The organism is Veillonella absiana (genome assembly GCF_032970865.1).
GTDB classification, from domain to species: Bacteria; Bacillota; Negativicutes; order Veillonellales; family Veillonellaceae; genus Veillonella; species Veillonella absiana.
In genome coordinates, this window is the sequence record NZ_JAWJZB010000006.1 from 114,677 (window position 1) to 172,347 (window position 57,671).

General features: G+C 39.1%; 55 protein-coding genes, 1 pseudogene and 1 riboswitch (2 of these 57 running past the window's edge). Of the genes and pseudogenes, 53 read left to right on the plus strand and 3 right to left on the minus strand.

The window, feature by feature from the left end; genetic code table 11:
• The 7 genes from RVY80_RS06195 to RVY80_RS06225 form a co-directional block, all read left to right on the plus strand.
• Positions 1 to 1,011, plus strand: the 3' portion of a protein-coding gene (locus RVY80_RS06195) for a bifunctional 4-hydroxy-3-methylbut-2-enyl diphosphate reductase/30S ribosomal protein S1 (protein ID WP_295187974.1). 891 nt of this gene lie to the left of the window's left edge; only the last 1,011 of its 1,902 coding nucleotides appear in the window; the start codon falls outside the window, past its left edge; its stop codon occupies positions 1,009 to 1,011.
• A gap of 131 nt (positions 1,012 to 1,142) precedes the next feature.
• Positions 1,143 to 2,477, plus strand: coding sequence for a ribosome biogenesis GTPase Der (der, locus tag RVY80_RS06200; protein WP_295187976.1), 1,335 nt, complete (start codon positions 1,143 to 1,145; stop codon positions 2,475 to 2,477).
• A complete protein-coding gene (gene plsY, locus RVY80_RS06205; protein ID WP_295187978.1) occupies positions 2,477 to 3,076 on the plus strand; it encodes a glycerol-3-phosphate 1-O-acyltransferase PlsY in 600 nt (199 codons plus the stop codon). The genes der and plsY overlap by 1 nt, the downstream gene beginning before the upstream one ends.
• Position 3,077: 1 nt before the next feature.
• Entirely contained in the window at positions 3,078 to 4,076 is a 999-nt protein-coding gene (locus RVY80_RS06210) for an NAD(P)H-dependent glycerol-3-phosphate dehydrogenase (RefSeq protein WP_295187980.1), read from the plus strand.
• Positions 4,077 to 4,143: 67 nt separating this feature from the next.
• Positions 4,144 to 4,698, plus strand: coding sequence for a 16S rRNA (guanine(966)-N(2))-methyltransferase RsmD (gene rsmD / locus RVY80_RS06215; protein ID WP_317329966.1), 555 nt, complete (start codon positions 4,144 to 4,146; stop codon positions 4,696 to 4,698).
• A gap of 4 nt (positions 4,699 to 4,702) precedes the next feature.
• Complete coding sequence (gene coaD / locus RVY80_RS06220; protein ID WP_317329967.1) at positions 4,703 to 5,188, plus strand: pantetheine-phosphate adenylyltransferase; 486 nt, start codon at positions 4,703 to 4,705, stop codon at positions 5,186 to 5,188.
• Between the two features lie 24 nt (positions 5,189 to 5,212).
• Positions 5,213 to 5,668, plus strand: a complete 456-nt coding sequence (locus tag RVY80_RS06225; protein ID WP_295187986.1) for an ATPase — start codon at positions 5,213 to 5,215, stop codon at positions 5,666 to 5,668.
• Between the two features lie 204 nt (positions 5,669 to 5,872).
• On the opposite strand, the gene RVY80_RS06230 is transcribed toward RVY80_RS06225, so the two are convergent.
• Positions 5,873 to 7,594: an Rqc2 family fibronectin-binding protein gene (locus RVY80_RS06230; protein WP_295187988.1), complete on the minus strand. Its 1,722-nt coding sequence runs from the start codon at positions 7,592 to 7,594 to the stop codon at positions 5,873 to 5,875.
• Between the two features lie 136 nt (positions 7,595 to 7,730).
• Here RVY80_RS06230 and RVY80_RS06235 point away from each other — a divergent pair, with 136 nt between their 5' ends.
• From RVY80_RS06235 to RVY80_RS06400, 34 genes and pseudogenes are all read left to right on the plus strand, one after another.
• Positions 7,731 to 8,612 (plus strand): YicC/YloC family endoribonuclease, encoded by an 882-nt coding sequence (locus tag RVY80_RS06235; RefSeq protein ID WP_317329968.1) that lies wholly within the window; start codon positions 7,731 to 7,733, stop codon positions 8,610 to 8,612.
• 15 nt (positions 8,613 to 8,627) lie between these two features.
• Complete coding sequence (gene remA, locus RVY80_RS06240) at positions 8,628 to 8,894, plus strand: extracellular matrix/biofilm regulator RemA (RefSeq protein ID WP_295187992.1); 267 nt, start codon at positions 8,628 to 8,630, stop codon at positions 8,892 to 8,894.
• An 11-nt stretch (positions 8,895 to 8,905) separates the two neighbouring features.
• Complete coding sequence (gene gmk / locus RVY80_RS06245) at positions 8,906 to 9,532, plus strand: guanylate kinase (RefSeq protein WP_295187994.1); 627 nt, start codon at positions 8,906 to 8,908, stop codon at positions 9,530 to 9,532.
• A gap of 8 nt (positions 9,533 to 9,540) precedes the next feature.
• Complete coding sequence (rpoZ, locus tag RVY80_RS06250; protein ID WP_295187996.1) at positions 9,541 to 9,753, plus strand: DNA-directed RNA polymerase subunit omega; 213 nt, start codon at positions 9,541 to 9,543, stop codon at positions 9,751 to 9,753.
• A gap of 32 nt (positions 9,754 to 9,785) precedes the next feature.
• On the plus strand, positions 9,786 to 11,102 hold the full coding sequence (gene coaBC, locus RVY80_RS06255; RefSeq protein WP_317330003.1) for a bifunctional phosphopantothenoylcysteine decarboxylase/phosphopantothenate--cysteine ligase CoaBC: 1,317 nt from the start codon (positions 9,786 to 9,788) through the stop codon (positions 11,100 to 11,102).
• Between the two features lie 151 nt (positions 11,103 to 11,253).
• Positions 11,254 to 12,939 carry a SulP family inorganic anion transporter gene (locus RVY80_RS06260; protein ID WP_317329969.1) on the plus strand — a complete coding sequence of 562 codons (1,686 nt, stop codon included), beginning with the start codon at positions 11,254 to 11,256 and terminating at the stop codon, positions 12,937 to 12,939.
• 169 nt (positions 12,940 to 13,108) lie between these two features.
• Positions 13,109 to 13,208, plus strand: a riboswitch (SAM riboswitch).
• Positions 13,209 to 13,257: 49 nt separating this feature from the next.
• On the plus strand, positions 13,258 to 14,448 hold the full coding sequence (gene metK / locus RVY80_RS06265; RefSeq protein WP_317329970.1) for a methionine adenosyltransferase: 1,191 nt from the start codon (positions 13,258 to 13,260) through the stop codon (positions 14,446 to 14,448).
• Positions 14,449 to 14,670: 222 nt separating this feature from the next.
• A complete protein-coding gene (gene priA / locus RVY80_RS06270; protein WP_317329971.1) occupies positions 14,671 to 16,854 on the plus strand; it encodes a replication restart helicase PriA in 2,184 nt (727 codons plus the stop codon).
• A 17-nt stretch (positions 16,855 to 16,871) separates the two neighbouring features.
• Positions 16,872 to 17,348 (plus strand): peptide deformylase, encoded by a 477-nt coding sequence (gene def, locus RVY80_RS06275; protein ID WP_295188003.1) that lies wholly within the window; start codon positions 16,872 to 16,874, stop codon positions 17,346 to 17,348.
• Positions 17,348 to 18,289: a methionyl-tRNA formyltransferase gene (gene fmt, locus RVY80_RS06280; protein ID WP_317329972.1), complete on the plus strand. Its 942-nt coding sequence runs from the start codon at positions 17,348 to 17,350 to the stop codon at positions 18,287 to 18,289. Before def ends, fmt begins: the two co-directional genes overlap by 1 nt.
• Complete coding sequence (locus tag RVY80_RS06285; RefSeq protein ID WP_317329973.1) at positions 18,279 to 19,067, plus strand: DUF116 domain-containing protein; 789 nt, start codon at positions 18,279 to 18,281, stop codon at positions 19,065 to 19,067. Before fmt ends, RVY80_RS06285 begins: the two co-directional genes overlap by 11 nt.
• Positions 19,054 to 20,412 (plus strand): 16S rRNA (cytosine(967)-C(5))-methyltransferase RsmB, encoded by a 1,359-nt coding sequence (gene rsmB, locus RVY80_RS06290; protein ID WP_317329975.1) that lies wholly within the window; start codon positions 19,054 to 19,056, stop codon positions 20,410 to 20,412. The genes RVY80_RS06285 and rsmB overlap by 14 nt, the downstream gene beginning before the upstream one ends.
• 15 nt (positions 20,413 to 20,427) lie before the next feature.
• Positions 20,428 to 21,474, plus strand: a complete 1,047-nt coding sequence (gene rlmN, locus RVY80_RS06295; RefSeq protein ID WP_317329977.1) for a dual-specificity RNA methyltransferase RlmN — start codon at positions 20,428 to 20,430, stop codon at positions 21,472 to 21,474.
• Entirely contained in the window at positions 21,464 to 22,165 is a 702-nt protein-coding gene (locus RVY80_RS06300; RefSeq protein WP_310746014.1) for a Stp1/IreP family PP2C-type Ser/Thr phosphatase, read from the plus strand. Before rlmN ends, RVY80_RS06300 begins: the two co-directional genes overlap by 11 nt.
• Before the next feature lie 15 nt (positions 22,166 to 22,180).
• Entirely contained in the window at positions 22,181 to 24,115 is a 1,935-nt protein-coding gene (gene pknB / locus RVY80_RS06305; protein WP_317329978.1) for a Stk1 family PASTA domain-containing Ser/Thr kinase, read from the plus strand.
• Between the two features lie 7 nt (positions 24,116 to 24,122).
• On the plus strand, positions 24,123 to 24,989 hold the full coding sequence (rsgA, locus tag RVY80_RS06310; protein ID WP_295188017.1) for a ribosome small subunit-dependent GTPase A: 867 nt from the start codon (positions 24,123 to 24,125) through the stop codon (positions 24,987 to 24,989).
• Positions 24,989 to 25,651: a ribulose-phosphate 3-epimerase gene (rpe, locus tag RVY80_RS06315; protein WP_295188019.1), complete on the plus strand. Its 663-nt coding sequence runs from the start codon at positions 24,989 to 24,991 to the stop codon at positions 25,649 to 25,651. The genes rsgA and rpe overlap by 1 nt, the downstream gene beginning before the upstream one ends.
• A gap of 242 nt (positions 25,652 to 25,893) precedes the next feature.
• Positions 25,894 to 26,616, plus strand: a complete 723-nt coding sequence (rpsB, locus tag RVY80_RS06320; RefSeq protein WP_295188021.1) for a 30S ribosomal protein S2 — start codon at positions 25,894 to 25,896, stop codon at positions 26,614 to 26,616.
• A gap of 147 nt (positions 26,617 to 26,763) precedes the next feature.
• A complete protein-coding gene (tsf, locus tag RVY80_RS06325) occupies positions 26,764 to 27,444 on the plus strand; it encodes a translation elongation factor Ts (protein ID WP_295188023.1) in 681 nt (226 codons plus the stop codon).
• A 64-nt stretch (positions 27,445 to 27,508) separates the two neighbouring features.
• Positions 27,509 to 28,234, plus strand: a complete 726-nt coding sequence (pyrH, locus tag RVY80_RS06330) for a UMP kinase (protein WP_295193074.1) — start codon at positions 27,509 to 27,511, stop codon at positions 28,232 to 28,234.
• Positions 28,235 to 28,238: 4 nt separating this feature from the next.
• Positions 28,239 to 28,799, plus strand: a complete 561-nt coding sequence (gene frr, locus RVY80_RS06335; RefSeq protein ID WP_295188027.1) for a ribosome recycling factor — start codon at positions 28,239 to 28,241, stop codon at positions 28,797 to 28,799.
• Entirely contained in the window at positions 28,799 to 29,041 is a 243-nt protein-coding gene (locus tag RVY80_RS06340) for a hypothetical protein (protein WP_295188029.1), read from the plus strand. The genes frr and RVY80_RS06340 overlap by 1 nt, the downstream gene beginning before the upstream one ends.
• The gene (locus tag RVY80_RS06345) at positions 29,031 to 29,798 is read left to right on the plus strand and encodes an isoprenyl transferase (RefSeq protein WP_295193072.1); all 768 of its coding nucleotides are present in this window, start codon (positions 29,031 to 29,033) and stop codon (positions 29,796 to 29,798) included. Before RVY80_RS06340 ends, RVY80_RS06345 begins: the two co-directional genes overlap by 11 nt.
• A 3-nt stretch (positions 29,799 to 29,801) precedes the next feature.
• Positions 29,802 to 30,617 carry a phosphatidate cytidylyltransferase gene (locus RVY80_RS06350; RefSeq protein WP_295188033.1) on the plus strand — a complete coding sequence of 272 codons (816 nt, stop codon included), beginning with the start codon at positions 29,802 to 29,804 and terminating at the stop codon, positions 30,615 to 30,617.
• Between the two features lie 12 nt (positions 30,618 to 30,629).
• On the plus strand, positions 30,630 to 31,775 hold the full coding sequence (locus RVY80_RS06355; RefSeq protein ID WP_317329979.1) for a 1-deoxy-D-xylulose-5-phosphate reductoisomerase: 1,146 nt from the start codon (positions 30,630 to 30,632) through the stop codon (positions 31,773 to 31,775).
• Positions 31,776 to 31,783: 8 nt separating this feature from the next.
• Positions 31,784 to 32,800, plus strand: coding sequence for an RIP metalloprotease RseP (gene rseP, locus RVY80_RS06360; RefSeq protein WP_317329980.1), 1,017 nt, complete (start codon positions 31,784 to 31,786; stop codon positions 32,798 to 32,800).
• Between the two features lie 114 nt (positions 32,801 to 32,914).
• Positions 32,915 to 33,991, plus strand: coding sequence for a flavodoxin-dependent (E)-4-hydroxy-3-methylbut-2-enyl-diphosphate synthase (gene ispG / locus RVY80_RS06365; protein ID WP_317329981.1), 1,077 nt, complete (start codon positions 32,915 to 32,917; stop codon positions 33,989 to 33,991).
• 6 nt (positions 33,992 to 33,997) lie between these two features.
• Complete coding sequence (locus RVY80_RS06370; protein ID WP_295188040.1) at positions 33,998 to 35,716, plus strand: proline--tRNA ligase; 1,719 nt, start codon at positions 33,998 to 34,000, stop codon at positions 35,714 to 35,716.
• A 309-nt stretch (positions 35,717 to 36,025) separates the two neighbouring features.
• Entirely contained in the window at positions 36,026 to 36,853 is an 828-nt protein-coding gene (locus RVY80_RS06375; protein ID WP_317329982.1) for a PHP domain-containing protein, read from the plus strand.
• Positions 36,854 to 36,960: 107 nt separating this feature from the next.
• Positions 36,961 to 37,836, plus strand: a complete 876-nt coding sequence (locus tag RVY80_RS06380; protein WP_317329983.1) for an Asp23/Gls24 family envelope stress response protein — start codon at positions 36,961 to 36,963, stop codon at positions 37,834 to 37,836.
• An 88-nt stretch (positions 37,837 to 37,924) separates the two neighbouring features.
• Positions 37,925 to 39,238 (plus strand): tRNA (N6-isopentenyl adenosine(37)-C2)-methylthiotransferase MiaB, encoded by a 1,314-nt coding sequence (gene miaB / locus RVY80_RS06385; protein ID WP_295188044.1) that lies wholly within the window; start codon positions 37,925 to 37,927, stop codon positions 39,236 to 39,238.
• A gap of 12 nt (positions 39,239 to 39,250) precedes the next feature.
• The gene (locus RVY80_RS06390; RefSeq protein WP_317329984.1) at positions 39,251 to 39,703 is read left to right on the plus strand and encodes a hypothetical protein; all 453 of its coding nucleotides are present in this window, start codon (positions 39,251 to 39,253) and stop codon (positions 39,701 to 39,703) included.
• 103 nt (positions 39,704 to 39,806) lie between these two features.
• Positions 39,807 to 40,410: pseudogene (locus RVY80_RS06395) on the plus strand (transposase).
• Positions 40,411 to 40,506: 96 nt separating this feature from the next.
• The gene (locus RVY80_RS06400) at positions 40,507 to 40,686 is read left to right on the plus strand and encodes a type II toxin-antitoxin system RelB/DinJ family antitoxin (protein WP_317329986.1); all 180 of its coding nucleotides are present in this window, start codon (positions 40,507 to 40,509) and stop codon (positions 40,684 to 40,686) included.
• Between the two features lie 145 nt (positions 40,687 to 40,831).
• Here the strand turns inward: RVY80_RS06400 and putP are convergent, their stop codons facing one another.
• Positions 40,832 to 42,316: a sodium/proline symporter PutP gene (gene putP, locus RVY80_RS06405; protein WP_295190438.1), complete on the minus strand. Its 1,485-nt coding sequence runs from the start codon at positions 42,314 to 42,316 to the stop codon at positions 40,832 to 40,834.
• A 219-nt stretch (positions 42,317 to 42,535) separates the two neighbouring features.
• On the opposite strand from putP, the gene RVY80_RS06410 reads away from it, so the two are divergent.
• The 9 genes from RVY80_RS06410 (at position 42,536) to RVY80_RS06450 (ending at position 55,050) form a co-directional block, all read left to right on the plus strand.
• Complete coding sequence (locus RVY80_RS06410) at positions 42,536 to 43,093, plus strand: PhzF family phenazine biosynthesis protein (RefSeq protein WP_295193481.1); 558 nt, start codon at positions 42,536 to 42,538, stop codon at positions 43,091 to 43,093.
• Positions 43,094 to 43,557: 464 nt separating this feature from the next.
• The gene (gene recQ, locus RVY80_RS06415; protein WP_317329988.1) at positions 43,558 to 45,507 is read left to right on the plus strand and encodes a DNA helicase RecQ; all 1,950 of its coding nucleotides are present in this window, start codon (positions 43,558 to 43,560) and stop codon (positions 45,505 to 45,507) included.
• 108 nt (positions 45,508 to 45,615) lie between these two features.
• Positions 45,616 to 46,407 (plus strand): thymidylate synthase, encoded by a 792-nt coding sequence (locus tag RVY80_RS06420; RefSeq protein ID WP_295190430.1) that lies wholly within the window; start codon positions 45,616 to 45,618, stop codon positions 46,405 to 46,407.
• 429 nt (positions 46,408 to 46,836) lie between these two features.
• Complete coding sequence (locus RVY80_RS06425; RefSeq protein WP_295190427.1) at positions 46,837 to 47,322, plus strand: dihydrofolate reductase; 486 nt, start codon at positions 46,837 to 46,839, stop codon at positions 47,320 to 47,322.
• A 124-nt stretch (positions 47,323 to 47,446) separates the two neighbouring features.
• Positions 47,447 to 49,651, plus strand: coding sequence for a Tex family protein (locus RVY80_RS06430; protein WP_317329989.1), 2,205 nt, complete (start codon positions 47,447 to 47,449; stop codon positions 49,649 to 49,651).
• A 255-nt stretch (positions 49,652 to 49,906) separates the two neighbouring features.
• Complete coding sequence (locus RVY80_RS06435) at positions 49,907 to 51,394, plus strand: aldehyde dehydrogenase family protein (protein WP_317329990.1); 1,488 nt, start codon at positions 49,907 to 49,909, stop codon at positions 51,392 to 51,394.
• A gap of 308 nt (positions 51,395 to 51,702) precedes the next feature.
• The gene (locus tag RVY80_RS06440) at positions 51,703 to 53,316 is read left to right on the plus strand and encodes a DEAD/DEAH box helicase (RefSeq protein ID WP_317329991.1); all 1,614 of its coding nucleotides are present in this window, start codon (positions 51,703 to 51,705) and stop codon (positions 53,314 to 53,316) included.
• 312 nt (positions 53,317 to 53,628) lie between these two features.
• A complete protein-coding gene (locus tag RVY80_RS06445) occupies positions 53,629 to 54,048 on the plus strand; it encodes a Fur family transcriptional regulator (protein ID WP_295190416.1) in 420 nt (139 codons plus the stop codon).
• Positions 54,049 to 54,213: 165 nt separating this feature from the next.
• Positions 54,214 to 55,050 carry a deoxyribonuclease IV gene (locus tag RVY80_RS06450; protein ID WP_317329992.1) on the plus strand — a complete coding sequence of 279 codons (837 nt, stop codon included), beginning with the start codon at positions 54,214 to 54,216 and terminating at the stop codon, positions 55,048 to 55,050.
• A 142-nt stretch (positions 55,051 to 55,192) separates the two neighbouring features.
• Here RVY80_RS06450 and RVY80_RS06455 read toward each other — a convergent pair whose 3' ends face one another.
• Positions 55,193 to 55,678, minus strand: a complete 486-nt coding sequence (locus tag RVY80_RS06455) for an NAD(P)-dependent oxidoreductase (protein ID WP_317329993.1) — start codon at positions 55,676 to 55,678, stop codon at positions 55,193 to 55,195.
• Positions 55,679 to 55,861: 183 nt separating this feature from the next.
• Between RVY80_RS06455 and RVY80_RS06460 the strand changes: the two genes are divergently transcribed.
• The 3 genes in view from RVY80_RS06460 to RVY80_RS06470 are tightly spaced (at most 12 nt apart) and all read left to right on the plus strand, a layout consistent with a single transcriptional unit that may run on beyond the window.
• Positions 55,862 to 56,227: a winged helix-turn-helix transcriptional regulator gene (locus RVY80_RS06460; RefSeq protein ID WP_411040713.1), complete on the plus strand. Its 366-nt coding sequence runs from the start codon at positions 55,862 to 55,864 to the stop codon at positions 56,225 to 56,227.
• 12 nt (positions 56,228 to 56,239) lie between these two features.
• Positions 56,240 to 57,586 carry an exonuclease SbcCD subunit D gene (locus RVY80_RS06465; RefSeq protein WP_317329994.1) on the plus strand — a complete coding sequence of 449 codons (1,347 nt, stop codon included), beginning with the start codon at positions 56,240 to 56,242 and terminating at the stop codon, positions 57,584 to 57,586.
• A gap of 11 nt (positions 57,587 to 57,597) precedes the next feature.
• A protein-coding gene (locus tag RVY80_RS06470; protein WP_317329995.1) for an SMC family ATPase crosses the window boundary here: on the plus strand, positions 57,598 to 57,671 show its 5' portion. The gene runs 3,256 nt beyond the window's last position; only the first 74 of its 3,330 coding nucleotides appear in the window; it begins with the start codon at positions 57,598 to 57,600; its stop codon lies off the right edge, out of view.

Below are 57,671 nucleotides of genomic sequence, written 5' to 3' on the forward strand. Positions count from 1 at the left end.
GTAGTACAAGTAGAAGACGAACGCGCTTACGTGTCTTTCGGATACAAAACCGAAGCTGTATTGAACAGAACAGAAATTTCTTATCCAGCACCAGCTTCTGCCAAAGATGTGTTGCATTATGGTGATGAAATTAAAGCAGTTATCATGAACCACATCAAAGAAGATAATCCTGTTTATCTTTCTATGACTCGCTTGGCTAAAGACGAAGATTGGCAATATGTTATTGAAGCTCAAGAAAAAGATGAAGCTATCGTATGTAAAGGTATTGATGCCATCCCAGCAGGTTTGGTTGTTACAGTAAAATCCCTTCGTGGCTTTATCCCATTGTCCCAAGGTGATGTACATTTCGTAAAATCCCTAGACAATTTGGTAGGCACTGAATTTGAAGCTAAAGTATTGGAAATCGATGAAAAGAAAAACCGTTTGGTTCTTTCTCGTCGTGCTGTGCTTGAAGTTGAACGTCAAGCTAAATTAGCTGAAGCATTAGAAAAAATCAATGTTGGCGAAAACTACAAAGGTATCGTTCGCAAAATTATGCCTTACGGTGCATTCGTAGATATCGGTGGTATCGAAGGTTTACTTCATATTTCTGACATTTCTTGGCAAAAAATTAAAAAAGTGGAAGATGTTCTTTCCGTTGGTCAAGAAATCGAAGTTAAATTACAATCCTTCGACGCTGAAAGCAACAAATTATCCTTGTCCTTAAAAGCTTTAAGCAAAAGCCCATGGGACGAAGCTGAAGAAAACTTACACGTTGGCGATGTAATCAATGGTAAAGTTGTTCGTTTGGTAGCTTACGGTGCATTCGTAGCAGTTAATGACGACATCCAAGGTTTACTTCACATTTCCCAAATCACTAAACAACGCAATGCAAAAGTAGAAGACTACTTAACTCGCGGTCAAGACGTTGAAGTGAAAATCATTTCCTTGAACAAAGAGGAAAAGAAATTGGGCTTGGCTTTAACTGAATTGATGGAAGCTAAAGAAACTGAAGAAACTAGCGCTGAATAATATAGATCTTATCTAATAAGATGTATATAAAGGCTGTTGTGTTAGAAATAACACAACAGCCTTTTTGCGTGCAATAGCGATAGTGTGATAAAATAGAGTGATGATTATATATAGTATGGAGAGGTGAAACTATGGCAAAACCATTAGTGGCCGTTGTAGGCCGTCCAAATGTTGGTAAATCCACATTATTTAACGCCATTGTAAATAAACGTATATCTATTGTAGAGGATATTCCTGGTGTAACACGTGACCGCATCTATTTTGATGCAGAGTGGCTTAATCGTGAGTTTACCATGATTGATACAGGTGGGATTGAATTTGTTAATGAAAACAGTCATGTTATCCCCAAAATGATGCGTCTTCAAGCAGAACTTGCTATCGAAGAAGCAGACGTTATTTTGTTTGTTGTAGATGGTAAACAAGGTATTGTACCTGCTGATGAAGAAGTTGCTAATATTCTTAGAACTAGCGGTAAACCAGTAATTCTTGTGGTTAATAAAATTGACAGTGTTAACCAAGAAGCAAATATTTATGAATTCTATAACTTAGGCCTTGGTGATCCAATCGGTATATCTGCAAAGAATTTAATGAATTTAGGTGATTTACTTGATGATGCTGTTAAACATTTTCCACCAGTGGGAACAAGTAAGGATGAGGAAGATACCATCCATGTAGCCTTAATTGGTCGACCTAATGTAGGTAAATCTTCTTTAACGAATGCCTTATTGGGGCAAAATCGTGTAATAGTTAGTGATGTGGCTGGTACTACACGTGACTCCATTGATACACATTGGACACATGATGGCCAAAAATTTATTCTTATCGATACTGCGGGGATGCGTCGCAAGGCGAAAATCGAAGAAGCTGTTGAACGATATAGCATTGTTCGTTCTTTACGCTCTGTGGACCGTTCTGATATCGTAATTCTCGTTCTTGATGGCGTGGATGGTGTCACTGAGCAAGATAAAAAAATCGCTGGTTATGCCCATGAAGCTGGCAAAGGTATTATCATTGTTGTGAATAAATGGGATCTTGTAGAAAAAGATGATAAAACGACGATTCGCTATACAGAAGACATTTATGATGAACTTGGGTTCTTACAATATGCTCCGATTTTGTTTGCATCTGCATTAACAAAACAACGAATTCATCGCTTAGCTGATATGTTGAAATTCGTATCTGAACAACAATATCGTCGTGTATCTACAGGAACATTAAATCAATTGCTTAATGATGCTCAAATGGTTAATCCAGTTCCGTCAAGAAATGGCCGTACACCTAAGATTTACTACATGACACAAGCTAGTGTTAAACCACCTACATTTATTCTGTTCGTAAATGAACCAGAATTAATTCATTTTTCTTACATGCGTTTCCTTGAAAATAGATTGCGTGAATCCTTTGGCTTTGAAGGTACACCAATTCGTTTAATTTTACGTGGCAAGAAAAGGGATGATGAAGAATAATGGATATGCTATTTATTGCTAAATGCGTATTAGCCTATCTTTTAGGCTCTATCCCTAGTGGATTGATTATCGGTAAATTATTCTTTAATACCGATGTTCGTGAGTTCGGTAGTAAAAATATTGGTGCCACTAATACCTATCGTGTATTAGGGCTCAAAGCGGCACTGCCAGTATTTTTCTTTGATGCTTTTAAAGGTGCTGTCGGTGTCTATCTGCTAGCTAGTTATGGACCAGCGCATATGATTTTAGGCGGTATATTAGCTATGATTGGACATAATTGGCCAATTTTCCTAGGATTTAAAGGTGGTCGTGGCGTGGCTACTGGTCTAGGGGTACTTATTGCATTATCCCCATTGGTAGCAGCTATTTGTTTTGCTGTATGGGGCGTTATTGTGTACTTTACAAAATTAGTCTCCTTAGGATCTATTGCTGGTGCAACATTAGTACCTATTTTAATGTATCTTACTGGTGAATCCTGGTGGTTCATAGGTTTTGGTTTCCTAGCAGCCGCATTCGTTATTGGGCGTCATAAGGACAATATTAAACGTTTGCTTGCAGGCAAGGAATTGAAGGTAGAGCGTGTGAAAGGTGATGAATAATATGAAGGTCGCTGTCATTGGCTCAGGCAGTTGGGGCACTGCATTAGCACTCAAATCTGTAATGGCTGGTAATGAAACGATTCTTTATTGTCGAACACCAGAGATGGCTGAGGCGATTCAACATAATCACGAAAATACGAGGTATTTGCCGGGTGTAGAAATTCCATTAACCTTACAAACGAGCTCTGATTTACAGTTTGTTATGACTGATGCGAATATCGTTTTGATGGTAACACCTTCTGTATATGTACGCTCAACATTGGCTACATTACGCCCCTTTATGAAAGAAGGCATGATTTTTGTACTTGCCTCCAAAGGTGTAGAACGTGAAACTGGTAAATTGTTAACCACTGTGATGACAGAGGAATTAGAAGGATCCGGCTGTCATATTGCCGTATTATCTGGACCAAACCATGCTGAAGAGGTGGGACGAGGTTTACCAGCCGCATCTTCTGTTGCTGCAGCTAGTCTAGACATTGCTGAAATAGTGCAACAAGCATTACATACTAGTGATTTTAGAATTTATACTAATGATGATTTGATTGGTATTGAGCTTGCGGCAGCCACGAAAAATGTGATTGCTTTAGCGGCGGGCATATGTGATGGCCTTAAATTAGGCGATAATTGTAAGGCCTTGTTGTTAACACGTGGTCTTCATGAGATGACACGTTTTGGTATTGCTTTAGGGGCCAATAAGGATACCTATGCAGGTCTCGCTGGTATGGGGGATTTAATTGCTACTTGCATGAGCCCTCATAGTCGAAATCGTGCAGCTGGTGAAAAATTAGCAGCTGGTGAAAGTATGGATTATATTATAAATCATACTTATATGGTGGTAGAAGGATTCTTTGCAGTCTCCATCATTTACAAAATGGCTACTCAGCATAATATAGATATGCCAATTACACAGGCTTTATATCAAGTGTTGTATGAAGAGAAAGCTCCATCCGTTGCACTTCACGAATTAATGAATCGAAATAGTAAAGTTGAATCTCATTAGTAAATAGATACTTTCAATTTATGTTGTTATATAATATAATTAATGAGTATAATCTTGAGAGGATTGTATGAGAATAATTGCAGGTACGGCCAAAGGGCATACAATAAAAGCACCAAAGGGTATGGATACACGACCAACTCTAGATCGCGTCCGTGAAAGTGTGTTTAATGTACTAGCTCATAGAGGCCTTGTACAAAAACGAGTGTTAGATTTATTTTCTGGTACTGGGGCATTGGCTATTGAAAGCTTGAGTCGTGGTGCTAGTCACGCAGTGGCCATGGATAAAGCAACAGCAAAGTTGATTAAAGAAAATGCTGAGCACTGTCACGTAGCGGATAAAATAACTATATTTTCAAATACATTAACTCAAGTAGCCCATCGACTAGAAGGGCAGCAATTCGATTATATTTTTTCGGATCCACCCTATCAAAAAGGCTTTATCGAGGCGACTATTAAATTTGTCATTGACGGTGATTTTTTAGCACCAGAAGGCGTCTTGCTATTAGAACGTTATAAGGACGAAGCCTTGGTATTACCTGAGGGATGGGCCTGTATTAAAGAACAAAAATTTGGATATACGCTAGTTTCTTATTGCGTTCGTAACTCGAGTGAAAGGAGTTAGGCTATTGCGTATTGGTGTTTGCCCTGGAAGTTTTGATCCTGTAACAAATGGTCATATTGATATATTTGAACGTGGTAGTAAACTCGTTGATAAACTTGTTATTGCTGTAAGTTCTAACCCGAATAAGCATTCTTTGTTTACTATGGAGGAACGTGTTCAACTGATAAAAAACTCAGTCAGTCATATTCCTAATGTAGAGATTGATTGTACCAGTGAGTTACTTAATGATTATGTTAAATCTAAAGATAGCCGTATTATTATTCGTGGTTTACGTGCATTAAGTGACTTTGAATATGAATTTCAACGTGCTTTATTCTCAAAGTATTTAGATGATGATATTGAAACCGTATTTATTATGACAAATAATAAATATTCCTTTGTTAGCTCTACGGGTATTCGTGAGCTTGCAAAATTTGGTGGAAAATTAGATGGTCTTGTTCCAGATGAAGTAAAAACTAAACTGGAAGAACGATTTAGTTCTGGAAAATAGTGTAGAGATTAATAGGAGAAAACCATGAAAACAGAAAAATTATTAGAAGATTTGGAAACCCTTATTGAAGCGAGCAATCGTATTCCTATGACTACAAAACGCATGGTAGAAGAAGATGAAATTATGCGTATTGTTGATTCCATTCAAGAATCTCTACCTTTGGAACTAGATGAGTCACGTCGTATTGTGGCTGATAAAGATAAAATTTTAGCTGATGCACAACGTCAAGCAGATACTTTAATTGCTCAAGCTAAGGAATATATCGCTAAATTAACAGAAGAAAGTGAATTAGTAAAACAAGCTCAAGAACATGCTAATCAAATTATTACTAATGCTAATCAATCCTCTGAAGAATTAAAAGCTAGTTCTATTCAATATGCTGGTGATGTATTGAAATATGTTGAGAATAATTTAGAGAAAACATTGGAAAGCCTACGTCAAAATCGTGAAAGCTTGAAACAATCTAACCGTTCTGAATAATATGTAGGTATATGTCTAGATAAATTGAGCACTCTTTTTAGTAGGCAAAGGCATATAATATGTATAATAAAATCTCGTCTTTCTACCTTTAGTGTAGTTTGGACGAGATTTTTATTTTATTTTTTTGATAATACTATGAAATGACAATGGCCCATACCAACAAGTATGGGCCAAAAGTTTATTAGAATTAAGTGTATAGTTTCATTATTCTTTTATATATTCAGGTTTTTTAGGTTCCACAATCATTGTTTGGTGTGTGTTGAAAATAACAAATCCTAAAGGTGAAGCAGGAGGCTTCTTGATGGATTTGATATACGTATAGTCTACAGGAACCTTGCTCGAATCACGACCACGACTATAATAGGCAGCGTATTGAGCCACGCGAGAAATCATATCGTCATCAGGATTAGAAGCACGTAATATAACGTGGGAACCTTGGATATCCTGTGTATGGAACCAGAGATCATTGGGCTTTGCAAATCGGTGAGTGAGGTATTCATTTTGTTGGTTGTTTCGACCGATAAATACTTCGCCACCAGGTACATTGAAATGTATGTAATTTGTTTTGCTCAGTTTATAGGATAGAGGCTTTTTAGATTTTTTGATGATACCTGCATCCATACACTCACTACGTATTTCCTCTAGGCTTTCACGAGTAGTGGCTAGGGACAAGCTGTATAGAATGGATTTGTAGTACATTAATTTAGTGGTACTGCTATCTAATTGGTAGCGACCACTAATCATACGATTTTTGAGTTTCGTGTAGAGTTTATAATAGGCCTGTCCATTTTCGATAATGTTGAGTTGTGGATTCAACGGGATCGTTAACATCATATCGGTATTTCCAGACTCATCTAATAGATTAGGCAAATCAATGCTGGATTCATATTGCACCTGTAGGTGGCCATTGATCATCAATAAATCACCGTATAATTTGTAGGTGTCCATTTTATCCGTATCATCCAATTCCTTTTGGATTTTGCTGTGACGCAATTCCTCTTTTTTAATGGCATTGGTAATGATTTTTTCTAGTTCACGATCGGCTGTATGGATGGCACCATCGGATTTGACGGATTGAGCGATGGCTGCGGAAATCGTTTCATAGGTCTTTTCCAATGTTCCCGTGGATAACTGTATAGGACTGTGTACTAGCTTATTATTGGAGTTATGATATTCCATTATTCCATGGGCATCTTTTAACTCCGTAGATACCATGTGTAATACATGTGCTAATATTTGAATCTTCTCTGGTGAAAGTTCATCAAATTCCACTTTTCCATCTAGTTGGGCACGTGTTAGCAATTCTTGTAATAATGGTTTCCCAAAGCCATTAAAAATATTACGTATGGAATTTTCTACATTACCTTGATGGAAGGTGCGTAATAAGTCAAGTAGTTCTGATTCAGAAAAATCAAGTAAGCTCACCCGCTGTGTATTAGGCGGTAATTCATAGGGAATCTTGGGACCGATGGAACGTTCACGACTCATCAATGGCGATACGTGAATGAGGGATTCTAGAATTACGCCATCTTGTACAAAGATACAGTTAGAATATTTCCCCATTAATTCAACATAAATTTTTGTAGTTGTAATGGAGCCATTCATTTCTAATTTATCGATGCTGATACAGAAAATACGGTCACCGTTGATTTGATCAATAGAGGTAATTCGACTGCCTTCAATATGTTTTCTAAGGAACATACATAGAGAACTAGGTTCCTTGGGTAAGTCTTGAAGTGGTGCTGATAGGTATAAGGCTGGTGATGCACCAACAGTAATGATTAAATCAAAATTATCTCTAGATGTATGAATTTTGAATAATAAGGTTGTTTTATCGATTTGATATAGTTTTTGTATTTGACCTGCCTGTATAGCTGACTTGAGTTCGTCAGCTAATACAGACATGGTAAGACCATCTAAGTTCAAGTGTTGCCTCTTTCATTATGAAAAATAATAACTAGTACTAGTATAACATAGATTATGGGGGATTAGCGTTGAAAAACATGATACAATAATACATGAAAAGTAACGAGACTTCGTAGGATACGAGGAGGTTAATTTTATGAATAGTATGACAGGGTTTGGCAGAGGTGAATCCCAACAAGCGGGAATACAGTGTTCCGTTGAAATTAAGACAGTAAATTCTAGATATTGTGATATTAACATTCGCAGTCCTAAAGTGATTAATCCAGTGGAGCATATCATTAGGCAGCTGATTCAGAGTACTCTCCATCGTGGTAAGGTAGAAGTAATGGTTACTGTTGTAGAAAATGGTAATCGGGAAAAGAAATTTACCGTTAACAGTACGTTAAAGGATCAAATCAAGGATATGCTCATCCGAGAGGGCTTTTACAAGGAAACTGATACTATTCCAGTACAAGCGATTATGGCTATATCTGGTGATTGGGTACAATTTCAAGAGGATGTAGTTGATCAATCAGTGTTAGAGGCGATGGTCTCGGAAGCTACTACAAAGGCTTTACATGCTTTGACAGATATGCGTATTGTTGAGGGACAGCATATACAACTAGATTTACTTGGTCGATTGGAAATATTGCTACAAGTGTTAAATTGTATTGATAATGTAAAGGATGTTGCAGTTACTGCCTATCGTAACTACTTATTGACGAAGATGAAATCCTATTTAGAGGATTTGCATGCGGATGTTTCGGAAGAACGTTTTCTACAGGAAGTAGCTATTCTTTCCGACAAGACTGATATTACAGAAGAGATTGTAAGATTTAGGTCTCATGTGGTACAATTAGAAAATACACTAAAGGATTCAAAACCAGTGGGGCGTAAATTAGACTTTCTAATTCAGGAAATGAATCGTGAGGTAAACACAATGGGTTCAAAAGCATCAGATGTAGGTATTACTGATGATGTAGTACAACTCAAATGTGAACTTGAGAAAATACGTGAACAAGTGCAAAATATTGAATAGAAGGGAGTCTATATAGTGAGTGTTAAATTGCTTAATATAGGTTTTGGCAATATGGTATCGGCAGGACGTGTTATGGCGATTATCAGTCCCGAATCTGCACCGATTAAACGTATGGTGCAAGATGCTCGTGATAAGAGTCTCCTAATTGATGCTACTTATGGGCGTAAAACTCGTGCTGTTCTTGTTATGGACAGTGGTCAGATTGTACTTTCAGCCATTCAACCAGAAACCGTAGCACACCGTATTGTGCAACAAGAAGTAGTGGAAGAGTCTGTAGACTGATGGGAGTTACTATGTCAGACAGAGGTTTATTAATCGTCTTATCCGGGCCATCTGGGGCGGGTAAAGGTACGATTTGTTCAAATTTACGTGCAGAAATGCCAAATTTGGTATATTCTGTATCTATGACAACCAGGGAACCACGTGTAGGTGAAGTAGAAGGGAAAAATTACTTTTTCCGTTCTAAAGATGAATTTGAATCTCTTCTTGCAGTAGATTCATTCCTTGAATATGCAAAAGTGTATGATAATTATTATGGTACGCCTAAACAGCATGTAATGGATTTATTAGATGATGGTAAAAGTGTATTGCTAGAAATCGATATTCAAGGGGCGATGCAGGTAAAAGAGCGTTTTAGTGATGCCGTGTTTATCTATATCGTACCACCATCTCTCACCGAATTATCTGCACGTTTACATAATCGTGGTACTGATGCTAAAGAGGTTATTGATAAACGATTATCTTTGGCGTGTTCAGAACTGGCGTTAGCTCATCGATATGACTATATTGTTGTAAATGATGATTTACAAGAGGCATCTCTAAAGGTTGCATCTATTTTACGTGCTGAAGAATGTAAAATTAGACGTAATAAAGAAAAAATTCAATATATCTATAAACAATACATGGATTCAAAGGAGTAGTGATAGTTATGATGGTAAAACCACCTTTAAAAAAATTAGAAGAGCATGTAGATAGCAAATATACATTGGTAACATTGGCAGCAAAACGCGCTCGTGAATTGACTGATGGTAATGCCTGTCTTGCAGATGAAAGACCAACTGAAAAACCTGTTTCTTTAGCATTTTATGAAATTGCGGAAGATAAAATTGGCTTTAAACGTACAAAAGAAGGTATTAAATAATCCACTCGAAGGAGATATCCATGAGTCACTTGTTGATGGGGAAACACATTATTGTTGGTGTATCCGCCGGAATTGCAGCCTATAAATCCATAGAACTTGTGAGTCGTTTGCGTAAAGCTGGAGCTCAAGTGAAAGTGGTTATGACAAAAAATGCGACACATATTGCATCACCCTTAACATTTGGAGAAATTAGCGGCCATCCCGTGGCTCTAGATATGTGGGAGCAAGTTCATGACTGGAATGTAGAGCATATTTCGTTGGCAACTTGGGCTGATGCTTATGTTATAGCGCCTGCCAGTGCGAATGTAATTGGCAAGATTGCTAATGGTATCGCTGATGATATGTTAACTACTACTGTGATGGCTACACCAAATCCTAAATTTCTTTGTCCCGCTATGAACTCTGAAATGTACAACAATCCTATTGTGCAACGTAATTTACACACTCTAAAACACGATGGCTATCATATTATGCAACCAGGAAGCGGGTGGCTTGCTTGTGGTGTAGTAGGTGTAGGACGGTTGCCTGAACCAGAAGAAATCGTATCATGGCTGAATGAACAATTCCAATATGAACCATCTTTAAATTTTGAAGGCTCTACAGAAGGAAGACCGATGGTCTCCTATGCGAATGGAACCGTATCTGCAGATTCTGGTAATTCTTTAATTTCTAATGTACCAGTTGATTCTAGCTTTGCTCTATCATTAACGGGAAAACTTGTTATCGTTACTGCTGGTGGTACGCAAGAAAATATTGATCCAGTTCGATATATTGGTAATCGATCTAGTGGTAAAATGGGTTATGCTATTGCAGAACAAGCGGTACGTGCTGGGGCTCATGTTATACTAGTGAGTGCTCCCACAAATTTAAAGGTACCAGACGGTGTAGACTTTGTTCTTGTTGACTCTGCTCGTTCTATGCAACAAGCGGTGGACAGTCGTTTTGATTCTGCTGACGCAGTTGTTATGGCCGCTGCTGTAGCTGATTTTAGAGTCGTAAATATGGCGAATCAGAAAATTAAGAAGATGGAAACAATGACTCTTGAGCTTGTAAAAAATCCTGATATTTTATACGGGTTAGGTCAAAAGAAATCTCATCAAGTATTAATTGGTTTTGCAGCTGAAACAGAACGTGTTGTGGAATATGGCATGGGTAAAGTGCATAAGAAAAACCTAGATATGCTTGTAGCTAATGACGTGAGTAAATCTACAGCAGGGTTCAATGTAGATACTAATGAAGGTTATTTCCTATTCCCTAATCAAGATGCTAAAGAAATTCCTAATATGTCTAAACAAGAAATGGCAAAGGCTATTGTTGAAGAATTAGCAACATTGATACAATCCAAATAAGCATAATGCAAATTAAGTAATTTTATATAAGCATCTGGTTATGTACTTCGAAAATATCTAATTTGCATTCTCATACAAAATCTTTTACTATTAAATAAGGTAAACTTTTAGAGTTTACCTTATATTTTTTGCTAATTACGAAGGAGGATTTATGTTTGCGATTCAAAGGGCTTATTTATCAGGAGCCTTTAAAAGCAAATCTCTCGTGAAAAATACTATAGCTGGTCTTGTGGTAGGTGTAGTAGCATTGCCACTAGCCATGGCATTTGCTATAGCTAGTGGTGTAACGCCACAGGCCGGTATCTATACAGCTATTGTTGCAGGGATTATCGTTTCTATTTGTGGTGGATCCCAAGTGCAGATTGCGGGACCTACAGGGGCTTTTGTTGTCTTGTTGAGCGGTATCGTTGCTCAATATGGTTTAGACGGTTTGCAGATAGCTACCATTATGGGTGGGATTATGCTTGCTTTAATGAGTTTAGCAAAGCTAGGTGATGTCATTCGATTTATTCCAACCCCAGTTATTACTGGTTTTACAGCGGGCATTGGGATAACTATATTTGTTGGGCAGTGGCCCTATTTCTTCGGTTTTGCCCCACCTATAGGCATTCATGATTTTCATGAAAAATTATGGTATATGCTTCAGGAGATTCCCCTGTCACATATACCGACGTTGGGTATTGCAGTATTGAGTTTAATTTTATTGTTAATTGTACCTAAAATTCCTTATATAAAAGTATTCCCTGCACCAATTGTAGCAATGATAATAGCAACAATATTGCAATTTATATATCAATTTGAAGGTGTAGCCACTATAGGTAGCGCTTTTGGTGGTATTCCTCAAGGTTTACCAAGTTTTACTATACCCGTAGTAACATGGGATAAAATTGCGGTTCTTATAGGTCCGGCTTTTACTATTGCCATGCTAGGAGCCATAGAATCTTTGCTGTCAGCAGTTGTTGCAGATGGTATGAGTGGGAAAAAACATGATTCGAATACGGAGTTATTAGGTCAAGGCCTTGCTAATATTGTAGCACCACTATTAGGGGGCATTGCTGCAACAGGAGCTATCGCAAGAACTGCTACCAATATACGTAGTGGGGGGGATAGTCCTGTAGCAGGTATTGTACATGCTATAGTGTTGCTTATTATTTTGTTATTGTTGGCACCTTATGCAGTGTATATACCCTTATCTTCTATGGCAGCTATTTTATTTCTCGTATCGTATAATATGAGTGATGTAAAACGCTTCAGTCATATTGTGCGTTTAGCACCACGAGTGGATGTGGGAATCTTATTAATCACATTTTTATTGACTATTTTTACTGATCTTGTTATTGCCGTTAACCTAGGTGTAATGTTGTCCATTTTATTCTTTATGAGACGAATGATAGGAAGCATTGATATTCATGAGGTTAAAAATGATGAATTGATGAAAGAAATCGAATTGGAGAAAGAAATTCATACTGAAATTATGGTATATACTATTGAAGGTCCATTATTTTTTGGTGCTGTTAGTGCCTTTGACGGGGCATTAAATTCTATTCATAAGGATCCAACATTTCTTATCATTCGATTTGCAGAGGTACCTTTTGTTGATTTGACTGGCCTCAGTATGTTACTTGATATCATTAAAAATTTGAAAGAGCGTAAAGTAGAAGTACTGCTTAGTGATGTAAACTATGAAATTCGTCGTCAAATGTATCGTTTAGAGTATCAAAAAGTTCTAGGTCGACATTATTTGTGGCGCACATGTGCGAGTGCATTGCATAAAGCCGAACACGATTTAGAAATTATGGATGAAGTTAAACGTCATAAATTAGATAAAAACAAATAGAGCTTCTTTTAGAGCTTCTTTGCCAATCTTTTTTCAAACTATAGCATATCAAGAATATCAAGACATAGTATTATGACGTAATGAGTGTATCAGTAGAAAAAAATATCATAATAGAAAAGAAGCCACTCCTATTGATATATCGAAAAAAATACACTATAATATGTGTATTGACTCATCAAGAGTAGTGGAGGGACAGGCCCTGTGAAGCTACAGCAACCATTCCGAGTGGAAAAGGTGCTAATTCCTATGGCGTAGCCGATAGATGGGATGTCTCTCGTGAGTTTTTGCGAGGGGCTTTTTTTCGTTTAGGAGGATAAAATGGCTGAAAAACATATGTTTTTTACATCTGAATCTGTGACTGAAGGTCATCCAGATAAAATTGCGGATCAAATTTCTGATGCTGTCTTGGATGCAATAATAGAAAAAGATCCTACAGCACGTGTTGCTTGTGAAACTTTGGTTACTACAGGTATGGTACACGTGGTAGGTGAAATATCTACTAAAATTTATGTAGATATTCCACGCATTGTACGTGATACAGTTCGTGAAATTGGTTATACTCGTGCGAAATATGGTTTTGACTGTGATACTTGTGGTATTCTAGTATCCATCGACGAACAATCTGCTGATATTGCTATGGGCGTTGATGACTCCTTAGAAGTGAAATCTGGCGATTCCGATAAAAATGATAAAATCGGTGCTGGTGACCAAGGTATGATGTTCGGTTATGCTACAAACGAAACACCTGAATTGATGCCTACACCAATTTCTTTGGCACATCGTTTGTCCCGTCGTTTATCCGAAGTTCGTAAAGATGAAACATTAACATACCTTCGTCCAGATGGTAAAACACAAGTAACAGTAGAATATGTTGATGGTGTACCTAAACGTATTGATACTATCGTTATTTCTACACAACATAGCCCTGAAGTAACACATGAACAAATCGAAGCAGATTTGAAAAAATATGTTATTGATGCAGCGGTTCCAGCTGAATTGGTAGATGCGGATACAAAATACTTCATCAATCCAACTGGTCGTTTCGTAATCGGTGGCCCTCATTGTGATGCTGGTTTGACTGGCCGTAAAATCATTGTTGATACTTACGGCGGTATGGCTCGTCATGGTGGCGGTGCTTTCTCTGGTAAGGATCCTTCCAAAGTTGACCGTTCTGCTGCCTATGCTGCACGTTATGTTGCAAAAAATATTGTTGCTGCAGGTTTGGCTGATAAATGTGAAATCCAAATCGCTTACGCTATCGGTGTTGCACGTCCAGTATCCGTATTAGTGGAAACATTTGGTACTGCAAAAGTAGCGGAAGAAAAAATCCAAGAATTAGTAAACAAACATTTCGACTTGCGTCCCGCAGGTATTATTGAAATGCTTGATTTATTAAAACCTCGTTATAAAAAAACCGCTGCCTATGGTCACTTCGGCCGTACAGATGTGGACCTTCCTTGGGAACGCACTGACAAAGCAGACGTTCTTCGTCAAGAAGCAGGTTTATAATTAAATACTAAGGCGCCTTTTGGGATTTACTTTCATAATGAAAGCTAAACTCTAAGAGGCGTTTTTTGTGCGTTATCATTGATAAAATTCTATTACATATTGATTTTACTAAGCAAAAGTAAGTAGTTAATTCGATGAGATCGCAGTAGAATATTATATCGAATAAAATAGTTGAAATATAGCATTCATGGTATAATAAACTATTAGGATAGGAGGAGAAGAATGAAGGTAGCAGATATTATTATCAATCGTCCCGCTAAACAATTGCATAAACCATTTAGCTATGCCGTACCAGAGAAATTTGGTACCATTGCACCTGGTACACGCGTTCTTGTTCCTCTCGGTGGCAGTCGTGAAGAAGGTATTTTGATTGGTTATCACGAAGAAGCTGAGCCATTGTCCTATACGGTAAAGTCTATTATCCAAGTGCTAGATCAAGAACCGTGGTTTACTACGGAGATGATGAATACAGCTAAACAATTGAGCCAATATTATTTGTGCTCTTATGGCGATGCATTACGATTATTTACCATTAATAAAACATTGAAATCCTACGAAGCACCTAAGGAAGTGTGGCTCGTTACGCAACCAGGATTCACTGTTGAGCAATTTAGCACTCGCAAGAAAAAACAACGAGAATTGGCTGAGTACTTGCTCGATGTTGAAGGCGCGCCATTGTCCTTGTTAAAGGCGAAAGGATTCTCTTTGCCTGTTATAAAACAAGTGGCAGCGGCTGAATATATTAGGTCGGAAGAACGTTTTAAAGAAACAAAGACAAGATTTACTAGTTTGCTTAGTAATGAAGGGGATATTACCCTGACAGATGAACAACAAGTAGCCTATGAACCGATTAGGGCGGCCATGGATGCGAATACACAAGAAACGTTTTTGTTACATGGTGTTACGGGTAGTGGTAAAACACAATTATATTTAAAGGCAGCTGCTCGCTGCATCGCTGATGATAAAACGGCTATTATTTTGGTGCCTGAAATTATTTTGACGGATCAAATTGTACGTCGATTTGTGGAAACCTTTGGTGATGAAGTGGTAGTATTCCATAGTAAATTGACTATTAATGAGCGTTATAATAACTGGGAACGATTGCGTCGTAAAGATAGCCATATTATCATTGGCGCTCGTTCGGCTGTATTTGCACCGGCTGAACATATTGGTCTCATCGTTCTCGATGAAGAGCATGATAATTCCTATAAACAAGAGGATATGATTCGATACCATGCGAAACAAGTGGCGTTGTGGCGTGGTCAATCTCATGGTTGCCCTGTTGTATTAGGATCGGCTACGCCAGCGGTGACATCCTTTTACAAGGCCCAACATAAGGAATACACCTTGCTATCCTTGCCTAATCGCGTGTTTGAGCAACCAATGCCACAAGTGCAAATTGTGGATATGAAGGAAGAAATGTTACGGGGCAACTACTCCGTATTTTCCGATGATATGGTGAACCTCATTGATACTACATTACAAAATCACAATCAGATGATTATGCTATTAAACCGACGTGGCTATAGTACATTTGTAATGTGCCGTGAATGTGGTAAACCCATACAATGTCCTCATTGTGATGTGTCTATGGTGTATCATCAATCCGGCGAAGAATTACGTTGCCATTATTGCGAGCATCATGAACCAGTTCCTAATATATGCCCACACTGTGGGAGTAAAAAAATAAAATTCTTTGGCTCTGGCACACAGAAGGTGGAGGAAGAATTGCGTAGACAATTTCCACAGGCCCGTATTGCCCGTCTTGATCAAGATGTGACAAAACAAAAAGGTAATGGTGAGGAAATTCTCGAACAATTCCGCATTGGTCGATATGATATTTTATTGGGGACTCAGATGGTATCGAAAGGTCATGACTTTGAAAATGTTACTGCTGTTGGGATTTTAACGGCCGATTCCGTACTAAATATTCCATTATATTCGGCGGCAGAACGGACCTTCGATTTGCTCACACAAACGGCTGGACGAGCTGGGCGTGGTGAAAAATTAGGCTGTGCCGTAATACAAACATATAATCCGTTAAATTATGCTATAATAAAGAGTAAAGCTCATGATTACATTGGCTTTTATAATGAGGAAATTCAGAATCGTGAAATACTTGGATATCCGCCATTTCGTGAAATGATTCGTATGTTGGTGCGTCATGAAAACATCAATACTCTTGAGGGGATTGCGAACCACATTGTGACGGATTTAGAGGCACATAAGGATTCTGAAGATATAGAAATAAATGGTCCCTACGAAACAGGTATTAAACGTAAACGAGATATGTTTTATTTAGCTATTATGATTCGTGGACCTAAATTAGATTCAGTTAAGAAATACATCGCCCAATCTTGGATTTTTACACAAGAGGGATTATTAATTGATGTAGATCCAATATAACAAATAATGGAGGACGAATGGCAGTTTTAGATATTATGAAAGCAGGACATCCTGTATTAAAACAGGTAGCAGAACCTGTAGAATTTGTAAATAAAAAAATGAGAACACTCATTGAAGATATGGCCGAAACAATGTATAAAACAGATGGTGTAGGCCTTGCGGCACCACAAATAGGTGTATCTCAACGTATTATTGTATTAGATGATGGTAATGGTTTATTAGAGCTTATCAATCCTGAAATTACTCATAAAGAAGGCTCTCAAATTGGGTTAGAAGGTTGCCTCAGTGTTCCTGGTTATTATGGTGATGTAGAGCGTTTTGATAAAATCACTGTGAAGGCTATCGATAAACACAATAAAAAGGTAACTATCAAAGCTGAAGGCTTCCTAGCACGTATTCTACAGCATGAGATTGATCATCTAGATGGTCATTTATTTATTGAAAAAGCAGATAATTTACAACGCATTGAACCACAAACAGAAGGGGCGAAATAATGACTCCATTACGCGTAGTATTTATGGGTACACCAGATTTTTCCGTACCAACCCTTGAGGCATTAGTACAAGCAGGGCACAACATTGTTGGGGTCTATTGTCAGCCAGATAAAGAAAAGGGTCGTGGAAAACAAGTGCAAATGCCTGCCGTAAAAGTGGCAGCCTTGGCACATGATTTACCGGTGTACCAACCTGTAACACTGAAATCAGAAGAAGTAGAGGCCGAATTACGTGCCTTAGAACCAGATGTAATTATTGTTATTGCATACGGTAAAATTTTACCACCTTGGCTCATTCGTTTACCTAAATATGGCTGTATTAATGTACATGCTTCTATTTTGCCTAAGTATCGTGGGGCTGCACCAATTCATTATGCTATTTTAAATGGTGATACTAAAACTGGGGTCACTATTATGCATATGGATGACGGTCTTGATACAGGCGATATTATCGATGTTGAAACTATAGAGATATTACCGAATGAAACTACGGGAGAACTCTTTGAGCGTATTGCTACATTGGGCGGTGCGACTATCAATCCTGTATTAGAACGTTGGGTAGCTGGAGAGATTATTGCTATACCACAGGATGATATTAAGGCATCTCATACGAGCAAAATTACAAAGGACATGGGACTCATTGATTGGAATAGTCCAGCTTTTGAAGTAGCGAATAAAATCAAGGCCTTAAATCCTGCACCTGGATGTTTTACTTTCATTAATGGAAAACGATTGAAACTTTGGATGGCAGAATCACTAGAGGAATCTAGTTCTGTACAACCAGGTACAATCGTTGCTATAACAGCAGACTCTATTGATGTAGCAACAAAAGATGGTATATTGCGATTGAAAGAAGTACAACCAGATAACAAAAAGCGTATGAGTGCAGGCGACTTCTCTCGAGGTCATCAATTGAAAGTAGGTATGACATTTGGTGAATAAAGAGAAAGAATATGAAACGTATCCGTTATATTTAGGCTTATCAGGACTCACATTTGCATTACTTACTGTACTGGTGGTAGTGCTCATGTATGTATTATGGCCTGGATTACATCAGTTAAGCTATACTTTGGCGGTGACAGTAGAAATTTTTCTAGCCTTCATCATTGGCATTGGTTGGTTTCTATGGGCTATGCTTGGCATAGCTACAAAAGGTTGGTTGCGTATTCATCCTATTATTTTACGCATTAGTAATCGTGTCATTTATTCACTATTCCCAATTTCCCTGCTGCTAGGCAAATTTGGCGGTGTTACTAAGGACCGATTACGTCAATCCATGATTGATTTAATTAATCATTTGGTGACATTAAATTTGTACAAAGTACCAGCAGACCGTATTTTGTTATTAACACCACATTGCCTACAAGAGAGCTCTTGTGTTCATAAGGTTACTGGTGATGTATATAATTGCAAACAATGTGGTCGGTGTAAGGTTGGCGATTTGCTGCAAATCACAAAGGATTATGGCTGTAAATTTCTCGTTGCTACAGGCGGCACCCTGGCTAGACTAAAGGTTAAGGAAGCACGACCTAAAGCAATTGTAGCTATCGCGTGTGAACGAGATTTGGCAAGTGGTATGGCTGATGTATTCCCAATTCCTGTGATAGGGGTCTTGAACGCAAGACCCAATGGGCCATGCTGTAATACGACAGTAGATGCTGATCGTGTGAGAGAAGTTGTGGAATTATTAGTAGATAAGGATAGTCATGAGCGAAACTAACGGAAATCCACAAAAACAAAATATTAGATTATATGCTGTTAAGGCATTAGCGGATATCAACCGTAAAGGTGGTTATGCGAATATTGTATTGCAACAATATATTAATCAATACAATATGAGTGATTTGGATCGTCGTTTCTTTACAGAACTTGTATATGGCGTAGTACGTCGTAAAAACTATTTAGATGCGATCATTGTCCATTTTGCCAAACGCCCCCTAAATAAATTATCTTCCTTAGTGGTGGAAATTTTACGGTTAGGGATTTATCAAATCCTATATATGGACAAGGTACCTGAAAGTGCGGCCGTTAATGAAAGCGTAAAGTTGGCAAAGAAACTAACCCGTGGGTTATCTGGTTTTGTGAATGCCATTTTACGAAATCTATTACGTGATGATGGAAATATATCCATTGATGAACTTAGTCGTAGTGAGGAAGAACGCATTTCCTTTATTTATAATCAACCATTATGGCTTATTGAACATTGGGCGAATGAGATGGGGCTTGATAAGACAGAGGAGCTATGTGCTTGGTTTAATGAACAACCTCGTCTTACAGCACGTATCAATACATTAAAAATCTCCTATGATGATTGTATTTATCAATTAACTGACGCAGGGTGGATTGTAGAACAAGATGCCACAATGCCAGAGGTGTTGTACATTGATAAGCATGTAGGCAGTCTTGAAAAATCTGACCTTGTCATGAATGGCGCCATTACCTTTATGGATAAAGCATCTATGCTCGTGGCTCATGTGGTGAATCCACAGGCGAATGAACGCATCCTTGATTGTTGTGCGGCGCCAGGTGGTAAATCCATGCATATGGCTGCGTTGATGAATAATCAAGGTACTATCGTATCATGTGATATTCATGACCATAAGATAGAATTGATGGAGGCCAATGCCGAACGCCTTGGTGCCACTATCATAGAAACTACATTACAAGATGCGACACAATTGCCAAAGGAATGGGCGGGGACATTTGATCGTGTATTGATCGATGCACCTTGTTCTGGTCTTGGTATTTTACAAAAGAAACTAGATATGCGCTGGCGTAAGGAACTTTCAACACTGAAAGAATTACCAGCATTGCAATTACAAATATTAAACCGTGCCAGCCAAATGGTGAAGGACGGTGGTACAGTGGTGTATTCCACATGTACACTCAATACATTAGAAAATGAAGACGTAGTCAATAAATTTTTGGCTACTCACCAAGAATTTACATTAGATAGCATTGGCAATGATATTCCAGTGCCTCATGAAGGTCCTATGATTACTACATATCCACCGAGAGATAATATGGACGGGTTCTTTATGGCTAGATTATGTAAAAACAAGTGAGTCTAAAGGAGACACATGATAGAATTACTAGGAAAATCCTTGCCGGAGTTGCAAGAGATTTTTGTTACTCATAAGATACAAAAGTTTAGAGCTAAACAATTGATGGATTATATTTATCATCGCTATATATTTGACTTTGATAAGATGGAGCAATTCCCTAAAAATCTTCGTACATGGTTAACAGAAAATTGTATAATTTCTATGCCGAAGGTGATTACAGAATCTGTATCTCCAGATGGGAAAACGCGTAAATTATTACTAGAATTCAGTGACACAAGCCGTGTTGAAGCAGTGCTCATGCAGCAGCATTACGGTAATTCCGTTTGTGTATCTTCACAAGTGGGCTGTGCCATGGGGTGCATATTCTGCGCTTCTACACAAGGCGGTTTATATCGAGATTTAGAGGCTCATGAAATTGTGGCTCAAGTCGTATTATTTGGCGCTGCTATTGATGAGGATATCCATTCCATCGTTGTCATGGGGGCTGGTGAGCCACTACAAAATTATGACAATGTTGTTGATGCTTTAAAATTGATGCATGATGAGGAAACATTTAATATTAGTTATCGCAAGATGACTATATCTACTTGTGGATGGGTACCTAATATTTACCGGTTAGCAGAGGAAGGGATTCCATTTACTTTGGCATTGTCTTTACATGCTACGACTAGTGAAACTCGTCGCAGTATTATGCCCATAGGGTCAAAATATGCGCTTCCAGAGGTATTGGCGGCGGTAAAGGCTTACTATGACAAGACGCAACGTCGAGTGACGTTCGAATATATCTTGATTGAAGGTGTTAACGTTTCCCTAGATGAAGCACATCAATTAGGTAAAATCGGTAAAGAATTCCCTAATTGTCATATCAATCTTATTCCAGTAAATGGGAATGAACATATTGACTTGTATAAACCAACTAACAAGCATATGGCTACTTTCAAAGAAATTGTTGAATCCTATGGTGTATCGGTGACGATACGAAAAGAGATGGGCGATGCTATCCAAGCTGCTTGTGGTCAGTTAAAAGCAGGGCACGCACAGAAAGAGGAGAATCATGAATAGTATAGGCATGAGCAAGATTGGCTTGGTACGCCAACGCAATGAGGACCGGTTCTTTATTGATGGTCCTGTGTGTGCTGTTACTGATGGCATGGGCGGTTATAAAGGCGGTGAAATCGCTAGTACCTATGCTGTTGATGAAATCGAACGTAGTTTGCAAAAAGCTAACTTCTTTGATGAACAAATATTATGTGATGCAATTCGCCAAGCTAATGCATCCATTGTTAACCGAGTAAAAGAAGAGAAATCTTTAACTGGAATGGGGACAACGGCTGTTGTTGTAGCGATACAAGATAATATATTGTATTGGGCTAGCGTAGGCGATAGTCGTTTATACGTAATGAAACAAGGTATATTGCAACAAATTACAACTGACCATTCTATGGTGCAAGAACTCTTTAGCGCTGGAGAAATTACAAAAGAGGAGATGTTAACTCATCCAAAGCGTAATTTGTTAACTAGAGCAGTTGGTGTCAACTCTATCCTAGCCGTTGATAGTGGACAATTAGAGGTAGCACCAGGTGACCGTATTGTATTATGTACCGATGGTTTAACCGGGTATGTAAATGATCATGAAATCGAACAAGTATTGAATGAGACTTCTGATAATAATACGGCTGTTAATACATTAATGAACAGAGTGTATGACCTGGGCGCTAGTGATAATGTAACTATTATTGTGGGCACTATCTAATCTAGGAACGGTGATATGATGAGTATTATACAAAACTTAAAGGATATTATCCTTGATAATCGATATAAAATTATAGATAAAATTGGCGTGGGCGGTATGGCTGACGTTTACAAGGGTCAAGATTCTTTACTTGGACGTGCTGTAGCCATTAAAATCTTACATGCTAACTTTGCGAATGATGATGAGTTTGTCACACGTTTTAAACGTGAGGCTCAAGCTGCAGGTAAATTAAATCATCCAAATATTGTAAATATGTATGATGTAGGCTATGACCAAGGTTTGCACTATATTGTTATGGAATATGTAGAAGGGGAGACCTTAAAGGAATACATCGTTCGTAACAAAAAATTAGCCATCGATGAGGCTGTTAAAATTGCTATTGCCATTGGTGAAGGGCTTGAACATGCCCATGCAATGGGGATTGTTCATTGTGATATTAAGCCTCATAATGTGATGATTACCTCGAATGGTCGTGTGAAAGTAGCTGATTTCGGTATTGCACGTGCTATGAATGCAACTAATACCGTAATGTATACAAACTCTATTATGGGGTCGGCACATTATTTGTCACCCGAACAAGCTAGTGGTAAACCTGTAGATGGAAATACTGATATTTACTCTTTAGGTGTTGTTCTTTATGAAATGCTTACAGGTCGTGTTCCATTTGAAGGGGAAACACCAATTGCGGTAGCGTTAAAACATGTACGTGAGGAATTAACTCCACCTACACGTTATAATCCAAGTATTCCTAGTATGCTTGAATCCGTCGTAGTGAAAGCCCTGTCAAAAAATCCTGAAGATCGTTTTGGTAGTATTAGTGACATGATTAGTGATTTGCGTTTATCCCAAGGTTTTACCATGGGAAAATCTAGTCGCCAAGTGCCATATGATTTTGCCACTCAAATGATTCCGACGGTGGATGCAAATCCATTTGAGAATGACATAGAAGAAGAAAACTCTAAAAAGTCTGGAATTTTAGGATTTATTGCGAAAATTCCGCAAAAGTATATTATTCTTGGTGCTGCGGTTATATTTGTGGTAGCATTCCTAGGTGCATTCCTTAGCTTTGGGAACTTCTGGAGCAATACGACTGTAGAAGTCCCGAATGTAGTTGGAAAACAGGTGTCTGTGGCTAAAAATATTCTAGAGGATAATCATTTACGAGTGTCCACTAGTGAGGTATCAAATCCAGATGTTCCAGCAGGACAAGTTATTTCTCAAACACCATCTGCCGGTGAAAAGGTAAAAGAACAACGTACAATCCATCTTGTAGTAAGTAAAGGGGTTGGTGATATTACTGTTCCTGATTTATCTGGTATGACAGTAGAACAAGCGAAAGCTCGACTTAAAGAACTAGGCCTTGTAATCGGTAAAATTTCAACCGGTAATAATCAAGATAAACCAGATGCGGTAATTATTTCTCAATCACCGTCTGGTGATTCTAAGGTGACTAAAGGCACAACTATTGATATTACTATTAATAAATTGGTAGCTAAAAAAGTAGAAATGCCTAATGTTATAGGTATGACATTAAAAGATGCACGTGATGCATTGAATTCTTTAGAATTGTCCGTAAACCAAATTGCTGGCTCCGTGGATGAAAAATCTGTGGTTACTGAACAAAGTGTTAAAGCGGGACAAAAAATTGATGTCGGTGGCGCGGTTAACTTAACTACTACGTTAAAAGAGGAAGCAAAGTCTAAAGATGAAAAGTCTAGTTCCTCTAATAGTGGTAGTAACACTACTAATGGTACAGTAGACGTAACAGTGCCATCTGGATCTAAAGAACAATCTTTACGCATTGTGGTTCAAGATGATACGGGATCTGCTGTTATCTATGATGGTACAAATAAACCTGGAGATCGTGTTGTGAAAAAAGTTTCTGGTGTTGGGAATGTACGAATTCAGGTGTACTTGAATGGTGCATTAGTTCAAGATCAGGCTTTATAGGAGCACTATGAATATCGGGATTGTTGTAAAAAATATGAATGGCTATTTCTATGTGCAATCTCCTGATGGAGAGGTACATGAATGTAAAGTGCGTGGCCGTTTAAAACAGAATAGATATACTTTACTCGTTGGTGACCGCGTGCATTATTCTGAGGATGGATTCATTGAATCCATCCTTCCTAGAATTAACTCTATGGTTCGTCCAGCAGTAGCTAATATAGATCAAGTTATCCTAGTGGTGGCTGCTCATGAACCAGATATCAATGAATTATTGTTTAATAAACTGCTCGTCATGATTGAGCACGCTGATATTCCAGTGGTTATTTGCATAAATAAATGTGATCTAGCTGATGAAAATACACGAGAATTGGTAGATCGATACCAAACTATTGGGTATACAGTTATACGTACATCGACTTATGTTAAAGAAGGTCTTGAAGAGTTACGCTCTACATTAGAAGGAAAGATTACTGCTTTTGCTGGTCCATCTGGTGTGGGTAAGAGTAGCTTGCTCAATGCATTAGAACCAAATTTTGCATTTCAAACTGGTGATGTGAGTGATAAAATTAAACGTGGTAGACATACGACGAGACATGCTTCTTTATTTAGTTTGAATGAGGAATCTTTCATTATGGATACACCTGGATTTAGTGCCATTGAGTTTAATGATGTATCATTGGAGCGCTTGCCAAGTCTATTTCCTGAATTTTTATCTTGTGAAGTTGATTGTAAATTTAGTCCTTGTTATCACGATAAAGAACCAGTGTGTGGCGTGAAACAAGCCGTAGATAATGGAGTTGTTTTCCTATCTCGTTATGAAGCGTACCTCGCTATACGCGAAGAAATTATGAATCAGAAAAAGAGGTCAAGATAATGATTAAAATTGCACCATCTATGCTATCTGCTAATTTTGCAGAATTAGCTGCTGAAATTAAAAGTATTGAAGAAGCTGGCGCTGATATATTACATATTGACGTAATGGATGGCCATTTTGTACCGAATTTAACATTTGGTGCCCCTATTGTAAAGGCTATTCGTAAATATACTGATTTGCCTTTTGATGTACATTTAATGGTAACAAATCCAGAGGATTATGTAGATGAATACGCAGCTATCGGGGTGGAATATTTCACATTCCATCAAGAAACTGTTCCTCATATGCATCGTTTGATTCAACAAATAAAAGCAAAAGGTATGAAAGCAGGTGTGGCATTAAATCCAAGCACACCAGTATCAACATTAGAGGATGTAGCCAATGATTTAGATATGATTTTAATCATGAGTGTTAATCCAGGTTTTGGCGGTCAATCTTTCATTACTAATGCCATAAAAAAGGTAAAACAAGCTAAAGCTTTACTTGGCATGATTGGCAATACTGACGCTGATATTGAAGTAGATGGCGGTATCAATAGTATGACATCCATCGCTATTAAAGAAGCGGGGGCGACGATTTTGGTAGCCGGGTCTGCTGTATTTGGAGCGGAAGATCGCAAAGTTGCCATTGAGGCCATTCGCAATAGCGGTAGTGGATTATAACTACTCATATTACAAGTTTCTATGCTTATCATAGTATTTACAATGCTACGACTAGTAGTATATGAGATTTAATCATAAAATATCTACAAGAACTTGTAGAAAATATCTTGATTGTGTATTTTGGTTTATGCTATAATCATTGGGTATGAAAAATACGCACGTCGTTGGACTTCGGTACTGTGCCTAATTTTGGGTGACCCGAGGGATGAAGAGACGGAGGTTAATTAACAGGAGGTGCCACAATGGCAGTTGTATCAATGAAACAATTATTAGAGGCTGGTGTACACTTTGGTCATCAGACTAGAAGATGGAATCCTAAAATGGCGAAATTCATCTTCACTGAACGCAATGGTATTTATATCATTGACCTTCAAAAAACAGTAGGCAAAGTAGACGAAGCTTACAATTTCTTACGCGAAGTAGCTAGCCAAGGCGAAGTTATTTTGTTTGTAGGTACTAAAAAACAAGCTCAAGAAGCAATTAAAGAAGAAGCTCTTCGTGCTAACATGTTCTTCGTTAACGAACGTTGGTTGGGCGGCATGTTGACAAACTTCAAAACAATTGAAACTCGTATCAAACGTTTAAAACAATTGGAAACTATGGCTGAAGATGGTACATTCGAAGTACTTCCTAAAAAAGAAGTTATCGGTCTTCGTCATGAAATGGAAAAATTGGAAAAATACCTTGGCGGTATCAAAGATATGCCTAAAATGCCAGGTGCTCTTTTCGTAATCGATCCTAAAAAAGAACGTATTGCAATCGCGGAAGCTAAAAAATTGGGTATCCCAGTAGTAGCAACTGTAGATACAAACTGTGATCCAGATGAAATCGATTTCCCAATCCCTGCAAATGATGACGCTATCCGTGCCGTTAAATTATTAGCTGGCGCTATGGCTGATGCAGTATTGGAAGGTCGTCAAGGCGAATCTTTAGATGCTCAAGAAGTAGCTGAAGACGCTGAATAATATACACCTTAGTTTACTGAATTTAAAACTTTTGCTGTATATGAGAATTCAGTATGAATACTCATTGAAACATAAAAATTAAACATATATAATTAGGGTAAGGGCTTTTATTCCTTACCTTAATTAATACTAGGAGGTAACTAAACAATGGCAATTACTGCTGCTTTGGTAAAAGAATTACGCGAAATGACTGGCGCAGGCATGATGGACTGCAAAAAAGTATTAACAGAAACTGATGGCAATATCGAGAAAGCTGTTGACCTTCTTCGTGAAAAAGGTTTAGCGGCTGCAGCTAAAAAAGCTGGTCGTATTGCAGCTGAAGGTGTTGTTACTTCTTATATTCATGCTGGTGGTCGTATCGGCGTATTAGTAGAAGTTAACTGTGAAACTGACTTCGTTGCTAAAACAGACGATTTCCAAGCTTTAGCTCGCGATATCGCTATGCAAATCGCTGCTGCTAACCCTACATACTTGAACCGTGAAGAAGTTCCTGTAGATGTTATCGAACATGAAAAACAAGTATTGTTAGAACAAGCTAAACAAGAAGCTGAAGAAGATGTTAAAGCCGGTCGCAAACCAAAACCAGAAGCAGTTTTGGAAAAAATGGTTGCTGGCCGTGTAGAAAAATTCTATAAAGAAAATTGCCTTTTAGAACAAGTATTCATTAAAGATGGTGACAAAACTGTTACTGAAATCATTAATGAAAATATTGCAAAAATCGGTGAAAACATCAACGTACGCCGTTATGTTCGTTACGGTTTAGGCGAAGGTCTTGAAAAACGCCAAGATGATTTTGTAGCGGAAGTTATGGCATCTGTTGGTAAATAATTGAGATAAAATAAGAGAACACCGTACAGTGTTCTCTTATTTTGCAATAGTAAGGAGTAAAGAAATGGCAAAGAGACATTTTAATCGCATCGTTTTAAAATTAAGCGGTGAAGCGTTAGCAGGTGAACAAGGTTTTGGTATCAATCCAGATGCAGTAGAAGGATTTGCAAAGGAAATTGCAGAATTATCTAAAAATACGGATCTTGAAATTGCTATCGTTGTAGGGGGCGGTAACTTATGGCGTGGTTTAGCAGGTAGCAATAAAGGTATGGATCGTGCCACTGCTGACTATATGGGGATGCTTGCTACAGTGATGAACTCCTTAGCATTACAAGATGCACTTGAACAAGCTGGTGTAGATACACGTGTTCAAACAGCTATTGAAATGCAAGAAATTGCAGAACCATATATTCGTCGTCGTGCCATTCGTCATTTAGAGAAAAAACGCATTGTTATCTTTGGTGCAGGTCTTGGTAAACCATACTTCTCCACTGATACAACTGCTGCATTGCGTGCTGCAGAAATTGAAGCTGACGCTATCTTGATGGCTAAGAAGTTTGCTGATGGTGTATATGACTCTGATCCTAAAATCAATCCTAATGCTGTTAAATTTGATGAATTAACGTATATGGATGTGATTAGCAAAGAGTTAAAAGTTATGGATGCTACATCCACAACATTATGTAAAGACAATAATATTCCGATTGTTGTATTTAGCATGGATATTCCTGGTAATATCACAAAGGCTGCTAAAGGCGAAGAAATCGGTACTATCGTTAGAGGAGAATAAAACAATGGAAGTGAAAGAGTTATTAGCGCAAGAAGAAACTCGCATGGACAAATCTATAGAGGCATTGAAACATGAATTTGCTTCTATCCGTACAGGACGCGCCAGTGTATCATTACTTGATAAAGTAATGGTAGACTATTATGGCACTCCTAGCCCAATCAACCAAGTAGCTAATATTTCCGTGCCAGAACCACGGATGATCTTAATTGCTCCATGGGATAAAAGTATGATTGGCGCCATTGAAAAAGCGATTTTACAATCTGATCTAGGCTTGAACCCTGGCAATGATGGTGCTCAAATTCGTTTGGTTATTCCTCAATTAACAGAAGAACGCCGTAAAGAGATTGTTAAAGTCGTTCATAAAAAAGCTGAAGATGCAAAAGTAGCAATTCGTAACATTCGCCGTGATGCCAATGATGCTATTAAAAAAGAAGAAAAAGCTAAAACAATTACTGAAGATGATGCTAAAGATGGTTTAGATCAAATTCAGAAATTGACTGATGCTAAGATTAAACAAATCGATCAATTAAAAGATGTAAAAGAAAAGGATGTATTAGAAGTATAATGCTTAATTCTAATGATCTTTTGGGTATGCCATGGCAGCTTGCAAAGTCTCGTTTGCAGGCTGCCCATATTCCATTTAAGGTAACTATTGGAGATAACTTTAACCGTTTCTTCGATGTTGCTACTGATGGTTATTATGTAGCTCGTGTGAAGGAAATACAAGAAACATGGCACATACTAATTTATAGACCAATGATTAACAGTGACTTTGGTATTAGTGCTGAGGTGGACTATGCTAACTAAGCTATTTGGAAAACAATCGAAACTGCCAAACGATCTTGTTATCGATCCTAGTAATATACCAAATCATATTGGCATTATTATGGATGGCAATGGCCGTTGGGCCAAACGTCGTGGGATGCCACGTAATATGGGACATCGTGCAGGTGCTGATGTTCTTAAAAAAATTGTTGTTGCTGCTGATGAAATCGGTGTAAAAGCATTGACAGTATATGGATTTTCCACAGAAAATTGGAAACGTCCAGAAGATGAAGTGTCATTATTAATGTCACTCATAAAAGAATACTTAAGTAAAAATGTTCAGGAGATGCATAAGAAGAATGTACGAATTCGTTTTATTGGCTATATTCTTGGGCTTTCAGAGGAATTGCAACATATTATTAGGGACTCTGAAGAATTAACTGCGAATAATACAGGTCTAACCCTACAATTAGCAATCAATTATGGGGGACGTGATGAAATAATCCGTACCGTGCGCTCTATGGTAGAACAAGTTCAACAAGGAGTTATCACAACGGATGAAATTACTGAGGACTATTTTGGGTCTCAACTGTTTACGAAGGAATTTAGCGATGTAGATTTATTGATTCGTCCAAGCAAGGACTATCGAATTAGTAACTTTTTATTATGGCAATTAGCCTATGCAGAGTTTTGGTTTACAGATTTACACTGGCCTGACTTTACAAAGGAAACGTTGTTAGAAGCTGTGTATGCCTACCAACAACGAGAACGTCGTTTTGGTGGATTACAAGAGGAATAAACTATGCTGAAAACTCGTGTTATAACAGCTCTAGTCGGTTTTATTATCGCTATCGTATGCATTACATTTGGTGGGGTGGTTTTTGATGCCCTTATTACTCTGTTAGCATTAATTGGATGGCGTGAGTTTACGCTATTAGCAAAATCACGCCGTGTTCGCATGCCTTTATTGTGGGGCTATATCTATATCCTCGCGGTAATGACATCTTTATCCTTAGGCTATTATAATATTATTCTTGCTATCGGCTTAGCTGGAGTTTTCTGCTTGTATATGATGATGACTTTCGGTGAACGCTATAAATTACATAATGTAGGGTATAGTATCTTTGGTGTAATTTATGTATTACTAGGAATGGGTGCATTATTATTGATTCGTCAGGATTCTCTATATAGTTTGCTACCTATGCCATATGAACGAGACAATTGGGGTGTTGTAACGATTTGGCTCTTGTTATTTACAACTTGGGCTAGCGATACATTTGCCTATTTTGCAGGTCGTGCTTTTGGTAAAAATAAAATCGTTCCTACTATTAGTCCTAACAAAACCTTAGAGGGCTTTATTGGCGGTTTTATTGGTGCTATTGCAACGGGGATTGTATATGCCTTTATTGTGGGAACACCTATGTATATGGGGGCTTTCTTTGGCATTATTATCGGCGTTCTTGCACCATTGGGAGACTTATTCGAATCTAAAATGAAACGCATTTGTGATGTAAAAGATTCTGGTGTGTTATTACCAGGGCATGGTGGTGTATTAGATCGTTTTGACAGTTTGTTATTTGCGGCTCCGGCAGTTCTTGCATATTTAACATTGTTATAATCGAGGCAAATTATGAAATATCTTAGCATATTAGGCAGTACTGGCTCTATCGGTACACAAACGATTGATGTGGTAAATCAACATCCAGATCGTTTTATAATTGTGGCATTAGTGGCGCATCATAATATTGATTTACTAGAACAACAAATTCTAGCCCATGAACCTATCATGGCCGGTGTTGTTGATGAAAGTGCCTATAAAGCTCTCAAGTCTCGTTACCATGGACCTACTAAACTCTATTGTGGTGAAGAAGCTTTAATTGCAGCTGCTACGTTACAAGAGGCGACAATGGTAATTACCGCTATCGTTGGTGCTGCAGGAATTAGCTCCACAGTAGAGGCTATCAAGGCTGGAAAAACTATTGGGTTAGCCAATAAGGAAACCTTAGTGGCTGGTGGTTTTCTGATTACATCATTAGCTAAGGAACATAATGTAAAGATTCTGCCTATCGACAGTGAACATAGTGCTATTTTCCAATGTTTAGAAGGACAAGTGAAGGAGAATGTTGATAAATTAATTATCACTGCCTCTGGTGGTCCTTTACGAACTTGGACGCGAGAACAAATTCAAACTGCTACTGCAGCTGATTGTTTACGTCATCCTACATGGAGCATGGGGAATAAGATCACTATAGACTCTGCGTCTTTATTTAATAAAGGTCTAGAGGTTATTGAGGCTCATTGGCTTTTCGATTTTGATTTTGAGCATATCGATGTAGTAGTACATCCACAAAGTATTGTACACTCTATGATTATGATGAAGGATGGGGCTATTTTGGCTCAATTAGGTAATCCGGATATGAGAGAACCTATTCAATATGCTATGACCTATCCTGACAGAATTCCTTTGGTTTATAAAACATTGGAATTCAAAGAATTACTAGAATTACAATTTATGCCGCCTAGATATGATGATTTCCCTGCTTTAAAACTAGCATTTGAAGTAGGTCGTCAAGGGGGCTTTAAACCAGCCGTATTCAATGCAGCTAATGAAACTGCAGTATACGCATTTTTAGAGGATAAGATTTCTTTCCCTCAAATATATCAAACCGTTACATCCGTCTTAGATGCGATGGAATCGGAAGATGACTTTACTCTAGATAACCTATTGGCCATTGACCAATGGGCAAGATGTAAAGCTTCTGAATTAATTAAATAGGAGTTACTATGATAACAATGTTAGCCACCATATTTGTGTTTGGGGTTATTGTGTTCATTCATGAATTAGGACACTTTGTAACTGCTAAGGCTTGTGGTATGCGTGTTGATGAATTTGCCATCGGTTTTGGTCCTGCCATTGTAAAAGTTCAAAAAGATGAGACTTTATATTCTATTCGTGCTATTCCATTAGGTGGTTATAATAAAATTGCCGGAATGAGTGATGAAGAAGAATTAGACGATCGATCTTTCTTGAATAAACCAGCATGGCAGAGATTTATCGTTATTTCTGCCGGTGCAGTGTTCAATTTCCTTTTGGCTATCTTAATCGTATTTTCAATTTTGGTAATCTCTGGAGCACCAAGTCCGTCTTCAGAACCTGTGATTGGTCGTATGCATTCTACGGGTCCAGCAGCGATAGCACATTTGGAGGTAAATGATAAAATTACTTCTATAAATGGTAAGAAAATTACTAAATGGACTGATATTGCTATAGCTTTACAAGGAACTCAAAAACACGCAATTCCAATTGTGGTGGAACGTAACGGTCAAATGATTGAGTCTACCATTATTCCTATGGAAACTGATAATGGGCGTGCGATTATTGGAATTAATCCTTCGTCTATCATGACAAAATATCCTATAGGTGAGGCCGCTTATCGTGCTGTGGCCTATACAGTCAATATGGTTCATCAAATGATTACCGGCTTATGGTCTATGATAGTAGGGACAGAAGAAGCTCAATTAGCGGGCCCGGTAGGAGTGGCACAAATGGCTGGTGAAGTTGCTCAAATTGGCTTTGTGTATTTATTACAATTCACAGCTATTTTGAGTATCAACCTAGGTGTTATTAATCTATTGCCATTACCCGTTCTAGATGGTGGTCATCTCATCATCATCCTTGTTGAAAGTATTACAAGACGCAAATTACCGCCTAAGGCATTACAATATATCCAAATGGCTGGGTTGGCGCTTTTATTATTTATTTTCTTGTATACTACAGTACAAGATATTAGCCGTATCTAAGATAAGACTGATATACTAACGTAATATACTCTATACATAGCCAGATATGTTATATTTTAAGCTGGTCATTGAGTTAGAACATACATAAACGAAAGATCGTTTAGGAGATATACTATGATAGTAAGAAAACAAACTAATGGAATCATGGTAGGAAATGTAAAAATTGGTGATTTTGCACCAGTGAGTATTCAATCTATGATTACAACGGACCCTGTCCATATAGATAAGGCTATAGCAGAAATTAATCGCCTTGCAGATGCGGGTTGTGAAATTGTTCGTGTAGCAGTACCAAATATGGATTCTGCGAAAGCCTTAAAAACTGTAAAAGCAGGGATTCATATTCCATTAATTGCAGATATTCATTTTGATTATCGCCTTGCTTTGGAAGCCATTGATAATGATGTAGATGCATTGCGTATCAATCCAGGCAATATCGGTGGTGAAGATCGTGTATTAGCGGTTATTGAAAAGGCTAAACCAAAACAAATTCCAATTCGTATTGGTGTTAATGCTGGTTCACTACCACAACATATTTTATCTGCCTACGGTGGTCATCCAACTGCTGATGGTATGGTAGAAACAGCAATAGAACACATTCGTATTTTGGAAAAATTAGACTATCGTCAAATGAAGATTTCCATTAAAGCTACGGAAGTGCCATTGATGGTAGAGGCATATCAAAAGCTTTCAGCTAAGGTGCCATATCCTTTACATTTAGGTGTTACCGAAGCAGGTACAATTACACAAGGTACAATTAAGTCTGCTATGGGTATTGGCGCCTTGTTATTGCAAGGCATAGGCGATACTATGCGCGTATCCCTAACAGGTGATCCTATCCATGAAATTGAAGTCGCTCAAGGTATTTTAAGTAGCCTTGGTTTACGAAATTTCGGTGCTACTATGATTTCCTGTCCTACTTGTGGACGTTGCCAAGTTAATTTGTTTGACATGGCAGAGATTGTAGAGGCTCGTTTAAAAACGATTAAGGTCCCAATTAAAGTGGCTGTTATGGGATGTGTAGTCAATGGACCAGGTGAAGCGAGAGAAGCTGATTTTGGGATTGCTGGCGGTAAAGGCCTAGGGATTATCTTCCGTAAAGGTGAGGTCCTCAAACAAGTACCAGAAGCAGAATTAGTAGATGCTTTATTCCGTGAAATTGATGATTATTTAGAAACACTTGATAAGGAGTAATTATTCATGTTAGCAAGTAAATTATATGCACCAACATTACGAGAAATGCCTTCTGATGCTGATGTAATTAGCCAACAATATATGTTACGTGCTGGTTTTATTCGTAAAATGTCCAGCGGTTTATATAGCTTTTTACCATTGGCGTGGAGAAGTATCCGTAAAATCGAAGGCATCGTTCGTGAAGAATTAGATGCAGCAGGGGCTCAAGAAATTATGATGCCAATCATTCAACCTGCAGAAATTTGGAAGGAATCTGGTCGTTGGAATGCATATGGTGCAGAAATGATTCGCCTTCATGATCGTCATGACAATGAATATTGCCTTGGCCCAACACATGAAGAGATGATTACTACACTTGTTAAAAATGAAATCAACTCCTACCGTCAATTGCCAGTAAACTTATATCAAATTCAAAATAAATACCGCGATGAACGTCGTCCACGCTATGGCTTGATGCGTAGTCGCGAGTTTATTATGAAAGATGCGTATTCATTTGATGCTGATGAAGCAGGTTTAGATATTCAATATAAATTGATGTATGATGCGTATTCTAATATCTTTGCTCGTTGTGGTTTGACATGTAAACCAGTGGAAGCTGACTCTGGTGCAATTGGTGGTTCCAATACACATGAATTCATGGCTATTGCAGAGGCTGGTGAAGCAGATATCATTCATTGTACAAAATGCGATTATGCTGCGAACATTGAAATCGGTAAACCAGGTATTATGAAACAAACTGAAGAAGCGTTGAAAGAATTAGAAGTAGTAGAAACACCACATGCTAATACGATTGATGCTGTAGCAGAGATGCTTTCATTACCATTAGAAAAAACAATCAAAGCAGTAGTATTTGCTATTGAAGATAAAGTCATTTTAGCCATAGTTCGCGGTGATCATGAAGTGAATGAAGTAGCAGTGCAACATGCTGTGGACGGTAATGTAGAACCTGAAATGGCAACACCAGAGCAATTGGTACGCGTTGGTTTAACAGCTGGATTTATTAGCCCTGTAGGTTTAAAACAATCCGAAGAATTCGCTATTGTTGTAGATGAATCTGTTATGGAAACATTCAACGTATGTGGTGGAGCTAACAAACCTGATGCTCATTACATCAATATCAATCCAAAACGTGATTTCAATGTAGAGAATATTATCGTAGCACCAATTCGTTTAATTACTGATGAAGACGTATGTCCAACATGTGGTGGTGAATTGGCTAAGAGCAAAGGTATTGAAGTAGGCCAAGTATTCAAATTGGGTACAAAATACTCTGAAGCATTAGGGGCTACATTCCTTGATCAAAATGGTCGTCCTAATCCAATGGTAATGGGTTGCTATGGAATCGGTGTTTCCAGAACATTGGCAGCAGCTATTGAACAATATCATGATGAAAATGGTATTATCTGGCCACGCTCCATTGCTCCATTTGAAGTTGTTATCGTACCTATCAATGCTAAAGACGAAGCATTAATGGAAACAAGTACAACTATCTACAATGAATTGAAATCTGCTGGCGTAGATGTATTATTAGATGATCGCAAAGATCGTGCAGGCGTTAAATTTAAAGATGCTGATTTAATCGGCTATCCTTTACGCATTACAGTGAGCAAAAATACATTGGAAAGCAATGAAGTGGAATTAAAAGTTCGTAAAAATGGGGAAGCTATTAATACACCAATTGCTGACGTAAAAGCAAAAGTTGAAGAATTATTGGAAACATTATAAAACATATATAGTTATATTAGAATATTGCTTATTGAGCTAATATAACTATAGCTAAATAGCAAAGTTACGATATATGACTAAATACATCGTAACTTTGCTATTTTTTCTTGAATAAAGTGTAAGAATAAGGGATAATAAATTGATAGTATAAAATTTTACATATCTCATAATAGGTCTATATATTTTATAGTACAATAATGTATATAAGTATCATTACAACGGTGCTTGGAGCATATAGATATATAATGTGTGCATATTTGAGTTAAAACACTATAAATTATATAATACATTTTATGAGAAAGGGGCGTGATGGACATGCGAGTTGACTTTCACATGCATTCTACGTTTTCTGATGGTATAGAGACACCGGAACAATTGTTAACACATGCTATCGAACAAGGTATTTCCTATATGGCCCTTACAGATCACGATGAAATTGATGGTTGTCGTGTAATGAAAGCTATCAAACAAGATCAGGTTCAAATCATTACCGGTTGTGAGTTCAGTTCTGATTTTAGAGGAAAAGATGTTCACATTTTGGGATATGACTTTGACCCCAATAATAAACCATTACGTGATTTTTTGGCGTATTTCAAGGAAAAGCGTTATGAACGTGTTATCAAAATGATTGAACTGTGTCAAGCTAATGAGTTTATGATAACCTTAGAGGAACTCAAATCTAAGTTCCCTGATACTGAGGCCTATGGTCGTCCACATATTGCGCAATTACTTATAGAACACGGTTATGCCCAAAATGTGCAAGACGCATTTGATCATATTTTAAACGCCAAAGGACCTTGTTATGTACCAAAGGTTAAACTCAAGGTACCTGATGTACTTGATATCATTCATCAAGCTGCGGGATTGGCTATTCTAGCACATCCAATCTTAATACGTAATGATACTTGGGTAGAGGAATTATTAGATTATGATTTTGATGGTATAGAGGTATATCATTCTAAACATAATACCGAGGCAGAGGAACGCTATTTAGCTATGGCTAAGGAACGTCATTTACTCGTTTCTGGTGGTTCTGATTATCATGGTATTAATGGACGTACACCCTATCACTTAGGTGAATATGTTGTGGATTCTGAAAAATTTAATTTATTTATGAAAGCTATAAAAGCTTACTAATATAGAAATGGGTCGGGCTTGACGTAGTATCAAGTACTATGTATTTAGAGCCTAGTATCCTCACATTAAATGAAAGTCTTCAGGTAGTACCTGGACGAGGAATACATATGGAAGTTGTAGCATTTGTTGGTAGTAGCGGTACCGGAAAGAGCCATCGTGCCCTTGTTATTGCTCACGAAAATAATATTGAATGTATCATCGATGATGGTATTTTGATTCATGACAATAAAATAGTAGCAGGATTCTCGGCTAAAAAGGAATCTAGCCGACTTAAAGCCGTGCGCCGTGCCATCTTCCAAGATCCAGTGCAGGTCAAATCTGTTAAAGATATGATTGATAAAATTAATCCAGAACGATTGATGATTATTGGCACATCTGACAATATGGTACAGAAGATTACAAAAGCTCTTGGCATTCCATTACCAAGTCGCTATATTCGCATTGAAGATGTAGCTACACCGAAGGAGATTGAAAAGGCGCAATACGCTAGACTAAAAGAAGGAAAACATATTATCCCAGTGCCTACTATGGAATTGAAACCTCATTTTAGAGGTTATCTCATCGATCCAATCAAAACGATGTGGCGCCGTAGAACATTAAAGAAACAAAACCCAGATGAGCTCGGTCAAATTGGTTCAGAAGGATTTGAACGATCCGTGGTACGTCCAGCATTTAGCTATTATGGACGACTTACATTTGCAGATGAAGTCATTCTAAAGCTTGTGAGAAACGGACTTGAGAAGGTTGCAGGTGTAGATGCATCTAGCGATATTTCTTTCAAAAAGAGTAAACAAGGTCAAAATGGCCTAAATATTGATTTATCGGTAGTTATTGAACATGGACATCCAGTGCGTCCATTGATGCAAAATATTCAAGAATCTGTTCGTCAAGAAATTGAATATATTACAGGTATGTCTATTGAGCGTATGTCTATAAAAGTAAAAAATATTGTTGAACCTAAACGAAAAATAATTAGACAGTAATCCTGTCTAATTATTTTATTGTCGACATACTGAATAAGTAATCATCAGCTAACACTAGAGATGATGTATATTATATTAGGAGTTTTAGATGAAGTCATATTATATTTATACCTATGGTTGTCAAATGAATACAGCAGATTCCGAGCGCTTGGCGCATCAATTAGAGCAAGTGGGTTACTTGCCTACTGAGGAGGTTGAGGCTGCTGATTTAATCTTGCTAAATACTTGCGCAGTACGTGAAACTGCTGAAACTAAGGTTTTTGGCCGTATTGGTGAATTAAAACGATTAAAAGAGAAAAATAAGAATTTAATTTTGGCCATCACTGGTTGTATGGCACAAAAGAACCAAGCTGAAATGTTTAAACGTGCTCCCCATGTAGATATTGTTCTAGGAACACATAATATACAACATATTAATGAGATGATTGCAGAAGTACAACGGACACATAAGCATCAAATTAATGTTGATATGGATAATACGGTTCTCCCTGAATTACAAGCCAAACCAAATGGAACTTTCTTTGCGTGGGTACCAATTATGAATGGTTGTAATAAATTCTGTACATATTGCATAGTACCACATGTGCGTGGGCGTGAAATTAGTCGTCCTGTTGAGGCTATTGTGAAAGAAGTAACAGAACTAGGTCAACAAGGATTTAAAGAGATTACATTGCTGGGACAAAACGTAAACTCCTATGGTTTAGACTTCAAAGATGGTACTGATTTTGGTACTTTAATTACAGCTCTTGATGGTATCCCAGGGATTGAACGTATTCGCTATATGACAAGCCATCCACAAGATATGACTAAATCCATGATTGATGCATTAGGGTCTTCTAGTAATGTAGTGACGCATCTACACTTACCAATTCAATCTGGTTCAAATCGAATTTTACAAAAAATGAATCGTCATTATACTGTCGATCATTATAAGGCATTATTACAATACTGCCGTGAGAAAATCAAAGATGTAGTTGTTACTACAGATATTATCGTAGGTTTTCCAGGAGAAACGGAAGAAGATTTCCAAGATACATTACAATTGTTAAAAGATGTTCGCTATGATATGGCATATACATTTATTTATTCAAAACGTTCCGGTACACCAGCGGCGACGATGGATGAACAAGTACCAGAAGAAGTAAAGCGTGTTCGTTTACAACAATTAATGGATATTCAAAATGAAATCTCCCTTGATTTGAATAAACCTATGGAAGGTCATAATTTTGATATTATCGTAGAAGGGCCTAGTCAACGTGATGAGAATACCTGGTTTGGTCGTACATCGGGCAACAAAATGGTGCTATTTCCAAAAGACGATTCCCTCAAGGTTGGCGATACTGTAACGGCACATATTGACCGTGCGCAAACCTGGGTGTGCTATGGGAGTATTATAAAATAGAAGGGTTGTATAGTGGTGATGCAAGAAGATCAAATTGAAGTAATCGGCGCTAAAGAACATAATTTAAAAAATATCAATGTGGTGATTCCTAAAAACAAATTAGTTGTCTTTGCAGGGGTATCTGGTTCTGGTAAATCATCATTTATATCCCAGTCGATGAATTCAAAAATCCAAGTAAATGAAAATCCATTACCATGGAACGAAGGATTTATCATTGAAGGTGCATGTGCCAATAATCTAAAGCATATTAACGTGACAATACCAAAGGGCGTATTAACAGCTATTACAGGTGTGGCAGGCTCTGGTAAAAGTTCCCTCATGACTGAAGCATTTATTCCGCGTAATCCTAATTGTATTGTCATAGATCAAAAGCAAATAGGTACATCAATTCGGTCTACACCAGCTACTTATGTAGGTATAATGGATGAGATTAGAAAAATATTTGCTAAAGAAAATTGTGCGTAAATTGTAGAATGAAATTGAACACTAAAACTAAATAAAAAGATCCATAGGATTGCATCAATGGTAAAATTAAGTTACGACACAAAATTAACCGGAGGCAATCACTATGGACTACCTAAATAATACCATTAATACCCTACCTCGCGAAAGAGGACAACATTTAAGATTTGAAGATCGATGCGAAATCAAAGCGCTCCATAAGCAAGGTTACTCTTATCGCCAGATTGCAAAAGCACTTAATTGCTCACCTAGTACTGTGGGCTACGAATTAAAACGTGGCACTGCAACTAAGACGACACTTCGAGGCAGACCAACAGAGTATGTACCTAGTCGAGGTCAAGCCGTTTACTATGAAAACAGAAAACGTTCTGGTCGTAAACAGCGCATTACGTCTGAAAGTCCATTTGCTATTTGGGTTGCAGCGCAAGTTAAAAAAGATAACTGGTCATTAGACGTATGTGCTGGCTATGCTAAGAAGCATAATCTGTTTACTGAAGAGGAATTTGTATGTGCTAAAACGCTGTATAACGCCCTTAATCAATCACGCCTACCATAAGTACGTACCTAAAGGAAAGTCTATCGAAAACTACTCTGCTGAGCAGATTCTCTGGTTTGCAGAGGATACGAATTCATTACCTAGAAAGTCCCTTGGGTATGATACGCCTGATGATTTATTTGAAGCTTATTTAGATACCGTCTATGCAGCTTAAATTATTTGGTTAAAGGTGTTCAATTTGAACTTGCAATTTTAGTATACATAATAAAGGTATAAACCTGTTATATTGTGTGCAAAAAGGAGAAGAACAATGCTAGCTGATTATGAAATGATGACAGTAACAATTGATGAGAATTTGAAATCTGCTGTAGAAGAAATCCTACAGTCTCAAGGAATGAATCTTGAGAAGGCCATAAACCTATACTTTGAAGAAATCATTAATGCTAGAGGTATTTCTTTTGATGTCGTATTGCCACCTATAGCAGAGTAATAAAATAGAGGAAACGCAGAGCCGCTAAATGTCGCGTCTTCGTCTCCTCTACACATCTGTTTTAAAGAAAAAGCCCCAGGCTGCCGTCCTCGAATGACTTACGCGAAGCGTTCGGAATGAGAGGACGGTAGCCTGGGGCTTCCTTCTATAAACTATGTTTTTTTTCTGCTGCTCTATAATCTCTAATTACCGCTCTAGGTGGAAGTTTATCCATAATACTTACCACATAAATCGCGATGGAGGAGAAGATGAAACCAGGGATGATTTCGTAAAGGCCAAGCCAGCCGAATTGTTTCCAAATCAATACTGTGAGACCACCTACGAGGATACCAGCGATACAGCCGTGGCGAGTCATGCGTTTCCAGAACAAGGAGAACACGATGGCAGGACCAAAGGCAGCACCAAAGCCAGCCCAAGCATAGGCAACCATTGTTAAAATGTAGCTGTCAGGATCTAGTGCCATGTAAATAGCGATAGCAGCTACTAATAATACTGTGATGCGGCTGACTAATACGAGTTCTTTGTCACTAGCACCAGGATGAATCAAGTTATGGTAGAAGTCATTGGAAATTGCAGATGCTGTTACCAATAATTGAGCAGATGCTGTACTCATGATAGCTGCTAGAACAGCAGACCAGATGAGACCAGCCATGAATGGACTGAACAAACGCTCTGTCATAACGAGGTAGATTGTTTCTACTTGAACGCCTTCGAGTCTTTCAGGAAGGAGATATACGTGACCAACAAGACCAACCATAACCGCCGCAGTAAGGGAAAGGATTACCCACACCATAGCGATGTTCATGGATTTTTTCAGCTCACGAGCATCGGAGATGGCCATGAAACGCACGAGAATGTGTGGTTGACCGAAATAGCCGAGGCCCCAACCTAATGCAGAGATAATGCCGATGAACAATTTGAATGGGTCACTTTCATTCCCCCAGATATTTAAACCTTGTGGGAATTCGCGAGCGATGAGCGATGCTGTGTCCACTGGACCACCCAATGCAAAGGCTGCTGTTGTTGGCACCGCTATAATAGCGAAGAACATGAGAGCCCCTTGAATACAGTCTGTCCAAGATACGGCGAGGAAGCCACCGAGGAATGTGTAGAACACTACGATGCCGGCCGTGATAAATAGCGACACGGTGTAATCAAGACCAAATATGGTATTGAATAATTTGCCGCCCGCTACAAAGCCGGAGGATGTGTAAATTAGGAAGAATATCAGAATGAACAGCGCTGAGATAACCGCCACGGAATGAGATTGATCGTGGAAACGATTCTTCAAGAAATCCGGCAATGTGAGACTGTCATTAGAAATTTCTGTATGGTTACGCAAACGACGGGATACGAACTGCCAGTTCGCCCAAGTGCCTAGTGTAAGCCCCACAGCAATCCAGAGACCAGAAATCCCTGTGCTATACGCTAGTCCCGGCACACCCATCAGCATCCAACCACTCATGTCCGACGCTTCCGCGCTGAGGGCTGTAATCCAAGGCCCAAGCTGACGCCCGCCGAGAATATAATCGCCGATACTGTTAGATTTGCGATAATAATACACACCGATATACATCATCAGGCCCAGGTACAATGCAAAGGCGATGATGATCATAATGTTGTTGGTCATGAAATTGACCTCCTTGCAACTTACTCAATACATAACTATAATAAAACACAATAATAGATTTATTTTACCACAATACAAGGTGAAAGTTCTAACTTTCTATAGATTTTATTTTTGCATACAACACTGCTAATCAGGGTATATAAAATCCTATTATCGTTTATATTGGACACAGACACTATTTATATAAATTTGCGATGCTGATGAAATGGAGGCCTATCGATGAAACAATTTATTGTAGATGCATTTACCGATATCGTATTTAAAGGCAATCCCGCTGCGGTGTGCTTAGTGGAACAACCACTCACTGATGAACAAATGCAGCTCATTGCTATTGAAAACAATTTGTCTGAAACGGCCTTTGTACAAGCTGCGGCTGATGGCAATGGCTTTGATTTACGTTGGTTTACACCTGGCAGTGAGGTCGATTTATGTGGTCATGCTACATTAGCAACAGCATTTGTGATTTTTAATGAATGCAATTTTAAGGAATCAACTATCGTATTTCACACTATGAGCGGTGATTTATTCGTAAACCGCGTAGAAAATGGTTATGAAATGACATTCCCGGCTTACGAGCTAACAGAGGTGCCAGTAACAGCTGCGATGGAGGCCGTACTTGGTGTGTGCCCAGAAGAAGCCTATATGGGACGTGACTTACTTTGCGTATTGCCAGACGAGAGCTTTGTTACAGATTATGAGCCTAAGAGTGAAGCTCTTTTAATGCTAGATGGATTATTAGTACACACAACAGCGGCTGGCAGTAATGGTTTTGCTTGAAAAATTCGAAACTCTTGGAATTTTTCGTCATTTCCAATGGCGTCCAATGCAGTTGTTTTAGCAAATTCTTCAATTGTTATAGTGTGTTTTGAGGATAATTCTTTGAGTAATCGATACTCTTCATCAGAGAATTCTAAGGTGATTTCTACCATTATAAATACCCTCCTTTAGCGAATGTAACCTATAGGATAATTGTATAATGCTTTAGTTAAAGTGACTATGTAAATTAATAAATATGGTATATAATATAGATATATTTCGAAATGAACCACAAGATACTGACTAAAACTCAATGTGATTTTACATACTTGTGAGTATATAGTGGTTTATTTTATGATCGACCTGAATGTACGGCTAACCATAGCTATTGGAAGTCGTTATGACCTGAATGACTAATTCCAGTCGTATGTAACTTTAGATAATGTAACCGACAATGAACTGTAACGATGAAAGGAGGCATAGCCATGGAGCAATCAGCCCAAATGAAACGGGCTCTCGAGATATTGCATACCTATTGGGGCTATGCCTCTTTTCGTCCTGCCCAAGTGGCTCCGGTAGAGGCGTTACTTCGCAACGAGGACGTGCTCGGTATCATGCCGACCGGGGCGGGAAAATCCATTTGTTTTCAAGTGCCTGCACTATGTAAACAAGGCTTGACCATCGTGTTTTCGCCACTTATTTCGTTGATGAAGGACCAGGTAGACGGACTTCTCGAAATGAATGTGCCTGCGGCATTGATTAACAGTACCCTATCACAAGCGGAATTTAGCAAGACTATGTATCTCATTCGCAGTGGTCAAATTAAATTACTATATATCGCACCAGAACGATTGGATTCCACATTCTTCTGTAACGTGTTGCGTGGCATGCCCATTGCGCAGGTCATCGTGGATGAAGCCCATTGTATTTCTGAGTGGGGACACGATTTTCGTCCGTCCTATCGGATGATTGGGGAATTCCTCAAAACATTGCGCCATCGCCCGGTAATCGGCGCTTTCACAGCGACAGCGACGAAGTCTGTTGAAAATGATATTCGTAAATTGCTAGGATTGCAGGATGCGAACGTGCATGTGACGGGATTCGATAGACCAAATTTGAAATTTTCCGTTATTCGCACGTCCCAGCGCATGGATTTTATCGTCGATTACGTGCTTCAACATGCGGAGGAGAATGGGATTATTTACTGTTCCACCCGCAAGGATGTGGAAAAGGTTTATAACAATCTGACCAAGGCGGGTATTTCGACGGGCTATTACCATGCCGGTTTGTCCGACGAGTTGCGCAAGACGATGCAAAATTATTATGCCTACGATCAGGTGCAGGTCATGGTGGCCACTAATGCGTTCGGCATGGGCATCGACAAGAGCAATGTGCGCTATGTGCTGCATTACCAGATGCCGCGCAATATGGAATCCTATTATCAGGAGGCAGGTCGGGCCGGTCGCGATGGGGCGCCGGCGGAATGCATTCTCCTGTACAATGGTCAGGACGTGCAGATTCACAAGTACCTCATCAGTCAGGGCAGCCATGAGGCGGGCCGTCAGGACGTGGAACTGCGCAAATTGCAAGCCATGATCGACTACTGCTTCTGTAGTACGTGTCTTCGTAAATACATGATTAATTACTTTGGTGAAAGCACCCCTTGGGATCGTTGCGACAATTGTAGTTCTTGCGAGTCTCAAGGCAATACGGTGAACGTAACGCGCGAGGCTAAGGCTATATTCCGTGCCATCCGTGGCACCGAGGAACGATTTGGGGCGACCATGATTTGTTCTATCGTTCGTGGTGAAAGAACGGAACGCATTACCCGCGCCGGCTATGATGCGCTGCCAGTATTTGGTTATCTCAGTGATATTGGAGATAAAGAAATCAAAGGCCTCATTCATCAATTTGTTGCCTCTGGTTATTTGCAATCATCAACTGGTAAATATCCCATACTTTCACTCACCGCTGGTGCCGAAGAGGTTCTAGCCGGTCATAAAAAGGTAGAGGAAATTCGCCAAGAGGTATTCGTACCAAAACGTAAATCCGTCAGTGGCAGACGAAATGCAGATACCATGCGTAATGCTAGTGGTATTGGAGCTTTCGGTGGGGCAGGTTCCGTTGGTGCATCAAATGGATTCAGTGGAAACGGCGGAACTAGCCGTTCGGCTGGCGCTAGAGGCTCTGCCATGGTCAATCGCACATCGGGCAGTTCCGGTCTATTTGAACACTTGCGTTTGCATCGAAAGGCCCTTGCACAAGAGGCTAAGATTCCTCCATATCTGATTTTCCCAGATACAGTGCTCATCGACTTGGCCAATTTGAAACCAAGTACTTTAGCCGAGTTTCATGCCGTCAAAGGTGTGGGTGAGGCGAAATTAAAAAAATATGGCACATCGTTTTTAGAGGCCATCGCAAATTATAGAGGTTAATAGTTGGTTTGTGCTATCCCAACATGAAATGGGGATAGCGCATTTCATAGCTTTCACATCGAACATTGTTATAATACACAACATAGTACATAGATAGGGAGTGATACCATGAGTTTAGCTGATACACAGTACCTTCAAATTATTGAAAACATTCTAGAACACGGCACATTCGGGAAAAACCGAACTGGCGTGGCGACGTATAAATTGCCTCATCAACTCATGCAATTTGATTTGCAAGAGGAATTCCCGATTTTGACTACGAAATTCGTGGCTTTCAAAACGGCGGTGAAAGAATTGTTATGGATTTGGCAAATGCAATCCAATGATGTGCGCAAGTTGCAAGACATGAACGTTCGCGTTTGGGACGAATGGATGCGCGAAGACGGTACCATCGGCAAAGCCTATGGCTACCAAATTGCGAAATACAAACAGTTAGATAATTTGATTAACACCATTAAACATGATCCAGACAGTCGTCGCATGATTGTGACATTGTGGAATATCGAGGATTTACCGGATATGGCGTTGCAACCATGTGCGTATGAAACATTGTGGGATGTGGCGGATAGCCATTTGAATTGCATGCTCGTACAACGTAGTGGCGATATGGGCCTTGGCATTCCGTTTAATACAGCACAATACGCTGCCTTGGTGTGCATGATTGCCCAAGTGACAGGATTGAAGCCAGGTAAATTTACCCATGTCATCAACAATGCACATATTTATGAAAATCATGTAGATGCATTACGTGAGCAATTATCTCGTCGCAATCAAGCATTGGCGGCACCAAAAATCATTGTAAATCCTGAGATTCATGATTTCTATGACTTTAAACCAGAGGATGTTGTTCTTGATGGCTATGAACATCTTGGAAAACTATCCATGGAAGTGGCCGTATAAATTACCGAAATTTTGTAGTGTATATCAATACGATAGGGAGCGGATTTCTGCAAATGCACGAAGGAAATCCCCAGTAATTATCGTAATGGTTCTGTAAAATGTACCGCAAGTTCACGTAAATACTGGAGTTATGAACTGTTTGTGTATAACTTTGTGGATAAGTTGGTGGCGAACATACATTTTGTGCGTAACTCATTCACAATAAAATGTGGATATTGTGGATAACTAAGTTCGAATGTTTGAAAAACCAGCATATTTGTTGAGAAATTAGGTTGTGCGTAAAATGTGCATAACTTGTGGAAAACCAATAGCTTGGTGTGCAAAGTTTTGTGGATAATTTTAAAATTAAGTGGATAACTAAAACATTTGACCCCATTTTGTACGTAAAAATACTATGTGCTGTGGACAAGTCGATGTATGAGGAACAATATGTTAGCATTAATCGTAGCAGTGGCTCATAATCGTGTCATTGGCAAAGATAATACTTTGATTTGGCATTTGCCAAATGATTTGAAATTCTTTAAAGAGAAGACAACAGGCCATGTGATTATCATGGGGCGCAAGACCTTTGAGAGTCTGCCATTCCTATTGCCGAATCGTGAGCATTGGGTCATTACAAAGGACAAAGGCTTTGATGCGCCAGAGGGCGTGCGTATTTTCCATTCCCCTGAGGCTGTGGCAGAGGCAGCCAAGGATTTGGACGCGGCCTATGTTATCGGTGGGGCGCAAATCTATGAGGCGTTTTTGCCATTCGTAGATGTGATGCACATTACCGAAGTGGATCACACCTTTGAGGGCGATGCGTTCTTCCCAGAATTTGATGCATCACAATTTGAAATTGTGGAAACCATCGAGGGTACAGTGGATGAGAAAAATAAATATCCACACAAATTTGTAACTTATAAACGTAAATAATCAGTAGATAACTAGTAGATAATTTTGCGCCCATCGAGGCGTTATTAAGTAGTAGCATGTAACACCTATCGCAGAATGCCCTTTGGGGCTTTCACAAAAATGATAGTTGAAAGGATTTGTATTCATGAACGAGAGAATGTTTGAGATTATTGCTAAGGAATTAGCAGTGCGCCCTAAGCAAGTGCAAGCGGCAGTTGAGTTATTAGACGATGGTAACACGGTGCCATTCATCGCTCGTTACCGCAAAGAGGTGACAGGGGAATTGCAAGACGAGCAATTACGTACCATCGAGGAACGCATCCAGTACCTCCGCAATTTGGAAAAACGTCGCGAGGAAATCGTGGCGTCCATTACGGAACAGGAAAAAATGACGGACGAGCTCAACGCAGCTTTGATGAAAGCCACAAAATTGCAAGAGTTAGAGGATTTGTATTTACCATACCGCCCTAAAAAACGCACCCGCGCATCCATTGCTCGTGAACGTGGCTTGGAACCATTGGCCACAATGATTATGGACGATTCCGTAGCCAATGGTGATCCATTGGTAATCGCAGCAGATTTCATCAACGATGAAGTGCCAACGCCGGAGGATGCCATTCAAGGTGCATCTGATATTGTAGCGGAAATGGTGAGCGATAGTGCCGAATTCCGTAAATACTTGCGTAAAACGATGTGGAATGAAGGCTTTGTACAAACTGTACTCGCTGGCGACGAAGAGGTACAACAAGGTTTCTTGCAATACGGCGAATATGCAGAACCAATCCGTCAAATGCCATCCCATCGTATTTTGGCTATCAACCGCGGCGAGAAACTAGGTGCTTTGAAAGTAGGCATTACCGTTCCTGACGATAAATACATCGAATACATGATTGGCAAATTGCATAAAGGCAATTCTATTTTCTCCGAATATAAATCTTCAGCGGTAGCTGATGCGTATAAACGTTTGCTATATCCAGCATTGGAGCGTGAAATTCGTAATGAACTCACAGAAAATGCGGATGAACAAGCTATCAAAATCTTCGCAGTAAACCTTAAAAATCTATTGTTACAACCACCATTGGCAGGTCATGTCATCATGGGCCTTGATCCAGGGTACCGTACTGGTTGTAAAATGGCCATCATCGATGCCCAAGGTAATGTGCTCGATTATGGTGCCTACTATTTAACGAATAGTGAAAAGCTTCGCAAAGAGGCACAAAAGGTATTGGCCGATAAAATTCGTAAATTTGGCGTCACACTATTATCTATCGGTAATGGTACGGCCTCTTACGAAACGGAACAATTTGCTTCCACTATGATTGAGGAAGAAAAATTGAACTGTCATTACATCATCACCAACGAAGCAGGTGCCTCCGTGTACTCTGCCTCTAAACTCGCTATCGACGAATTACCTGATTTGGACGTAACCATTCGTGGTGCCGTATCCATTGCTCGTCGTGTACAAGATCCATTGGCTGAATCTGTTAAAATCGACCCAAAATCCATTGGCGTTGGTCAATACCAACATGATGTTAATCAAAAACAATTGACCAATACTTTGGACCAAGTGGTAGAAACCGTAGTTAACCATGTAGGCGTTGAATTGAATACTGCATCTCCAGCTATCTTGCAACACATCGCTGGTATCTCCAGTGCGGTGGCTAAAAATATCGTGGCCTATCGCCAAGAGAAAGGTGCCTTCAAGAGCCGTAAAGAATTGTTGAAAGTACCTCGTTTAGGACCAGCTGCCTTCACACAATGTGCCGGTTTCCTTCGTTTGCAACAAGGTAAAAATGCGTTGGATAATACATCCGTCCATCCAGAATCCTATGAACTAGCTGAACAAATCGTGGGCGAATTAGGATTCACGTTGAAGGATTTACAAGATAAAAAATCCCTCGAACAATTGCAGGTCAAATTGCCATTAGTAGATGCTGAAAAATTGGCCGGCAAATTGAACGCTGGTGTACCAACTGTTCGGGATATCTTAGATGCTTTGGCAAAACCAGGTCGCGATCCACGTGAAGATCTACCAGCACCATTGACTCGTAAACATGTTGTGAGCCTTGAGGATATCAAGGTTGGTACTGTGGTAACAGGTACTGTTCATAATGTTGTGGACTTTGGCGCCTTCATCGACTTTGGTTTGAAAACAAATGGTCTCTTGCACCGCAGCGAGGTATGTAATGGTCGTCAACATCCATCCGATGTACTCGCCGTAGGGGATATCATCGAGGCAGAAATTATTTCTGTTGAGGTAAAACGTAATCGTATCGGTCTCTCTGTGAAAGCCTTAAAAAACAAAGACCTTAAAAAACAAAGAGAAGAACAAGAAAAAAGCATAAATTGAATAGTGATTAATAGATAAAATGCCCCCAATAGTAGAATCAATAATCTAATATTGGGGGTATTTTATAGACTGGACAGTACTTCTCATTGAATGCTGTCCTATTTTTTTGAATGATAATTTGATATTGAAAAAATTCTATTTAATTTACAAAATACATATTGAAAAAATTTGATATAGATGATACAATACAATCAGAAGTAGAGAATTATTATTACTTTAAAGCTTCACTATTATTTCTTTTTTCGGAGGTGTCACATGAGCTTGAACCTAAAAGAAACATATGGATTATTAATTAATAATGAATGGGTACCAGCATCTGACGGTACATTATTTGAAGCACACAACCCAGCTAATGGTGAATTGTTAGCTAAATGTGCAGAAGCAACAAAAGAAGACGTTGATCGCGCTGTGGATGCAGCTACAGAAGCTTTCAAAACGTGGAAACATACATCTAAAATTGAACGTGCTAATTATTTATTAGCTATTGCAGATGCGATTGATGCTCATTTGGAGCATTTCGCACAAGTAGAAACTCATGATAATGGTAAACCAATCCGTGAAACTCGCGGTTTAGATATTCCATTTGCATCTGATCACTTCAGATATTTTGCCGGCGTTCTTCGTGCAGAAGAAGGTTCCGCTACTATGCTTGACGACAATACAATGGCATTGATTGTTCATGATCCAATTGGGGTTGTAGGTCAAGTTGTACCTTGGAACTTCCCATTCTTGATGGCTGCTTGGAAATTAGCACCTGCATTGGCATCTGGTTGTACAGTAGTTATTAAACCATCCAGCCATACATCCTTGAGTCTGTTGGAACTTGGCGATGTTTTGAAAGATATCCTTCCTCCAGGCGTTGTGAACATCGTAACTGGTAAAGGTTCCCAATCTGGTCAATTTATCTTGGATCACCCTGGTTTCAGCAAATTGGCTTTCACAGGAAGTACAGAAGTTGGTCTCGACGTTTACAAAGCGGCATCGCAACGTTTGATTCCTGCTACTTTGGAATTGGGCGGTAAATCTGCGAATATCTTCTTTGAAGATGCTAATTGGGAACAAGCCCTTGATGGTGCGATGCTCGGCATTTTGTTCAACCAAGGTCAAGTATGTTGTGCAGGCTCCCGTATTTTTGTACAAGACACAATTTATGATAAATTCGTAGCTGAGTTGTCCACATTGTTTAACAATGTAAAAGTAGGATTGCCTTGGAATGACGATACACAATTGGGTTCTGCTAGTTATGAAGGTCAAGTTCGTAAAGTGCTAGAATATGTTGAAATTGCTAAGCAAGAAGGCGCTACTATCGCTGCTGGCGGCGTACGCGTTACAGAAGATGGCCTTGATAAGGGTTGCTTCGTACGCCCAACATTGATTACAAACGTAACTAATGATATGCGCGTAGCTCGTGAAGAAATCTTTGGACCAGTTGCGGTAGTTATCAAATTCCATAGTGAAGAAGAAGTTATCGAAATGGCTAACGATAGTCAATATGGTCTAGGCGGTGGCGTATTTACTCAAAATATTAACAGAGCTATCCGCGTAGCACGTGCCGTTGAAACTGGTCGTATGTGGGTTAATACATACAACTCTATCCCAGCTGGCGCTCCATTTGGCGGCGTAAAACAATCTGGTATTGGTCGTGAAACTCATAAAGTAATGTTGGAACATTATACTCAAATGAAATCCATCATTATCAATCTTAATGATCAACCATCTGGCCTATATGACTTAGATCGATAGAATATATTGTTAAATCATTAGTCTAGTTGATTTGAAATAGTAAAATTGGGGACTGTGAAAGTTGCTGTAGTGGCACTTTCACAGTCCTTGTTTTATATAGATAATTTATTACTAGGATTTAATTTCTTATTGCATTATTCTAAAAAGTCCTTGTTACATCGACTATGGGGGAGTATATTTTTATTTTTGAATTCTATAGTTTCCCCGATTCGTGTAATTTGAACCTATCGAGGTATCTATAATTTTAAATATATGTTATACTATTCTAACGTGCATAATTCGTGCACGAAGGAGGAAACACATATTTTATGTTAGAAAAATTTGAACAATTAATGATTAGCGAACCTGTTCTAAGAGCGTTAAACGACATGGGCTTTGAAGAGCCTACGCCAATTCAACAGGAAGCTATCCCAGTTGCCATGAGTGGTCAAGACATGATCGGTCAAGCTCAAACAGGTACTGGCAAAACGGCCGCATTCGGTATTCCTGTGTTGGAACGCGTAGACGGGACTAATCGTCACGTTCAAGTGGTTATTTTATCTCCAACTCGTGAATTAGCTATTCAAGTAGCTGAAGAGCTCAACAAAATGGCTCAATACACGGACATTCAAGCGTTGCCTATTTATGGCGGTCAAGACATTAATCGTCAATTCCGCTCATTGCGTAAGAACCCACAAATCATTGTGGCAACACCAGGCCGCTTGATGGACCATATGGATCGTGGTTCCATTAAATTAGACCAAGTTAAAATCGTCGTTCTTGATGAAGCTGACGAAATGTTAAACATGGGCTTCGTAGATGACATCAACAAAATTTTGCAAGAAGTTCCTGAAGAACGCCAAACTTTGTTATTCTCTGCCACAATGCCAAAAGCAATTCAAAACTTGGCTGAAACATACCTAACAGAACCAACATTGATTCGTATGAAAGCGACTCAACTTACTATGGACTCTATCGAACAGTACTACATCGAAGTACAAGACCGTCAAAAATTTGACGTATTGTGCCGATTGTTCGATATTCAAGCTCCAGAACTTGCTATCATCTTTGCGCGTACAAAACGTCGTGTTGATGAAGTAACGGAAGGCTTGAAAAAACGTGGTTACATGGCTGAGGGGATTCATGGTGATTTATCCCAACAGAAACGTGACAGTGTTATTCGCCAATTCCGCGAAGGCATTATCGATATTTTAGTAGCTACTGACGTAGCAGCTCGTGGTCTTGATATCTCTGGTGTATCTCATGTATACAACTATGATTTACCTCAAGATCCTGAAAGCTACACGCACCGTGTTGGTCGTACAGGCCGTGCGGGTAAAACTGGCGAAGCTTTCACATTCGTTATCCCTCGTGAGATGGAACATTTGCATGCCATCGAACGTTTGATTAAACGTAAAATCGCTCGTCGTCGTGCTCCATCCTTGGGTGAGGTTCTAGAAGGTCAACAACGTTTGGCAATCGAAAGCCTCGTTGAAATGACTGACAACGCAGAAGCATTAGCACCATTCCGTTCCAGTGCAGAAGGATTGTTGAATGACACTGATTCTGTAACATTATTAGCAGCAGCATTGAAATTGTTGACTAAGGAACCGGATCAAACACCTGTAAATATTACAGAAGAAAAACCATTGCGCGTACGTAAATCTCGTCGTGAAGGCGGCCGTGGTCGTGACCGCGATCGTCGCCGTTCTGGTGACCGTCGTCGTGAGGGCCGTGATGGCGAAAGACGCGATGGCGATCGTCCACGCCGTGACCGTCGTGATGGTGATTGTCCTCGTCGTGAACGCCGTGATGATGAGCGACCTAGACGTGATCGCAAAGACGGTGACCGTCCAAGACGTGATGACCGTGCTAGTCGTCCTCGCTCTGGCGAAAGAAAACCAGCTCATAAAGCTAATTTCAAACCTTACTTCGAAGACTAAACTTTGATGTAATATAAACAGGCAAACCCCTAGAAAGGTTCATTCCCATTCGACTAGACATAACGTCTAAGCTCATGGTAATGAATCCTTTCTGGGGGTTCTTGTGTTAAGTACCTCAACAAAGATTAGTCTTGAAGGTGTTATTTTTGAAATTGGGTTTATGAGCCTTAAAGTATTGCTAATTTGCTATAAAACATGATATAATTAGTAAACAATAATAGTTATTTATTGACACTTTTAGAGTTGTAATAGATAACTGTGTTCATGAGTGATGAACATTTTATTTTCCAAGTGGAAGAAAGGTTGAGTAGTATGGATATTGCTCAAATTTTACGTAGTGAAGGGTTTAAAGTTACTCCTCAACGTATCGCTATTTACCAGGCATTAACTGGTCATCATAATCATCCAACTGCAGAACTGATTTATCAAAGTTTACGCGCTGAACATCCTAGCATGAGCTTGGCGACAGTATATAAAACGATGGAAATTTTTGAAAAAATCGGTCTTGTAAAAGTTCTTGACGTTGGCGATGATTGCGCTCGTTATGACTGGGATACACAAAATCACTCTCATATCCGTTGCACAGTTTGCAACAAGGTAGAGGATTTGATGGGTATCGATTCGAAGGCTATTTCCAAAATCGTTGAGGAAGGTAGCGAATATCGAGTAACAGGGCAACAGATTACCTTTGAAGGTATTTGCCCTGATTGCTTACGTAAACAGAGTCATTAAAACCGTAACCCCATGACATAGGAAAACCTGTGCCATGGGGTTATTTTATGGTCAGATTAGAGAAATAACTAAAAAATTATATAGGATACATTAACACCTACAGTATCGCCTGTATACTATTAGGATAGATACTAAGTGAACTATTATAGACAGAAAGGATTTACTATGTTTGTTATTGGTAGCCATTTATCGATTAGTAAAGGCTATTTATATATGGGCCAAGAGGCCAGCTCTATTGGGGCGAATACATTCCAATTTTTCTCTCGTAATCCCCGTGGTGGTCAAGTACGTGCTTTTGACGAGGCGGACATGAAGGCTCTTGTGGCATACATGGAGGAACATAATTTTGGCCGGTTGCTTGCTCATGCTCCATACACATTGAATGCCTGTGCAGCAAAACCCGATTTGCGTGAATTTGCGAAAAATTCTATGCGTGAAGATTTGGAGCGCATGGAATATATTCCTGGGAATATGTATAACTTTCACCCAGGCAGTCATGTAAAACAGGGGATGGATCAAGGCATCGAATATATCATTGATTGCCTCAACGAAGTAATGTTCCCAGGCATGAAAACGACAGTGCTTCTTGAAGCGATGGCTGGCAAGGGCACAGAGGTGGGGTCTAAATTTGAAGAATTGGCGCGTATTATTGATGGCGTTAAACTAAAAGAATACCTCGGTGTTTGTGTCGATACATGTCACATCCACGAAGGCGGTTATGATATCGTCAATAATTTGGAGGGCGTTCTCGATGAATTTGATTCTATCGTTGGTATTGATCGTTTACATGCTATTCATTTGAACGATTCTAAAAATCCGATTGGCGCCCACAAGGACCGTCATGAAAAAATCGGCGAAGGTCATATCGGTATCGATGCCATCGCGCGTATCGTGACACATCCGAAATTGACAAACTTGCCGTTCTATTTGGAAACGCCAAATGAGTTGGACGGTTACGCAAAGGAAATCGCTATGCTTCGTTCTATCGTGGACAATGCATAATTCGGCGATGAAAACGATTTTTGTGAAAGTAAATAAAATACTTTATTGAAATAGCGTAGAGAAACAACTATATAACTAGAAAGCTCGTGTTCAGAGAAATAATCATCTCTGAGCACGAGCTTTAGTATTTTCAGTCTATAATTTATTTTTGAATGACAGATAAACGTTGGCGTGTATGGTTGTTGCTTTCAATAGCGTCTACAAACGCCTTGGCGTAATCTGCGTAGCTGCGACCTTCCTTCATCGCACTAGCGACTGGTTTGTATGCTTCTGGGAAATCAGGGGTGTTGAAATGTTGGATTGTGTGTTCTTGATCCATATACAAGCTAGATGCACCACCAACAACAAATAAGCGTGTAGGTGTATTACGTAATAATTGAGCTACATGGATTAAACCGTCTTTGTGCAAATGTAATGTGTCTGGGGTCCAATAGCCTGTGGCTTGCACTACTACATCAAATTGAGTGAGATCTTGTGCTGCAAGGGACATGATGTCTTTTTCAATAGCGCTACCATTATATTTTTGTTTGTTACGTACAATACCTGTAACTTGATGACCGCGTTTTTCTGCTTCGGCTGCGATTAAATGACCGGATTTTCCTGTAATACCAATAATTGCGATGTTCATAATTATCTATCTCTTTCTATTGCAAAAATATGTAATTCTGTTACACTTGAATTAACTTGTAACTACAGTATAGGTCTGTACAATAATTTATACAAGTACGGTCTTTTGGTATTGCAAGTATCTTTTATGATAGTATTGTGTAACTATAAGGATTTAAAATATAAAAATAAATTAGGAGGAATCATGGGTATATCGAAAACTGTACAAGAAATGAGTGCAGAAAATTTATTTGGTATCTGTCCATATGTAACGACACAGAAATTATTGGCTGGGAAATGGTCGATTTTAGTGATGCATCATTTGAGCGAAGGAACGAAACGTTTTAATGAATTGCATCGTGAAATGGCCGATTTAACCCAAACTACATTGACGAAGCAACTCAGATTCCTTGAGGAGGAGGGCTTAGTAAAACGAACTGTGTATCCAGAGGTGCCGCCACGCGTAGAGTATTCTCTAACACCGATAGGTGAACAATTCAAAATTGTGCTAGATAGTCTCGAGGTATGGGGCAATCAGTACATTGAGTATATCAAGGTGAAAAAGGCATAAGGGGGAGGTCTCATGAGATTATTGCACACGGCGGACTGGCATCTGGGCCGTATTTTTTATGCCCGATATTTGACTGAGGACCAGGCGCATGTATTGGAACATCAATTTTTCGACCTGTTGAAAGACCAAAATATAGACGGCATTTTATTGGCCGGAGATATTTATGATCGCTCTGTGCCACCAGTTGAGGCTGTTGAATTGTGGGATTCTGTTATCACAAAACTAGCGATGGATTATAATATTCCTCTTTTTGGAATCAGTGGTAATCATGATGGGCCTGAGCGACTCGAGGTGGGCCGTCATATGCTGGCCAATAGTGGCGTCCATATTTGGGGTACACCGGAGCATGCCATGGCGCCATTTACAGTGCAAGATGAATTTGGAGATATCGCTATCTGTCCGATGCCTTTTGCAGAACCGCGACGCATTGATGTGGCGTTGAATAGAAATGGTGAAAGTTCTAATTTGAGTAGTGTTGCTAATCATGCAAATAAATCTACGAAAACAAGTAAATCTACGAAATCAAGTAAAGCAGATAAAAAATCGGTTAAAACCGATATAGAACAATTAGATTTATTTGCTGAGAGTAACAACTTAGCTGTTGATGAAGCAGTAGATGTAGTCGAGATGAATTCGTTTGCAGAGGATATTCATAGACATGACTACGACTCCGTCTATCAACGCTGGAGCGATTACCTCGCTAGCCTTGTACCAAAGAAAACTCGCAAGATTGCTTTATCCCATGCCTTTGTGGCCGGTGGTGAAGTAGGTGGTTCTGAACGTGTATTATCGGTGGGCGGTAATGAGGTTGTGAATCCCGCTGTATTTAGAAACTTTAATTATGCAGCGCTAGGACATTTGCACGGATCCCAACGAGCAGGGGCGGATTATATCCGCTATAGTGGGTCGTTATTGAAATATTCATTTGATGAAAGTAATCAGCAAAAATCCTTCACCATCGTAGATGTGGATAAAAAAGGAAAGGTGTCCCTAGAGTTTATTCCCATAGAGGCGAAGCGTGATGTAGTGGTACTACGTGGTCTGTTTGCTGATTTATTAAATGACCGTACATTACAACAACAACATAAGGAGAATTATATGAAGGTGGAGCTCCTCGATACAGCACCAATCATCGACGGCATGGCTAAATTACGTCAAGCCTATCCCCATTGCATGAATCTTGAATTAGTAGGTCGCATGGAACGAAATGAACTCGATCCGGTGCGACAAGAATATAAAAATTTAAATGAGCGCCAATTGTTTGCGCAGTTTGCCGAAGCTGTGTGGAAGGAGCCTCTTTCACAGGCGCAATCGGAATATATCAATCAGTTGTGGGATGATATTAATAAGGACGAATAGGAGGCCGAATCATGAAACCCATATCGTTACAAATTCAGGCCTTCGGACCCTATAGTGGCACGGTGAATCTCGACTTTACAACCCT

What these genes read in the sequence shown, in the direction of transcription:
- der (WP_295187976.1), top strand. Translation starts at nt 1,143, where the DNA reads ATGGCAAAACCATTAGTGGCCGTTGTAGGCCGTCCAAATGTTGGTAAA.
- plsY (WP_295187978.1), top strand. Translation starts at nt 2,477, where the DNA reads ATGGATATGCTATTTATTGCTAAATGCGTATTAGCCTATCTTTTAGGC.
- RVY80_RS06210 (WP_295187980.1), top strand. Translation starts at nt 3,078, where the DNA reads ATGAAGGTCGCTGTCATTGGCTCAGGCAGTTGGGGCACTGCATTAGCA.
- rsmD (WP_317329966.1), top strand. Translation starts at nt 4,144, where the DNA reads ATGAGAATAATTGCAGGTACGGCCAAAGGGCATACAATAAAAGCACCA.
- RVY80_RS06225 (WP_295187986.1), top strand. Translation starts at nt 5,213, where the DNA reads ATGAAAACAGAAAAATTATTAGAAGATTTGGAAACCCTTATTGAAGCG.
- RVY80_RS06235 (WP_317329968.1), top strand. Translation starts at nt 7,731, where the DNA reads ATGAATAGTATGACAGGGTTTGGCAGAGGTGAATCCCAACAAGCGGGA.
- gmk (WP_295187994.1), top strand. Translation starts at nt 8,906, where the DNA reads ATGTCAGACAGAGGTTTATTAATCGTCTTATCCGGGCCATCTGGGGCG.
- rpoZ (WP_295187996.1), top strand. Translation starts at nt 9,541, where the DNA reads ATGATGGTAAAACCACCTTTAAAAAAATTAGAAGAGCATGTAGATAGC.
- RVY80_RS06260 (WP_317329969.1), top strand. Translation starts at nt 11,254, where the DNA reads ATGTTTGCGATTCAAAGGGCTTATTTATCAGGAGCCTTTAAAAGCAAA.
- metK (WP_317329970.1), top strand. Translation starts at nt 13,258, where the DNA reads ATGGCTGAAAAACATATGTTTTTTACATCTGAATCTGTGACTGAAGGT.
- priA (WP_317329971.1), top strand. Translation starts at nt 14,671, where the DNA reads ATGAAGGTAGCAGATATTATTATCAATCGTCCCGCTAAACAATTGCAT.
- def (WP_295188003.1), top strand. Translation starts at nt 16,872, where the DNA reads ATGGCAGTTTTAGATATTATGAAAGCAGGACATCCTGTATTAAAACAG.
- fmt (WP_317329972.1), top strand. Translation starts at nt 17,348, where the DNA reads ATGACTCCATTACGCGTAGTATTTATGGGTACACCAGATTTTTCCGTA.
- rsmB (WP_317329975.1), top strand. Translation starts at nt 19,054, where the DNA reads ATGAGCGAAACTAACGGAAATCCACAAAAACAAAATATTAGATTATAT.
- rlmN (WP_317329977.1), top strand. Translation starts at nt 20,428, where the DNA reads ATGATAGAATTACTAGGAAAATCCTTGCCGGAGTTGCAAGAGATTTTT.
- pknB (WP_317329978.1), top strand. Translation starts at nt 22,181, where the DNA reads ATGATGAGTATTATACAAAACTTAAAGGATATTATCCTTGATAATCGA.
- rsgA (WP_295188017.1), top strand. Translation starts at nt 24,123, where the DNA reads ATGAATATCGGGATTGTTGTAAAAAATATGAATGGCTATTTCTATGTG.
- rpe (WP_295188019.1), top strand. Translation starts at nt 24,989, where the DNA reads ATGATTAAAATTGCACCATCTATGCTATCTGCTAATTTTGCAGAATTA.
- rpsB (WP_295188021.1), top strand. Translation starts at nt 25,894, where the DNA reads ATGGCAGTTGTATCAATGAAACAATTATTAGAGGCTGGTGTACACTTT.
- tsf (WP_295188023.1), top strand. Translation starts at nt 26,764, where the DNA reads ATGGCAATTACTGCTGCTTTGGTAAAAGAATTACGCGAAATGACTGGC.
- pyrH (WP_295193074.1), top strand. Translation starts at nt 27,509, where the DNA reads ATGGCAAAGAGACATTTTAATCGCATCGTTTTAAAATTAAGCGGTGAA.
- frr (WP_295188027.1), top strand. Translation starts at nt 28,239, where the DNA reads ATGGAAGTGAAAGAGTTATTAGCGCAAGAAGAAACTCGCATGGACAAA.
- RVY80_RS06340 (WP_295188029.1), top strand. Translation starts at nt 28,799, where the DNA reads ATGCTTAATTCTAATGATCTTTTGGGTATGCCATGGCAGCTTGCAAAG.
- RVY80_RS06345 (WP_295193072.1), top strand. Translation starts at nt 29,031, where the DNA reads ATGCTAACTAAGCTATTTGGAAAACAATCGAAACTGCCAAACGATCTT.
- RVY80_RS06350 (WP_295188033.1), top strand. Translation starts at nt 29,802, where the DNA reads ATGCTGAAAACTCGTGTTATAACAGCTCTAGTCGGTTTTATTATCGCT.
- RVY80_RS06355 (WP_317329979.1), top strand. Translation starts at nt 30,630, where the DNA reads ATGAAATATCTTAGCATATTAGGCAGTACTGGCTCTATCGGTACACAA.
- rseP (WP_317329980.1), top strand. Translation starts at nt 31,784, where the DNA reads ATGATAACAATGTTAGCCACCATATTTGTGTTTGGGGTTATTGTGTTC.
- ispG (WP_317329981.1), top strand. Translation starts at nt 32,915, where the DNA reads ATGATAGTAAGAAAACAAACTAATGGAATCATGGTAGGAAATGTAAAA.
- RVY80_RS06370 (WP_295188040.1), top strand. Translation starts at nt 33,998, where the DNA reads ATGTTAGCAAGTAAATTATATGCACCAACATTACGAGAAATGCCTTCT.
- RVY80_RS06375 (WP_317329982.1), top strand. Translation starts at nt 36,026, where the DNA reads ATGGACATGCGAGTTGACTTTCACATGCATTCTACGTTTTCTGATGGT.
- RVY80_RS06380 (WP_317329983.1), top strand. Translation starts at nt 36,961, where the DNA reads ATGGAAGTTGTAGCATTTGTTGGTAGTAGCGGTACCGGAAAGAGCCAT.
- miaB (WP_295188044.1), top strand. Translation starts at nt 37,925, where the DNA reads ATGAAGTCATATTATATTTATACCTATGGTTGTCAAATGAATACAGCA.
- RVY80_RS06400 (WP_317329986.1), top strand. Translation starts at nt 40,507, where the DNA reads ATGCTAGCTGATTATGAAATGATGACAGTAACAATTGATGAGAATTTG.
- putP (WP_295190438.1), bottom strand. Translation starts at nt 42,316, where the DNA reads ATGACCAACAACATTATGATCATCATCGCCTTTGCATTGTACCTGGGC.
- RVY80_RS06410 (WP_295193481.1), top strand. Translation starts at nt 42,536, where the DNA reads ATGAAACAATTTATTGTAGATGCATTTACCGATATCGTATTTAAAGGC.
- recQ (WP_317329988.1), top strand. Translation starts at nt 43,558, where the DNA reads ATGGAGCAATCAGCCCAAATGAAACGGGCTCTCGAGATATTGCATACC.
- RVY80_RS06420 (WP_295190430.1), top strand. Translation starts at nt 45,616, where the DNA reads ATGAGTTTAGCTGATACACAGTACCTTCAAATTATTGAAAACATTCTA.
- RVY80_RS06425 (WP_295190427.1), top strand. Translation starts at nt 46,837, where the DNA reads ATGTTAGCATTAATCGTAGCAGTGGCTCATAATCGTGTCATTGGCAAA.
- RVY80_RS06430 (WP_317329989.1), top strand. Translation starts at nt 47,447, where the DNA reads ATGAACGAGAGAATGTTTGAGATTATTGCTAAGGAATTAGCAGTGCGC.
- RVY80_RS06435 (WP_317329990.1), top strand. Translation starts at nt 49,907, where the DNA reads ATGAGCTTGAACCTAAAAGAAACATATGGATTATTAATTAATAATGAA.
- RVY80_RS06440 (WP_317329991.1), top strand. Translation starts at nt 51,703, where the DNA reads ATGTTAGAAAAATTTGAACAATTAATGATTAGCGAACCTGTTCTAAGA.
- RVY80_RS06445 (WP_295190416.1), top strand. Translation starts at nt 53,629, where the DNA reads ATGGATATTGCTCAAATTTTACGTAGTGAAGGGTTTAAAGTTACTCCT.
- RVY80_RS06450 (WP_317329992.1), top strand. Translation starts at nt 54,214, where the DNA reads ATGTTTGTTATTGGTAGCCATTTATCGATTAGTAAAGGCTATTTATAT.
- RVY80_RS06455 (WP_317329993.1), bottom strand. Translation starts at nt 55,678, where the DNA reads ATGAACATCGCAATTATTGGTATTACAGGAAAATCCGGTCATTTAATC.
- RVY80_RS06460 (WP_411040713.1), top strand. Translation starts at nt 55,862, where the DNA reads ATGGGTATATCGAAAACTGTACAAGAAATGAGTGCAGAAAATTTATTT.
- RVY80_RS06465 (WP_317329994.1), top strand. Translation starts at nt 56,240, where the DNA reads ATGAGATTATTGCACACGGCGGACTGGCATCTGGGCCGTATTTTTTAT.